This is a genomic window from Caballeronia sp. AZ7_KS35, from assembly GCF_023631045.1.
Lineage (GTDB): Bacteria > Pseudomonadota > Gammaproteobacteria > Burkholderiales > Burkholderiaceae > Caballeronia > Caballeronia zhejiangensis.
Window position 1 is genome coordinate 109,538 of the sequence record NZ_JALQDV010000028.1, and the last position, 54,553, is coordinate 164,090.

The following is a 54,553-nucleotide window of genomic DNA, read 5'->3' on the forward strand; positions in this document are numbered from 1 at the left end:
ATCCATTGGCAACAGTTCACGGCGCCGGGCGACTCGGGCGCGATCGGCAAGGGATGCGATCAATGAAGAGCTATCAGTTTTATGGGCTGATGGGTGCCGTCTTGATGACGCCGCACTGCTCGACGGATTTCGGCATGAGTATGGCGATCGTCTGCTTGGTGATTGGCCTGATTTACGCGGTGGTCGAGAAATGAAGCGGACGAAGCCGCTCGTGAGCAAGACGCCGATGAAGCGATCGCCGTTCAAGACGGCGGACCGCGCGACCTCGCTGCGTCGCTCGAAGCTGAAGGCGCGCGTGAAGAAGCCGAAGGTCGCCGAAGGCTCGAAGTATCTGGCGGCGTGCCGTGGTGAGCCCTGCTACCTGAACGTGAAGTGCCCGTGGACGGATTGGGCGGATCCCACCGTCGTCGACTGCCATTCGAATCAATCGAAGCACGGGAAGGGCGGCGCGCTGAAGGCGAAGCATTGGTTCACGGTGCCGGGCTGTGCGGCCTGTCACGAGTGGCTCGACCGCAGCGGCGCGCCGTGGGAACAGAAATGCGCGGCATTCGACGACGCGCTCGCCCGGTGGGAGCCAGTGCGCGCTCGAAAGATGGGTATGAAGGAGGAAGAAAGTGCGGTGCCTGATTCGAATACCGACGGACACGCGCTGGCGCACGCCGCGCGGCCGCAACGGGAAGCGGTATGCCGTGGAGCCGTTTCAACTCACGGCGGCGTTGGAGACGACGGTCTACAGGGTGGCGCTTCCGAAGGCGCAGAACACAACCCGGCCGTTTGTCTGGGTTGATGCATGGATTCCGGAGGACCGGCGAGCAGGGATCCCGGTTCTCGACGATGGGTGGGTAGAGGCTGGCGTCTATCGGACGCGTGCCTTCATCGACGACAACAGCAAGACACTGGCGCCGTTCCTCGCGAGCGGCATGAATGAGATGGACGTGAGAGAGACAGCATGAAAACGCTTCCTGCCGACTTCGACTGGTTTTACGCCGTCACTGGCATCCGCCGCCGTACTTGGAATATCCCGCAACCCTCGAAGGTGACGAAATGAAAAAATTGGCTCTCGCGGTAGCTTGCCTGTCCGCACTGGCCGCCTGTAATGACGCGGACGTCGCGTCACGCAATCTCTCGAAGGCCGCTGACAATTTCGAGATCAACCGACGCGTCGTGTTCTACAACGGCATCACAGGCGAGTACATGCTGAGCATCGAAGGGCTTTGTTCGCTCGGGAACGCGGACAAGAGCCGCGAAGTGACGATAACGTGCAAAACCGGCCCCTCCAACTTCAGGAAACACTTTCTTGGGCTGTCGGACAACGTGACTTACTTCGTGGAGCAGCTCGACGCGGCCAACGTCAGCGCATACCACTACAAGGTGGTCTTCAAGCCGTCGGTGATCGTCCCCGACATCTCCGTCAAGTAAGGAGCGGAAATGACGCCCGACGCACAAGCAATCGTCTTTGTCCTCGTGTGGACGCTCGTCTGCCTGATGGTAATGGCCGCTTACTCCAACGCCATCGGGAGCATGGAATGAGCGCGCACGCCTACATCCAATACGCGGACGTGCCGCAGAGCTTGATCGACACGAGCAGGCAGCACATCGACGGAGTGACGGGCGCCAAGGTCATCGCCTTCGACGGTTGCCCGTTCGCCGGCCAGATTGAGAGCGATGGCGATTCGCTCGAAGTCGAGTTCCCGTTCCCGCGCAACGCTGAACTGCGAGACAGCTTCGTCGCGTGGCTTATGAACTGGGGCATTAGCTTCATGGTGGCGATGTGAGGCGCGGGGACTTCCGTGACCCGGCGATCGTGCTCGAAGAGCGTCAGTCGGGCACTTGCCTCGGATGCGCCGAGTTGATCCGCTCGCGCTGGGGCGGCACGACGAAGTTCATCTGCAACAAGGCTTTTCAGAAGGCATCGCTCAGCGTCTACGAGATGCGTCGGTGCAGAAAATACAACGAGGGAGTTTTCATGACGCGCGAACAGAGCGAACAGATCGAGGAAATGCTGCTGGAATGGTATCGCTGGCAGATCCGCCAGTCGCACCGAGAGACGCTCTCGCACTTCTACCGCCCGGAGGATCGCACCTGCCGCGGCTACGAGACGCCGGCGAACGCCGAAGAGGACGCCGAGGACGCGTATCAATGGGCGGATGACCAACAATCCGAGCAGGTGCAGCTATGCGTCGATGCGCTGCCACCGGAGCAGCGTGCAGCGATCAGCACCAGTATGCGCAACAAGGAAAGCGGCTATCAGGTGTGGAGCAGCGGCCGCGCGGGCGACCAACACGCGACGTATCAAGCGGCGAAGGAGCGCCTGTTCCCAATGCTCGTCGCACGGCATCTGATTCGCGTCGAGGTGTCGGCATGACAGATGGAGAACTGCTTGAGTCCGCCGCACGTGCCGCGGGATACGAATGGCGAACCGACATCGCCGCACACCGAAACGAGATCGGCGTCGTCGGGCTGTGGATTCCGGGCGTCTCGACGCTATGGAACCCGCTGGATGACGACGGCGATGCGCTGCGCCTGGCGGTGCGAATGCAACTGACCGTATGCAACGAGCATATCTCCTGCGGCCAAGCGTACTGCACGCACGGAGAGGACGCAGAGATGATGCCGACGGTCAACTCGGGCAGCAACGAAAGCGAGGTGATCCCTTCAGACTACGCAGCGACGCGGCGCGCCATCGTATTGGCGGCGGCGCAAATCGCTGGCAATAGACGGGAATAGTTGGGACTATTCGGGAATAGTCTGGAACATGTTGCGTCATCGCATTTCAACTAGTACTATTTGCGTCGGAAAGATGCGTCCAGAGCCCGCTAGTCGAAAGACAGCGGGTTTTTTGCTTTGGCGCATCGCTCGAACACGTTCCTGCGTGTCTCCTCGGCGGGGCAACTGCCCTGATTTGACGCCTCGGCTTTTGCCGGGGCGTTTTCTTTTCGGAGGTTGCTATGCTGAAGTTCAATCCCGACACGAACGTCATCTTCGACAACGGCGAAGCGGTTGTTGCACCGATCCGCGAGATCTCGCGCGACGAGATTCCCGATCTGATCGCAAACGGAGCGGGCGTCGACCCGAGCGCCAACGTGGGGGAGCAAATCTCGTCGCCAGCCCAGACGGATGGCGATGCCCAGGCTGCTCAGGGCCCGGCTGTGTTTGCGACCGGCTCGGATACGGCAGGTGAGCAGGGAAACGCGACGGGCGCACCCGGCGTTATCGCAACGTCTGGGAGCGCTGGCACGTCTTCGAGCAACCAATCGACCGATTCCGCTGTGTATGCGGACGCATCTGGTACGCAAGTGACTGGAGCCGCGGTTTCTGACGTCGAGGCACCTGAGCCGGTTGTCACCGACGCTCAAGCCGATCCGGGCGGCGCGGGCGCGGCGGATCGCAATCCGACACCTGCCGCTCCGAACCTCGATGCGCAGGCGGCTGAAAGCGTGTCGTCGGATGCCGTCCCTTTGGACGCTGGTGGCGCCGCTGATGCGGAGGCTGGCAGTGCCGAAGTGGGGGAGTCGGAGCTTTCTGCTGGCCTGAATGGGTCTGGCTCGGATGAGCATCCGCTGACGATCATCGGCGAGATCGAGGCGCTCGTGCGCATGATCGGCAATAGCGCCGTGCACGAATACCAGCGCCTGATTCAGCGTCTGGCCGACCTCAAGAATCACCCGACCATCAAGGACGGCGAGTAATGCAGAGCCCAATCCGCATCAGCGTTCAGTCGGATCTCGACGCGCTGACGCGGAGGCTCAACGATTTCGAACGCAAGCAACTGCCGTTCGCGTCTGCACAGGCATTGACGGCGGTTGCCAAACGCGTTCAGGCCGCCGAGAAAGCGGCCCTCCCTCAAGTGTTCGACCGACCGACGCCTTTCACGGTCAACTCGATCGGCGTGAAAGCCGCGAAAAAGAACACGCAGGAAGCGCTGGTGTTCGTGAAGGACATCGCAGCCGCGTATCTTGCGCCGTACGAGTTTGGCGGCACGCACAAGCTCATCGGCTCCGGCAAGACATGGCTGAACCCGAAGGACATGGCGCTGCTTAACCAGTACGGCAACTTCAGTCGCACCGCGCTGAAGCGTCTTGAGGGGCGGCCAGATATTTTCGTCGGCACGATCAAAACGGCGAGCGGCGAATCGATTGGCGGTGTGTGGCAGCGTCCGACCGACGTCAAAGCGATCAAGCGCAGTGGCAAGCGCGGCGTCGCGATGCGCGGCGCGAACAAGACCAGCCATCTCAGACTGCTCATCCGCTTCGGCGATGCCCAGCCGGTCAAGCAGCATCTCGACTTCGGAAAGCGCGGCCGCGAGGTGGTCGCATCAACCTATCGTGCCGAGTTCGGCGCGGCATTCGCAAAGGCGCTCGCAACTGCGCGGAGATGATTGAATGGACAACCAGCATCGAAAGATCAGCGGCTATCGCGAACTCTCGCAGGTCGAAATCGACTTGATGAACCGCATCAAGGCGCACGCGGAAGAAACGCGGCAGTTGGTCGAGGCGGTGCAGGCTGCCGCAGTGCCGACGCTCCCTGAGCTCAACGCCGCGCATGGTCAGGGCACGACGGATCTGATCGACGGCGAGGCCGTCTACGCTGGGCACGCAGGCGGTCCATGGCGTTGGATATGCCTTGCCGACGACCACCTTCAGCAGGGATACATGGCTCTCACGCGAGCCGTTGCAAAACCAACGAGCTACTGACGCGACATGAAGATCTACACCTGCACCGATTTCACTGGCGTCTGGCCGGTGGGCGTTGCGGCTGTAGTGGTCGCCGATTGCGCAGCGGCTGCCGAGCACATGCGGAATGTCGCTCTGCGCGCACGAGGCTTGCCGGGCGACGCAGAGGTGCACGAGGCGACTGCGATCGATGTCGATCAGCCCAGCGTTCGCATCCTCGCGGACGGCAACTACTGAAGCCCAGCGCGCGCGGGATGGTTGTAAAAGATGCGCGTTCGGAGGGCGGGGCGGGGGAGTTGGGGAGGGGTGGCCTGTAGGGTTTACAAGCGGGTCCCTCTCCGCCCTTCTGCTTCGCGGGCACTGCGCGCGCGCGATCTTTCTCTAGCCACAAAAAATTGGAATTTGGGTAACACCAGCGGCGATGAATCAGAGCGAGTTTGCAACTCTCCACGGCGTCAGTCGAAAGACGGTCACGAAATGGAAGGAGCGCGGCTGGCTTGTGTTTGCGGGCGATGAAGTCGATGTCGATGCCTCGAATGCGCTGCTGAAAAAGTACAGGCGCGACGGCACGCCGGCTGTTACCCCGCCTGTTACCCAAGCGTCGGCGGGTAACAAACCGAAAACCGTTACCCAGGCGGCCAGCGAGGTAACGCTCGGCGAGCGCGAGAGCGCGGCGGACGCCGCAGACCGCATCTTGTCGGGCAACGTGCAGCTTCTCGACTTCGACGAAGCGCGCTGTTTCAAAGAGAACTATCTCGGGCTGAAGGCTCAGCTCGAATACGACCGCGATTCCGGTCTGGTGATCGACGTCGCCGAAGTGGCGAAAGCCGTCGGCACCGAATACGCCAAGGTCCGAACCCGCCTGCTGTCGATTCCCGCGGAACAGGCTCCGCGTCTCCATCGGTGCAAGACGCCTGCTGAGCTGCAGGACATGTTGCAGGAGGTCATCACAGAAGCACTCGAAGAACTCACTCGCGATGGAGCAGGCAACCCTAAATAGCACCCGGCGGTACGCGCGCGGCTATGCGGCGTTGCGCGCGGGCCTCGCGGCAGCGCTTCGCCAGAACCTGACGCCGCCGCCGAAGCTTACGCTCAGCGAATGGGCCGAGCGCTATGCGGTGCTCTCGCGTGAGACGAGTGCGCAAACCGGTCGCTTCCGGGCGTTCGGTTATCAGAGGGGCATGCTGGATGCAGTAACCGACCCCAGCGTCGAGAAAATCAGCGTCATGAAGTCGGCTCGCGTCGGCTACACGAAGCTGATGGATCACGCGGTCGGCTTCTTCATCCACCAAGACCCTTCGCCGATTCTCGTCGTGCAGCCGCGCGTCGAGGATGCAGAGAGCTATTCGAAGACCGAGATCGCGCCGATGCTGCGCGACACGCCAGTGCTCGCGGCGATCGCGGGCGATCAGAAGGCGAAGAACAGCGATCAGACGATCCTCGCGAAGACGTTTCGGAATGGTTCGAGCCTGACGCTTGTCGGCGCGAACAGCCCGGCAGGCTTCCGGCGGATCACGTCACGCGTCGTCATGTTTGACGAGGTCGACGCCTATCCGGTCGACGGTGCTGGCAACGAAGGCGATCAGATCGCGCTCGGCACGAAGCGGTCTGAGACATTCTGGAATCGCAAAATCGTCCTCGGCTCGACGCCGACGGTGAAGGGCTACAGCCGGATCGAGAAGAGCTTCAACGAAAGCGATCAGCGCTACTTCTTCGTGGCCTGCCCGCACTGCGGTGAGCGCCAGGTGCTCGAGTGGGGCAGTCCCGAAACGCCGTACGGCATGAAGTGGGACAAGGACGAGCACGGCAACGGCATTCCGGAAAGCGTCTACTACGTCTGCCGGCACAACGGCTGCATCATCCACGAGGCCGACAAGGCTGACATGGTGACGAACGGTGAATGGCGCGCGACGAAGCCATTCAAGGGGCATGCCGGTTTCCATATCTGGGCCGGATACAGCCTCTTTCCGAACGCGTGCTGGTCGAACCTCGTTGCCGAATGGCTCCGCGTGAAGGACGACCCGCTGGCACGGCAGACGTTCATTAACCTCGTGCTCGGCGAGCCTTACGAGGATCGCGGCGATCGCGCGCTGAGCGAGACGCGGCTGGCGGCTCGCACGGAAGTCTGGGATGCGGAAGTGCCCGACGGCGTCGGTCTGATCACAGTCGGCGGCGACGTCCAAGACGATCGCGTCGAGCTCGAAACGATCGGCTGGGGGCACAACGAGGAAAGCTGGTCGATAGATCACGCGGTCATCGAGGGCGACCCCGAGAGCGCGGAGCTTTGGAAACGCGTCGACGAGTATCTAAAGAGGGTCTGGCGGCGCGCGGACGGTCGCGGCTTCGCGGTGTCCGCCGCATGTATCGACTCCGGTGGTCACCATACGCAGAAAGTGTACGAGTTCGCGAAGGCGCGACTCGGGCGCCGCATCTGGGCGATCAAGGGCGAGTCGGCGCGCGGCGGCGCGCGGTCACCTGTCTGGCCAACGAAGCGGCCTTCGTCGCGAACGAAATCTACGTTCCGGCCGGTCATCATCGGCGTGAATGCGGCGAAGGACGTGATTCGCGAGCGGTTGCGGCGCGATCCCGAAGACAACGACGGCGTGCTGACGTACCCGGCCGGCTACATGCACTTCCCGACGGACCGCGACATCAACTACTTCGCGCAGCTCATATCGGAGCGCTCGGTGACGAAGTTCGCCAACGGGCAGAAGTTTCGGGTGTGGGAGTTGCCGCCTGGCCGCGCGAACGAAGCGCTCGACATTCGGGTGTACGGCTATGCCGCGCTGTGCGGCCTGATGCATATGGGCCTGAAGTTGAATCGGCGCGTCGAAGCGGTGCAGGCGGATCCGACCGATCTCCTGCCGCCTGCTCCGGAGACGCGGCAGGAGGTCGAGCTCGATGTCGTGAGCGCGGCGCGGCCCGTACGCCCAGACGGCCCGATCATCAAACAGGCACAGCCTGAGAAACGCTCTCGGATCCGGCGGCTCGCCGGCTGAAGCATAGGAGAACCACTTTGCGATGCTTCGACCCGAGCCGCAGCCTGCTCGCCGGCATGGATCAGACAGCGCTGCGGCAGTCACTCGCCAATGCGCAGCAGATCTACATCCAGTTGTCGACGGGCGCGCAGGGCGAGTCTTACTCGTACACGCAGGGCGACGGTACGCGCTCAGTCACGTACACGCGCGCAAACCTCGCGGAGCTTGCTGCGGCAATCCAGTTGATGCAAGCGCAGCTCGGCATCGTCTCGTCGCCCCGCAGAGCAAACCGAATTACCTTCACACGGCGATAACGCATGGAATCGAACGTACAGCTACTTGGTCCGGACGGGAAGCCGCTGCCGGAGCGCAAGAGCCGTGCGCTCGCGCTGAACGGCAGCTATAGCGGGTACGGCAGCACCAGCGCATTCGATGCGGCGGACATGTCCAGTCAGCACATGCGGGACTGGAACCCGGTGCTTTGGTCGCCGGATGGCGAACTCAACCCGTACCGCGATCGCATCGTTTCGCGCGTGCGCGATCTCGTGCGCAACGACGGTTGGGCGTCGGCGGCGGTCACGCGCACGCTCGACAACGTCATCGGTGCCGACTTCCGGCCGATCTCGAAGCCGGATTACCGCGCGCTCGCCGCGATGACCGGCAACAAGAAATTCGATCACGTCTGGGCAGATGAGTTTGGACGTGCGCTCGAAGCGGGTTGGCGCACGTGGTCGGAAGATCCGGCGCACTTCTGTGATGCGCAGCGCAAGCTGACGATCCCGCAGATGATGCGGTTGGCGTTTCGCCACAAGATCGTCGACGGCGACGCACTCGCCATCCTTCAGTGGATGCCTGAGCGCCTGCCGCGCGGCGCGCGCTATGCGACCGTGCTGCAACTGATCGACCCCGACCGCCTATCGAACCCGCAACAGAATTTCGACCGACAGACGATGCGCGGCGGCGTCGAGGTGGACGAATACGGTGCGCCCGTTGCGTACCACATCCGGAAGGCGCATCAAGGCGACTGGTTCAGCGGCGGGAAACAGGTGACGTGGGAGCGGATAGCGGCCGAAACTGATTGGGGCCGGCCGATCGTCGTCCACGACTATGACTTCGACCGCGCGTCGCAGCATCGCGGCGGCGCGGGCATCCTGACGCCTGTGCTGCAGCGGCTCAAGATGCTGATCAAATACGACGGCACCGAGCTCGACGCGGCGATCATCAACGCGATCTTCGGCGCTTACGTGACGAGCCCGTTCGATAAGCAGCTCGTCACCGAGGCGCTCGGCGATGGAGAAGATGAAGAGAAGTTCTTCAATGGTTATCAAGACGCTCGAGCGGATTTCCATGAATCGCACGATCTCCGCCTAGGTGGAGCGCGGCTTCCGATCCTCTTCCCTGGTGAAGCGATCAACACCGTGTCGGCGGCGCGGCCGGCGGGCAACTTCGCCGAGTTCGAGAATGCCATGCTGCGCAACGTCGCGGCAGGCACCGGCATGTCCGCGCAGCAGATCACGCAGAACTGGGCAGACGTCAACTACTCGTCATATCGCGCTGCCGCGCTTGAAGCGTGGAAGACGTTCGATCGGCGCCGGAGCGACTTCGGTCGCGGATTCGGCCAGCCGATTCTGTGCGCGATGGTCGAGGAAATGATGGACATCGGCGAGCTTCCGCTCCCGGCCGGAGCGCCTGAGTTCGCGATGGCACGCGCGGCATATACGCGTGCGTGGTGGATCGGTCCCGGCCGCGGCTACGTCGATCCGATGAAAGAACGTCAGGGCGCGGCGCTCGGCATCGAGTCGGGTCTCTCGACGCTCGAAGACGAATCGGCGCAGTTGTCGGGCAACGACTGGCGCGACAACATCGATCAGCGCGCGATCGAGATCCAGTACTTCAAGGATCGTGGCATTCCCCTTCCATCCACGCTGAAAGACGACGCGACGGCGGACGAGGTAACACAGGAGCCGAAGGCGCAATGACATTGGAGAGGCTATGCACGGCCAATTGGCGTTTCTGAGCCAGCGGATGTTCAACACTCCGCTGGCGATCAAGCGAGAGAAGGCCGAAGTCGTTATGGCGTCTCTTGCCGACCGGCTCGGTATATCGCACATCGGGCGTCTCGACGGATCGACCATCAGCCCGATGGCCTTCGGCGCGTGGGACGAGGAATACGAGTCCGACACTCGCGCCGGCCGCGTCGTCGATCCCGGCTACGACATGATTGCCGACACCGGCATTGCGATGATCACCGTGCGCGGCACGCTCGTACAAAAGCTCCGGTCGCTGCGTCCGTACTCCGGGATGACCGGATACGACGGACTCCGGCAAAGCATTCTGTCCGCTCATGCCGATCCGGGGGTGCGCGCGATCGTATTCGACATCGATTCGCCGGGCGGCGAAGTCGCAGGCTGTTTCGATCTCGCCGATACCGTGTACGGACTGCGCGGCGACAAGCCGATGTGGTCGATCCTGTCCGAATCGGCGTACTCGGCTGCGTATGCGCTCGCGAGCGCGACCGACAAGATCATCGTCCCGCGCACGGGTGGCGTCGGTTCGATCGGCGTGATCACGATGCACGTCGACTGGTCGAAGGCGCTCACGGCATCTGGCTATCAAGTCACGTTCATCACATACGGCGATCGTAAAGCGGACTTCCATCCGGAGATCCCGCTTTCGAAGGAAGCCTTCGAGGCCGCGCAGGCCGACATCAACACCATGGGCGAACTGTTCGTTAGCACGGTCGCCCGCAACCGGAATCTCGCTCCTGACGCAGTGCGCGAGATGCAGGCCGCCTGTTTCATGGGCGAAAGCGGCGTCAGCCGAGGGCTTGCAGACGCAGTGATGGCGCCAGATGCGGCGCTCCTGGCCTTGCTAGCCGAGCTGGCCTAACCAACACTCTCACGAGGTATGCAATGAGTTTGAAGAAGACCCTTGCGGGCGTGGCGCCGTTTGCCCACCTGCTGAGCCGTGCCGGCGCCGCGCGCGCCGAACAGGACGACGACGAGCGCAAGCAGCGCGAGGACGAGTCGGACGAGGACTATGCGAAGCGCATGGAAGAGCTCGACGACAAGGAAAAGGCCGAAGAAGAAAAGCGCAAGGAAGAAGAGGCCAAAAAAGCGAAGGCGGATGACGTCGACGGTGACGACACCGAGGCGGAAGACGGCGACGACGAAACCGACGACTCGAAGAAGGCCGCTCGTGCAACCGAGCGCGCACGCTGCGCGCGAATCATGGCGCACGGCATCGCGACCGGCAATGTCGAGCAAGCTGCGAAGTTCGCTTTCAACACGAAGCTGTCGTCGGCGGACGCGATCGCGATCCTCGGCTCGGGCGCGCACGCCACGGCTCCGGTAGCCGCCGCACCGGTAGCGCCGCAGCGCAAGTCGCTCGATGAGCGTATGGCGCACGCCCGGCCGGCAAATCCTGGCGCCTCGGCACCGGCGGCGGCTGAGCCGACGCTGGCCCAGAAGATCCTCGCGGCGGGCAAGCTCCGTCGCGGCGAACTTTAAACCCCCCCATACCCGGAGAAACCCAGATGGCTTTGACTCCTACCACGGTCGGGGAGAACCCCCAAGTCCCGTCGGCATCCGCCCAAACGTTCGTCCCCGATCAGCTGATCGCGGGCCCGAAGCAACTCGTCACCCGCAACGTCACGATCACGGGCGGCCCGTTCGTGCGTGGCACGGTGCTCGGCAAGATTACGGCGAGCGGCAAGTTCACCGTTGCGCTGTCGGCATCGTCCGATGGCAGCCAGACGCCGACGGCGATTCTCGCTGATTACGCCGATGGCAGCGCCGGTGACGTCGTTGCGGGCGTTTATCTCGAAGGCGAGTTCAACGTCAACGCGGTGACGCTCGGCGCCGGCATCACGTCGACGGCAGCACAAGACGCGCTGCGCCCGCTCGGCATCCACCTCAAGTCCTCGGTCACGGCTGCTGACCCGAGCTAAACCCTCAATCGAACTGATGTAAAGGCCCCCGTGCGGGGCTTTTTCATTTGGGCCACACACTCGGAGAGAGCAATGCCCGGAAACCTGATTTTTGATACGAACACCTTGATCGGGGTCGTCGAGAACCTGAAGCTGGCGCAAAGCTGGCTGCTGGACCGTTACTTCACGAACATCGTGATGTCGGACTCGGAATTCGTCTCGATCGACGTGGATGTCGGCAAGCGCCGTATGTCGCCGTTCTGCTCGCCGCTGGTCGAAGGCAAGCTTGTCGAGAGCCGCCGCTACCAGACGAACACGTTCAAGCCGCCGTACATCAAGGACAAGCGCGCTCCCGATCTGCGCAAGCCGGTCCGTCGCATGATCGGCGAACGCATCGGCGGCGCGCTCGACCCGGAAGTGCGCGAACAGATGAACCTCGAGTTCGAGCTCAACGATCAGATCGACATGCTGACGCGCCGTCTCGAATGGATGGCCGCGCAGGTGCTGCTGACGGGCACGCTGACCGTTTCCGGTGAAGGCTTTCCGACAACCGTGATCGACTTCGGCAGGGACGGCTCGCTGACGATCGCGCTGACCGGCGGCGCTCAGTGGACTGCAGCCAACATCACTGCCGGCACCGCGAACCCGACTGCCAACGTCGAGACGTGGCAACAGCAGATCCTGAAGTCGTCGGGAGCGGTCGCAACGGACATCATCTTCACGCCGAAAGCGTGGAATGGTTTCAAGCTGGATCCTGTCCTGAAAGGCGCGATTCTTTATCCGGCCCTCGGTGAGAATGGCAATGTGCTGAACGTCGGCGCACAGATCCAGCGCGGCGCAGTTGCCAAGGGTGTGTGGGGCCAATACAACCTCTGGCTGTACAACGACTGGTACGTCGACGATAACAACGTCGAACAGCCGATGCTTCCGGACGGCTCCCTGATCATGACCGGGCCAGACCTTCAGGGTACTCGCGGTTTCGGCATCATCGAAGACCCGGCGTTCAACTATGCGGCGCTGCCGTTCGCTCCGAAGACGTGGCTTGAAAACGATCCAGCACAGCGCTTCATGATGATGCAGTCGGCCCCGGTGATCATCCCCAGCCGCGTGAATGCCGCGCTCGCTGCAACCGTCGCGTGAGGTGACTAATGGCTACCAACGAAAGAATGGTTGAGGCCGTCGTCGCACGCAACCGCACGATTCACGATCGAGTGCTTGTGAAGGGGAAAGACGGTAAGGCAGATGAGGTGGTCGATGTGATCAAGACGGCCGGACAAAAGGTGCGTTTGCCCGAGTCGGAGGTGACGCGGCTTCGCGGACTTGGCTATCTGGTTCCGCAGCAGGTCGACGAAGTGCAGCTTGAGGGCGCTCAGATCTCCGGCGGTCAGGTGTCGATCAACCCTGCGGAGTAAGTGATGGACTGGGACGACATCGTCGACGGCAAGATCCTCGGTCCTCTGATGGCGCAGTTTGGGACGGCGATCACCTATATGCCGATCGACGGTGGCTCGTTCCAAATCACCGGCGCTTACGACAAAGCGTTCTTCGGCGTCGATCCGGTGACCGGGTCGACGGTCGTCACGCAGCAGCCGACGGTCGGGATTCAGGTCTCACAGTTCCCCGTCGAGCCGCAGCAGTACGACACGCTGATGATCAACAAGACGGGCGAGCACTGGCAGGTGCGCGAGGTTCATCTCGATGGGCACGGCGGCGGCCGTCTCATGCTCAACATTCCGGGGCAAACCGATGCCTGATCAAACTGGCCGCGCGCAACTGCGCGGCGTGCTGCTTTCGATCTTGCAGACGATCCCTGGTGTGACGGTGTATTCGCCTGGTGACTGGAACGTAGCGACGCCTAAGCTTCCTGCGATCAAGCTGCGACCGGCGAAAGAGCGCAAGCAATCGAACGGCAGAAGCGGTCCGACGGCGTTCACGACGATCGCGGCCTTCGAGATCAAGGTGGAGGTCTCGGCGGCATCTGGGCCGGCCGCTCTTCTCGCGCTGGAGACGCTCGGCGCGGAGATTGAAGAGGCGGTATTCAAGAGCATTCCGTTGCGCCGTATCGTGCAGGACTTCTCGTTCTGCGACACGGAAACGGAAGTGACCGCTGATGGCTCGACGCACGTAGGCGGTCTCTCGATCCTTCTGGGCATCGAGTTCGTCGAGACTTTTTATCCAGACATCAACACGCAGTTGCTTGCGATGAACGTGACGGCTGACCTCACGAACGTCGCCGATCCGAACGGCACATATCCGGACCCGCCATTCCCCGACGCTGTCACGCCGGCCCCGCGCACGCAGGGCCCAGACGGTCGCTCGGAAGGCGAGGTCAACGTTCAATTTCCTCAATAGGAGCGACGAATGATCGTCAAACCTGCACCGGGCCTCAAAGTGCGGCATCCGGTTACGAAGCAGTTGCTGCCGGACGAAGGCATCGAAGTGCCGGACGGCGACATCTTCTGGACCCGCGTGCTCAATGACGGCGACGTCGTTCTCGCGGACAACGCGGCTCTGCCCGCACCGAAGCAGTCGGGGAGTGACGCAGAATGACCATTCCGTTCAAGCAGATCCCGCAGAACATCCGCACGCCGCTGTTCTTCGCTGAGATCGACAATTCGCACGCGAATTCCGCTGTCGCGAACCAGCGCGCATTGCTGATCGGTCCGATGACGTCGGCCGGCATCGCTACGCCCAACGTGCCGCTCATCTCGTCGGGCACCGGCGACGCGAACGTCCAGGCGGGCGCGAACAGCGTGCTCGCGCTGATGACCACCGCCTATCGCCAGAACGATCAGTTCGGCGAACTCTGGTATCTGCCTGTGCAGGACGCGGCGGGCGCCGTGGCCGCGACCGGCACGATCGCGTTCACGTCGGCGCCGACGGCTAATGGCACGATCTCGCTCTATATCGCCGGTCAGCTCGTCACCGTGCCGGTGACGGCGGGCCAGACGACCGCGCAGATTGCGACCGCCGTCGCCGCGGCGATCAATCTGATCCCGTCGATGCCCGTCACTGCTGCCGCATCGACGAGCACCGTAACGCTGACGGCCGACAATAAGGGCCTCGTCGGCAACGACATCGACGTCCGCTTCAATTACATCGGTACGACGGCCGGCGAGGCGCTGCCGACGGGCCTGGCTGCGACGATCACTGCGATGGCGGGTGGTACGACGAACCCGACGCTGACGACGGCGCTCGGCAATCTTCAGGACATGCCGTTCGACTTCATTGCGTGCGCGTTCACCGATACGACGTCGCTCGACGCGCTGAAGGCGTTCCTGAACGACTCGACCGGCCGTTGGAGCTGGCAGCAGCAGGTGTACGGCCACGTGTTCGCCGCCTATCGCAGCACGTGGGCTGGCCTCACGACTTTCGGCACCTCGCGCAACAACCAGCACGAGTCGATCATGGGCTTCAACGACTCGCCGACACCGGCATGGCAATGGGCCGCCGCGCTGGCTGCGGTGACCGCCGTGAGTGTTCGTGCAGATCCGGGCGTGCCGATGCAGACCGTCGCGCTGACGGGTGTACTTGCTCCGCCGCTGCAGTCGCGGTTCAACCTCAGCCAGCGGAACACGCTGCTGTACGACGGCATCTCGACCTTCACCGTGGCGCAGGATGGCACGGTCTCGATCGAAAACCTGATCACGAGCTATCAGCTCAACGCTTTCGGGCAGCCCGACAACAGCTATCTCGAAATCGAGACGATGTTCCTGCTTGCGTATGTGCTGCGCCGTCTCCGCACTTTGGTGACGTCGAAGTACGCGCGCGTGAAGCTCGCGGCGAACGGAACCCGTTTCGGGCCGGGCGCCGGCATCGTGACGCCGAATATCATCAAGGCGGACCAGATCGCCGAGTACCGGGCGATGGAGTACGAGGGGTACGTGCAGGGCAGCGATGCGTTCGCGCAGTCGATCATCGTCGAGCAGAACGCGCAAAACCCGAATCGCGTCGATGTCCTCTGGCCCGGCACGCTGATCAATCAGCTCCGAATCTTCGCGTTGCTCGCGCAGTTTCGCCTGTCGACGAGCCAATCGTAAGCAGTTCGCCAACGCTGTGCGCCGCCCTGACCGGGCGGCTTTTTCATTTGTGGAGAGCCAACGATGGCGAACAACACGAATTTCATCGCCGGCACCGCGTACATCACGGTCGACGGCATCAACTATCAGCTCGAAGGCGAGTTGAAGTACGACGTTGGCCGCGTAACGCGAGAGTCGCTGCAAGGGCAGGACACCGGACACGGCTTCAGTGAAAAGCCGAAGGCGCCGTCGATCTCCGCTTCAATTCGCGACTCCGGCGGGCTTAGCCTCGCGCAATTCAATGCGATGCGCAGCGTGACGGTCGTTCTCGAACTAGCGAATGGAAAGACGATCATTGGCCGCAACATGTGGACCGTCGAAGCGCAGGAAGTAGACACCACCGAAGCAAAGTTCGCGGTTAAGTGGGAAGGTCTGCAGGACGCAGTGACGGAGAATTAATCGATGTGCGACACGAAAACCATTCAGCTGCGCAAGCCGCTGAGCTATGGCAAGGGCGACAAGGCCACGAGCGTCGATTCCATTACGCTACGCGAGCCGACCGCCGGTGAGTATGAGAAGGCGGAAAATTCGGCAGGCGTTTATGGCTTGCAGATCGCACTGATCGCGCTGCTGAGCGGCGTGCCGGTCGACGTGATCGATCAGATGTACACGAGCCAGATCGACGAGGCAGCCGATTTCATCGGTTCCTTCGGCAAGGAAGCGATCAGCGGTATGAAGGCCAGCGCCGACGAGTTCGAGCTTGTTCTCCAATCGCCGGTCAAGCTCACGGCCGACGACAGCCCGCTGAATGTCGCTTCTCTCGAACTGTGCGAGCCGACGAACCAGCAGAAGCGTAAGGCGTTCGCCGCCGGTGGCACCTTCGCTTCGAGTATCGCGCTCATCAGTATTGTGTCGAAGGTGCCGAAGAACGCAATACGTGCGCTTACGGCGCGTGATTTCATGGCCGCGTGCGCGTACTTCAACGGTTTTCAGCTTCGGCGGACAGCGAACTCGGACGACTGATTGCCGCCGTCACGGCCATGCCGGAAGGCTGGGACGACGTTCTCGCCGACTTGACGCATTTCATGCGGTGGGGGCCGAACGACGCCGACGGCATGACGTTTTCCGAGACTTTGCGATGGCTTGATCAGGCCAAGCGCATGAAACAACAGATTGGAGCGAAGGCATGAACATTGGGGGCGGCGCAGGTGCAGTGCTCGGCACCACCTCGGGCATCTCCAATCTGGCGAGCTCGCTGGCCGCACGGCTCGGCGGCTCCGCCGGTTCGTATTTCGATCAACTGCGGCCCGCGTCATTCCGCGGCGTGCCGTTTGTATCGCTCGGCGGTGAGGGCGGCTTCGGTCGCCGGAACGAACTGCATGAATATCCGCTGCGCGACACGCCGTGGGTTGAGGATCTTGGGCGCGGCACGCGGCGCTTTCGCGTGTTCGGCTTCGTCGTTGGCGACGACGTCATCGCGCAGCGCGACCTGCTGATTGCAGCATGTGAGAAGGAAGGCGCCGGCTCACTCGTGCATCCGACGTATGGTCGGCGAGACGTCAGCCTGATGGATAGCCGCTGGATCGAGCGGTGGGAGAAGGGCCGGTATTTCGAATTCGAGTTTGAATTTATCGAGGGCGGTCCTCGTGTCTTCCCGGCGACCTCGGTGGCGGGCGGCAGTCTTGTCGAAAGCGCCGCGGGCGGCCTGAACGTGGCGGCCGCTCTTAATTTCGCTCGCACCGCGCTGACAGCAATCGCGTACGGCGCTGCGGTGCTTGGATCGGCGGTGAGCACGGCCGTCGGCTGGTACACGGCGGCAAAGAATTTCGTTGGCGACGCGCGGAACCTCTTCCGGCTACTGACGAACCTGCCTGGCGACTTTGGGAGGTTCGCCGGCAGCGCGACGGTGCCGACGTTCAGCAAGTTTCCGAGCTCGTCCGTCGACACGAGCGGCGCGACCGTCGAGAGCTTGACGCTGGCTGCAACCCTTGCGCGCGCGAATCTCGACGCCGTTTCCGCGACCCTCGACGCGGCGGCGCGAAATCTCGACGCGTCGACAATCGACGAGTTCACTGCGGCGGCGCAGGGGATCACGAGCGCGATGTTGGCGGCGACGCCGGATCCGGCTGATTCGATGCGCTTGCTCACGTCGCTGGCGGCATATGAACCGAGCGGCGCGACAACGGCGTCGACGATCGGCACTGCGATGGCGACCATGCAGTCAGCCTGCTCGGATCTGTTTCGGCGCGCGACCATCGCTTCGATCGCTGTCGCGGCATCGAATTACGAGCCCACGTCGACCGATGACGCGGCGCGCGTCCGAAGTCAGGTGCTCGATCTGATCGACTCCGAGATGACCGTATCGGGCGATCAAGGCGACGATGAGACTTATGAGGCTCTGCGATCGCTGCGGCAAGCCGTTGTATCAGATTTGAATCAGCGCGGTGCGAGTTTGCCGGCGATGCGGACGTTCGCGTTCGCGACGCCGCTGCCGTCTCTGACACTGGCGCATCGCATTTATCGCGATGCATCGCAAGCGGACGAACTCGTTTCGCAAGCAGATCCAGTTCATCCCGCATTTTTCCCGACGAGCTTCAAGGCACTGGCAACTTGATCCATGGCAAACAACCTGACGATCGTAATCTCCGCGCTCGACAGGACGGGCTCAGGCTTCGCTTCGGCGAACCGGAACCTTCGTGCCATCGATCAGGCGATGATGCGCACGACGCGCTCTTCCCAGCGCATGACGGCAGTGCAGAGTTTCGTGACCGGTGCGACTCGCGCGAGCGCGCTTAGCGGCGCGTTGCTTGCCGGCGTTGTGGGCGCTGCCGCGCTCGTTACGTCCAAGATCCTTTCGATTGAATCCGCATGGGCGAACACCGTCCGCAGCGTCAGCAACAAATCGCTGACCCTCGGCATTGACGCAAAGGAATTATTCGGCATTCAGAACGCGGCGAAGTCGGTTGGTCTTGGCGCCGAGCAGGCGACGTCATCCATTGAGGGCGTGACGCGTGGGTATTACGAGTCGACGCAGGGTCGAGATCCGCAGAAGCGGATGATCTACCAGGCGTACGGCATCAACGGGCTCGACGAGCGCGGCCAGTTCAGCTCAGAGCGTCTGCTAGAGCAGATCGCCGCAGCCGGCGAGAGCGTGAATAGCCGGAACGGCCCGCTCGCGCGCCATCGCCTGTTTGAAGCGCTCGACGCGGGTGGCTTGGAAGATCTGCTGAACAAGGGAGCCGGCGGTGTGCGCGATCGCTATGCGCGCGGCGTCGCGCTCGCCCCGAGCGAGGACGATATTCGTCACGCGAACGACTACGCCGAGGCGATGGCGAGGCTCGACGCGCAGTTCGACAAGACGAAGCAGACGATACTCGGCGGCCTTGCTCCGGCGCTGACGACCCTCCTCGAAGGAGTCGAACGCGTCATTGCGCGCGTGAATGGGCAGGACTATGTTCCGACGCGCTGGAATGGCAGCAGCTACGTCCCCGCATCGTCGCCCGATGCGCCGCCTGCCGCGAACCTTGGAGACCGCGCGATCGATGGGCTTGAGAAGTTCGGTAACTATCTGCGCGGGAACGGCGCGCGCACCAACGCCCAGGTCGGTGCCGAGCCAAATGCCAACGTTCCGGCCGCCGTCTCGTTCTTCGAGTCGCGAGGTTGGACTCGCGCGCAGGCGATCGGCATCGTCTCGAATCTGCAGCACGAGAGCGGCATTGACCCGGCGGCGAGTGGCGATAACGGCAAGGCGTACGGCATTGCGCAGTGGCACCCTGACCGCCAAGCCGCGTTTCAACAGTGGGCTGGGAACTGGATCGGTAACTCGACGCTCGAGCAGCAGCTCGGGTTTGTCGATTACGAGCTTCGCCAAGGTGGTGAACAGCGCGCAGGAGCCGAGTTGGAGATGGCGCGTACGCCGCGCCAAGCGGCCGACATCGTGTCGCGCCTCTATGAGCGTCCCGCCGACGCGGCTGGTGCGGCTGCCGAACGCGCGGCGACCGCTGATCGTATCGCGGGACTGTATTCGGGCGGGAATTCGGCACAGACGGCTGCTCAGCAGGAGCCGACGCGGGCTCGCGCCGACGGGGAGCTGCGCGTGAAAGTTGAACTGGGAAACATGCCTAAGGGTTCGCGAGCTGAAGTATCCGGCTCGCCTAATGTGAAATCGACGGTGGAGCGAGGCTCGACCGGCTCAACCAGTCAATTCGCGCTCGGGGCGACGTACTGATGAATTCGCTCGTTGTTACCTTGCCGGAATCGAATATCTCGATCACCGGCTGGAAAGGCGCGCGCGTCACGCGTTCGATCGAGAGTTGCACCGGTTCGTTCGTGCTGGAGATGACCGAGCGCTTTCCGGAAGAAGTCGATGAGGCCTCGCTGATCGGCGGCGCGCCAATCCAGATCGCGATCGATGCGGACACTCTGTTGCTGACCGGATACGTCGATACCGTCGAATACATCATCACGCCGCACGAGCATCTAGTTCGCGCGACCGGACGCGGCAGATGTCAGGATTTGATCGACTGCAGTGCTCCAGTCGATCGGATTCTGGCGAACAGCCGCATCGATGCAGTCTGCCAGGCGCTGCTGAAGAACTTCGAAATCGACATTGTCGTTTCGGCGAGCCTGCAGGCCGTGATCGATGAACTGCCGACGATCCCGTTCCAGTTGATCTCGATTACGGAGACGCCGTGGGAAATCATCGAGCGCTGCTGCCGGTATAGCGGCGTGCTCGCATTCGAGCTCGAGGACGGCACTTTGTGCCTCGCGCTGGCCGGCGACACACTCGGATCGACTGGGCTTGAAATCGGGAAGAACGTCGAGTCGGCGGTATCCGTGAAGAGTTCGCTTGGGCGGTTTTCGAGCGTCTCGGGCGTTCTGACGAACTACAACAACGCGACGGACATCGGCGTCAATCTGCTGCCTGAATACACGGCGTACGACCCGGGCGTGAAGCGGTATCGACCGAAATTCATCGTGTCCGAGCAGCCTTCGTCGGACCGAACGTATCTGGAACGGCGGGTCGACTGGCAGATTGCGCGCGCCTACGGCATGTCGCGGCAGGTACGCGTATTGGTGGATAGCTGGACCGATTCGAGCGGATCGCCCTGGTATCTGAACTATCAGGTGCCCGTCACGATGCCGCTGCTCAAGATCCCGGAAAAGACGCTCCTGCTCATCACCGAGATCAGTTTCATCCTCGATGAGAACGGAACGCATACCGAGCTCCTGCTCGCGCCGCGTCAGGCGTATCTGCCTGAGCCGCTCGTTTTACAACGCATCGATCCGGACATCGCTCCGGCCTGAGGACCTTGAATGCTCGACGCACTGAACGCGCTATCGCGGCGGATTCGTCTGTTCGTGAGCCGCGCGGTGATTTCGTTCGTCGACGACACGCGAACCGTCCAGTATCTGCAGGCAAAGGTCAACGCGCTCGAAACGGTCGGCGACATTCCGCGCTACGTCGAATATGGGCTGTCTTCAAATCCGCCGATCGGCTCCGAGGCGCTCATTGTTTTCGGGAATGGCGAGCGCACGAACGGCATCGTTATCGCGACATCGAACGCCAAATATCGGGTCACGGCGCTGGCGAGCGGCGAGGTTGTCGTGCACGACAACACGGGGCAGAAGGTCTACCTATCGCAGGCTGGGATGGTGCTAGATGGCGGCGGGAAGCCTGTGACGATCACGAACACGCCAGAGATCGACGCTGACACGCCGTTGCTGAAGTGCAAGGGCGACATCATCGACAACTACGAAACGAACACGCGGACGGTCGCGGGCATGCGGGCTGTGGCCAACTTGCATACCCACCCGATCGTGAACGTCCAGACGGGCGGCAGCACGATCAGTACGCAACCGCCGACACAGCCGGAGTAATAGATGCCTGACCTCAGCATCGTCTGGGACCCCGCCAATAGTCGCGGGGACTGGTCGTTCGAACCGTTTTCGGTTTCCGGGCAGCAGGTCAATGTCGCCAGCCCTGTTCCGTTCGGATATGGCGATGGCGTAACGACGCAATTCACTCTGACGCCAACTGCCGGAGCGATCAGCGCGATTCTATCGGCGCAGATTTATCGCAACGATTGGCAAGGCAATCAACTGCTGTACGCCACGCCGAGGACTAATGCGCTCCGATGGTCCGGAGACATAACCCAATCCCCATGGTCCAAGCAGGCGAGCGGGACCGGGGTCGTTCCCGTAGCGACGCTGCAGGCCACTGGTACTGCTCCGGACGGCATTAGCGCGGCGACGCGCGTCATCTTCGATCGAGGGGCTGGAACCACAAGCACCGACTACAGTCGTCTGTCGCAGACAGTCACAACGGTTGCCGGCCAGCCGTATGCTGTCAGCATTTGGGCGAGATCCACCGATGGCGTCTCTTCGTACAACCTGCAGCTGAGTCTCAACGGCGCGAACCTTGCAGTGGTTACGGTGGGACCGGCGTGGCAACAGTTGTCCCTCAGTTTGCCGGCCGCGAGCGACACCAACCGCATTTTTCGATTGGACACGCAAGGAAGCAATGCCGGCACGAGCCAAACAGCAGATGTTCTTCTATTCGGCGGCATGCACGTCCAAGGCGCCGCGGCCGGCAGTTACATTCCGACTACGACGGCTGCTGTTACGGTCACAGATTACACGTTGACGTCTAGCGGCGGGGTGACTCTCACTGCTGCGGCGCTTCCCGGTGCAAATCTTTCATGGTCAGGGGCTTACCTGTCGAACGTTGTGAGCGGCGGTTACCTTGAAACCGGCAACGATCTGCAGACGGCTGTTTTGCTTAGCCTTTTCACGGATCGCGTCGCAAACGCCGACGACATCATTCCGGATGGCACCGGCGACCCGCGCGGCTGGTGGGGAGATCTCGACGAGGACAGCCCAATCGGTTCCCGTCTCTGGCTGCTGGACAGGTCGAAGCAGACGCAAGAGGTGCTCAATAACGCGCGCGACTATATCGTCGAGGCCTTGCAATGGCTCGTCGATGACGGCGTCGTCGCGCGCATGGACGTTCAGACGGAATGGACGCGCGACACGCTCCTCGGCGCGCAAATCACGCTCTATCAACCGGCCGGTCCCAGCGTCTCCCTGACGTACGCATGGGCATGGCAACAGCTCACCTGATATGCCATTCCAACGAAAAACGCTCTCCACCTTGATCAGCGAGGTGGCGGCCGACATCAACTCGGCCTTGCAGGGTGCTGACGCAACGCTGCGCCGTACCGTCTTGAAGGTGGTCGGCAAGGTGCAGGCGGGGATGTCGAATCTGCAGATGGGATACCTCGACTGGATCGCAAAGCAGTCGGTTCCGTTCACCGCAGAGGATGAGTACCTCGAAGGCTGGGCAGCGCTCAAGAAGGTATATCGGAAGGCCGCCACACCCGCGCAATTGACTGCATCGTTCGCCGGCGTAACGGGCACAGTGCTTAATGTCGGGACGCAGGTCGTGCGCAGCGATGGCGCGACGTACACGACGGGCGCAACAACGACGGTGGACGGAACGGGATTTCTGTCGGTGACGATCGTCGCGACTGTCGCGGGTGTGGCGGGTAACGCGGATCCGGGCACGACTGTAGCGCTCGGCGCTGCGGTCTCCGGATTGCAGTCGTCCGGGACGATCACGGGCACAGTTGCATCTGGCTCAGACACCGAAGATAACGATGATCTGCGCACGCGGATGCTTGCTGCGTATCAGAACACGCCGCAGGGCGGCGATCTCAACGACTACGTCGGCTGGGCTCTTGCCGTGCCCGGTGTGACGCGCGCGTGGTGCGCGCCGAATGGCTTCGGTGCCGGTACGGTCGTGATCTACACGATGTGGGATGCCGCCGAGGCTTTGCACAACGGGTTCCCTCAAGGCACGAATGGGTGCTCGCAGTTCGACAAGGGGCCAGGCGGTACGCCGCGCGGCACAGTCGCAACCGGTGATCAACTCGTCGTCGCCGACACGATCGTGAACGAGCAACCGGTGACTGCGCTGGTGTATTCGTGCGCGCCTGTTGCGAACAACCTGACGTTCACTCTGTCCGGACTGATGGGCACGTCGACTTCGACGCGCGCTGCAATATCCACCGCGATTGCAGACGTCCTATTTCGCAACGGCGACCCGCGCGCGGGCACGATCAATCGCTCGGACATCGAATCCGCGATCGCATCGGTATCGGGTACGAGCGGTTTCGTTATCACGCTGGTTCAAGGCGTGGTCGGGGCAACGACGACGACTTACCCGGGAAACATCACAAGCGGTTTCGGCCAGCTTCCGGTGCTCGCCGGCGTGAACTACGTTTGAGGCATCCATGCTTGCACCGAACTTCAAGGCAGCAGACTTCCTCGCTGCAATGCAGGCGTTGTTGCCGCGCGGTCGCGTATGGCCGCGCGACCCGGATGCTGTGCAGACAAGGGTGCTATCGGGGCTCGCGCCATCATATGAAAGGCAGACAGCGCGTGCGAACTACTTGCTCGTCGACGCATTTCCTTCGACGACCTATGAGCTTTTGCCTGAGTGGGAATCAACGCTGGGACTTCCAGATCCGTGCGCAGGAACTGCACCCACGGTTCCCGCTCGCCGTGCTCAAGTCGTCGCTCGCCTGTCTGCTGTAGGCGGGGCATCGATTCCGCACCTCATGGCGTTCGCCGCGTCGCTCGGCTACACCGTGACCATCACACAATACAGCCAGGCGCGAGCAGGCATGCTAAAGGCTGGGCAGCCGTGCTGCGGGTACGACTGGAATTTTGCCTGGAAGATCACCGCGCCGTTGAACACAGTGGTACGCGCAGTGGCGGGTTCGATGGCCGCCGGCGATCCACTTGCATCGTGGGGCAACACAGTTCTGGAGTGCGAGTTCCGCGCAGTAATGCCGGCGCACACCATTCCAATTTTCGCTTACGCATAGACGAGGCACCATGTTTCGAATCGATGACGCAACCGCAGCGACGTCTCTCCCGACGCCGGAAACCGCCGGCACGGAAGGCTACTTCACCGAGGGCAATCCGACGGCCGGAACACCGGCGACGAACGTGCGCGGATCGTGGCTGAACATGATTCAGGAGGAATTGTGCGCAGTCCTCGCGGCCGCGGGCATCACGCGATCGAAGACGACTTATAACCAGGTGAACAGCGCGTTACAGAAGATGTACGGGTCCGTTGTTGGCACGGTCCGGAATCTCTCAATGAGCATAACTGCAGCTTCGGCGAGCGCAACGTTGGCTTCCGATCTGATCGTTGTGACCAGCGCCTTGGGAGCGCAGACCTACATCCTGCCTAGCTTCAGCAAGACGATCAATCTCGCGACCACTGGCGCAGGCGGAATGGATACCGGAACAGCACCCGTGAGCGGCTTCGTCGCACTGTACGCTATCTATAACCCGACGACGGGCGCAAGCGCTCTTCTGGCGACTAATGCAACGTCTTCGAAAGTCGCGGAAGTGTATGGCGGAGCGAATATGCCGAGCGGCTATACGGCTAGCGCGCTGATAGCAGTATGGCCAACCAACGCCAGCGGTCAGTTCGTCGCCGGCTATCAGAAGGATCGTAGATTCTGGTACAGCGCCGGCGTGTCGATTTTGAACGCCACCACGGTGTCCACAACTTACACATCCGTTTCGGCAACATGCCTGCCGTTCAATGCCAAGCTCGGCGTTGGATATATGGGAATCACTGGGTCGTCATCAGCGCAGGTGTATGGCTCCTATATGGCGGCTGATTCATCAGGGGGGGCGCAGGACCTTTCCTCCATATATGCAGTCTCTGGTTCCGTCGCATCGTACGGAGAATGGACCATTCCGATCCAAACTGCACAAACGATCTTTTACAAGAACAGCCTTACCAGCGGTGCAACTTTCTCAGTCGTCTGCCGCGGCTACGAGATTTAAGGAGGTCAAAATGGCGACAACAGTTTTTGTCAGCTTCGTTGATTCATCTGAGACGACTGTGAACGGCGTTTTTTCCGGTCCAGAAAACTCCGTCGAAGTCTGGCCGCACCAAGGCACGTTGCCGTCCAGCGACCCACGTTACGCGGCTTACTATGCTGCCCTCGGTGAGGGTGCCGCAATGAGTGGTCTCGTTGCACCTGGGGACTGATATAGAGTAAGGGCTGCTTCGGCGACATAGTACAATCGCTCGCGGCCCAGTTCACGAGAGAGAAGCACATGCCTCGGGCATGATTCCCCTCCTGCGATGCGCCGTACACCGCAACGGATGAAATGAAATGAATACGGTATCTCAGAAGGCGTTATTCGAAACGTACCGAGTTAACGCAGTTCGGGGCCTCCCGCGCCCAGAATGGCGAGATCTAGGATGGAGCGCATACTCGCAGCACGATGAGGATGGGTATTTGCTTTACATTTTTGCAGTGCTCGGCTTCAACACGAGGCGCGTGGTTGAGGTGTGCTGCGGTAACGGTCAAGAGAGCAATACCGCCAACCTGCTCGTGAATCACCGATGCACGGGACTCCTTTTTGAAGGAAGCGAGGCGCTTGCCAGCGCCGCGCGCCAGTTCTACGCCGAGCAACCTTCAACGATGTTCTGGCCGCCGACCGTTGTTCGTGATTGGATCACGGCGGAAAATATAGACGGCCTGATAAGCGAAGCCGGAATAACGGGAGACATTGATCTCCTGTCGATCGACATTGATGGGATCGACTATTGGCTTTGGGACCGTATCGACATCATCTCGCCGCGCGTTGTCGTAGCTGAAATCAATCATCTTTGGGGAGCGCAAGAGTCCGTGACCGTTCCCTATGCGCCGGATTTCAAGGCGGTCTTCACTCAATACGGATCTGACTATGCGGGCGCCTCGATTGCCGCCTTCGTGAAGCTTGGCCGGCGCAAGGGCTACCATCTGGTCGGCGGCAATGCCATTGGAACCAACGTTTTCTTCGTTCGAGACGATCTCTCACACCCATGGCTTCCTGAAGTGGCGGCCGAAACTCTGTTCTGGCATCCTCGCGCAAAGTTCGGGCAGACCGTTCGTATCGAAGGAGTACGCTCCATGGACTGGGAGCAGGTATAGCGTTGCGGTTTAGCCTTTAAGCTTCGTGTATGTGTGCAGGTCTATAACCTGTACAGCGCCCCGCACTCCACATAAGCCGCCTTCGGGCGGCTTTTTTTATGCCCTCGCGGCTCAAGAGAGGAAACACCAGATGTCGGAGTTCTGGAACGAGGGCGTCAAGTCGATAGTGACCGCTCTTGGAAGCGTTGGCACCTTCTGGGTCGGCGGCCGCATGTGGCGCCAGATCGATCGCAGACGACAAGCCGAGAGCGAGGGCGAGGCCAACATCGTCAAGGCGGACTCCGCTGCCCAAGTCGAAGCGATTGCTCGATTCGAGCGGCTCGCGACATTGGCGGAAGAGCGCGCTGGCCGCGCCGAGGCTCGCGAGCTGCTCGCCGTGCAGCGCGCGGACCGCGCAGAAGAGCTGATGCGCTCGGCAGAGCAACGCGCCGATGCGGCCGACCGGCGCGCGCAGCGCGCGGAAGCCGAGGTGCTCGAATTGAAAACCAGAATCGAACGCCTTGAGCGGGCGATCGAGAACCGGAGGGCGTCAGATGTCTCGCGTTCGTGACTGGCGGTGGTGGGTGATGGGCGCATGTCTCCTTGGCGGGTTGGCTGGCGTCGCGGCGGTGGGCTTCTTTATCGGGCAGTGGGGGATGTCGGTGGAGCGTGCCAACTGGACGAAAGAGCGTGCGGCGTATATCAAGCGGTTCCCCGAGGTGCGCTCTGAGACGCGAAACGCATGCGTAGCCGAATATGAGAGCAAGGTGCAGCAGCTGCAACAGCAGAACCAGCAAAACATCCAGGCGATGAGCGACCTTCGATCGCTGATCACGGATACACATGATGTCGCGCAGTACACGCTGCGCTTTCTCGGCGACCGCGCGAAGCTGACGGACGCGCGCCAGGCAGCGCTCATCAAGCAGACGCGTCAAGCCGCCGCGGCGGCGACCGTCGCCGCCCAGAAGACGGAGGCCGTCGAGCAGAAAGTTGCCGTCGCCGCGACGAAGGCGGACGAAGCGGCGAATACAGCGAAGGCAGTCGACAAGAAGCTGGAGACGGCCACGCATCCGTCTCTGCCGGCTCAGCCTTGGGCGGGCAGTCGCCGATAACCAGAACCAGCTTTCACATCCGAACCCGGCCGCGCGCCGGGTTTTTTCATTTCAGAGGCCCTATGAACCTCAAGCTTCGCCTGGTCGATGACGCGGCCAAGGTGCACACGTATTCGTCGACGATCATTGCGGCCGCGCTCGGTGCCATCTCCGCCGCGTCGCCATTCATCGAGGCGGCATGGACGGGCATGCCCGATGAAGTGAAGTCGCTCCTTCCGGATAGCTGGCGGCTCGCTATCGCGATTGCCGTCGGATGCCTCGCCATTATCGCCGCGCGCTACACGACGACGGCGCCGAAAACGACCACGACCGAGGCAGCAGATGGCGACGCAAGCGCAGCAGCCGAGTAAGCGGACCGGCAAGAAGACACTCGCCGCGACACTTGGCGCCGCCGCCGCGGCCGTGCTCGTCGCGCTGACGGCGTCGCAGGAGGGTGTTTCGCTGAAGCCGTACAACGATCGTCTCGCGAACAACGTCCAGACCGTCTGCTTCGGCGAGACGAACGTCGAGATGCGTGCGTACACGCTGCCGGAGTGCAAGTCCATGCTCGGCGACAGCCTCGCGGGCTATGCGTCGGCCGTTCGCGACATCACGCCCGGATTTGACTCGTTGACCGACGGGCAGAAGGTCGCCGTTGTGGACCTCGCCTACAACATCGGCGTGCCGAACTACAAGGGATCGACGCTGCGCAAGCGCTACATCGCGCGCGACTTCCCGGGCGCGTGCAGTGAGTTCATTAAGTGGCGTTTCGTCGCTGGGAAGGACTGCGCCATCGCGGCGAACCGCTGCGGCGGAATCGTGACGCGTCGCCAGCTCGAAGCGCAGGCTTGCCGAGGAAACTGACCATGTCTCCGTACCTCATCACAGGAATCATCGCAGGCGCTCTTGGTATAGCGCTCGGCGGCGTTGCGGTCCATACGGTCGACGCGACGAAGCTCGCGAGCGAGCAAACCGCGCACGCACGCGACAACGAGATCAATGCGCAGAAGCTTCAGGCCGTGTCCGACGCGGCAGCTAGCGCGGCGCGCGCAGCGATCGCAAAACAGAATGACGCGTCGACCCAGATCGCGTCGCTGGACGCGCAACTCATTCAGGAGAAAGCCTCTCATGATGCCGACAATGCGAAGAATCGCGCTGCTATCGCTGATGGCGCTCGCCGGCTGCGCGTCGCAGTCACAGCCTACACCCCCGCAAGCAGTGGCAACGCCGCAGATTCAGGCGCAAGCGCCGGCAGCTTGGGCGATGGTGCCGGTGGCACAGCCGAGCTATCACCTGCGTTTGGATCAGCTCTTTTCGGGATCGTCGATGACGCCGACAGCGACGCCCGTGCAAAAGCCGAATACCTCCAGCACTACGTCTGCATCCTCCAGCAGCAAGGAGTGATCGCGGGCACATGCAGCCTCACGACCACCGCGAAGGAATGACCACATGGCATCGAATCTGAAGTACAGCATGGCACTGAAGAACGGTCAGCAGGATCAAATCACGGCGAAAGTCGGCACGAGCGGCGCTTATGACATCTACGACGGCGCGCAGCCTGCCGGGCCCGACACCGCCATCACCACGCAGAACCTGCTTGCGACGCTTGCGTGCAGCTCGACGTTCGCGCCGGCGGCAGCGAATGGCGTGGTCACCGCGAATGCGATCAGCAACGGCACGGGCACGGCGGCGGCAGGTGCCGGGAAGACCGCGACCTGGTACCGGTTGCGCACGTCGGCGGGCGTGGCCGTCGTCGACGGCACGGTCGGCACGAGCAACTGCGATCTGAACCTCACGAGCACGACGATCGCGCAGGGCCAAACGGTGAGCGTTTCGTCCAGCACTTACACGAACGGCCAGTAATCGGCCGCACAGGCGGACGCGATGGGCACTCTCACCGGTTCGAACACAGTTCTAGCCGGCACCGAGACATTCAATCTCTCGTCGCCGGTTCAGACCGACTGGATTCAGTTCCCGCAATCGGCAACCTCCGTCAACCGGAAGTCGGGCGCCGGCTCGACGATCGGCCTGCCGACGACGATCGGATCCGGCGTCACGTTCACGGGCTATACAGACGGCCCGAAGATGACGTGGACGGATGGCACGCCCACGGCATCAGCGACGGCGCTCGCGGGCGGCATCTACGCCGACAACACGACAGCGACCGGGCAGGGCATTCAGATCGTGCTGCCCGCCGACACGACCTCGCGCACGGCTACGGTCTACTGGGCGGCGTATTCGAGCGGTTGCACGCTCACCGCGACGCTGTCGGATGGCAGCGCGACCGGCTACACGGTCTCGCCAGGCACGACTGGCAGCGGCAACCAAAAGTTCTACGCCACGACGATTACATGGGCCACGAATTCGGCTGGGCAGACGCTCACGCTGAAGATGACGATCACGACGACGCAGGGCTCGTCGTTCAACGTCATGCTGCACGCCGTCAAGTATCTGAGCGGCGCGCCCGCCGCAATTACCGGAACGGCCGCCGGCACGAACACGTCGATCGGCGCGGCATCGGGTGGCGTGAGCACGTCGGGCGCGGCGGCCGCGACGCAGGCAGCGAACGTCGCGAGCGCTTCGGGCAGTGTGGGCGCGAGCGGCAGCGCGTCGGCGACTCAGGCACTCGGCGCGGCCACGGCGGGCGGCAACGTCTCGACGACCGGCATGGCGAGTGCCGCGCAAGGGCCAGGCGCCGGTGCGGCATCCGGCGGCGTGTCGATCTCAGGCGCCGCAGCCTCGACGAGTTCGGGCGGCGCGGCGGCGAGCGGCACAGTATCGACGAGCGGCACCGCGGCCAGCACGCAGGCGGCGAACGCCGCGCAAGCGAGCGGGCAAATTGGTGCCGCGCCTATCTCCGGTTCGGCCGCATCGACGAATAGCGCTGTGGCGAGCGCGGCGGGATCGGTGAGCGTCACGGGCGGCGCGGCAGCGGCGCAGGCGGCAAATACCGGAGCAGCATCGGGGCAAATCGGCACACCCGCGATCGACGGGGCTGGAGCGGCGACGCAGGCGCGTAGCAGCGGCGCCGCGCTCGGCGACGTACGAATCAATGGAGTCGCGGCCGCGCAGTCGGCTCAAGGTGCCGACGCGAGTGGGGCGGTGACATCGACGGGCAGCGCGGCCAGCAGTCAAGCGGCCGGTACCGCTGCCGCGACAGGCGCTGTCCTAGATAAAATTTCTGGAAGCGCAGCGGCGACCCAAGCGCCGGGCCTCGGGAGCGCGGGCGGCCAAGGCGGAATTGTCGGAGTGCCAGTTCCGGTCCGCTTTTCGATCGCCTCGGATCTGCGAACGCTCACTGTCGCGCGCGAGACGCGCAGCATCGCTGTCGACGGCGCCTCAAGGGTGATGCGCCTTGCTGCCGAGGGCCGCACACATGTGGTCGAAGTCGAAAGCCGCACCATCGCCGTGCGAGCCGGGCAGCCGGCATAACATCTTCGGAGCATCAAATGGCGTTTCCGTACGTTCCTTCGTTCATCAAGGATCCGCAGGCTGTTCTCGACTTCAACTGGGACTGGTCCGCGTGGCTGGGAGAAGGAGAGACAATCACCGACAAGACCGTGTCGCCTGATGCCGGGCTTTCGGTCAACTCGTCGAGCATCGAGGGTGGCGTCGTCTCTGCGTGGCTGTCCGGCGGCGTCGCGGGGGCGAACTACATTGTCGCGTGCACGATCACGACGTCCGCGGGTCGCACCGAGACGCGGCGCATTCAGGTCGGCGTTTGCCCGCGTTGAAGCACCTCGTAGAGGCGAGGCATGATTTCGCAGAGTCTGTCGTGCGACTCACCTATGAGCTCTAAGATGTCCTCGGGGGAGTCGTCGAACCTGAATTCCACCCACTCCCACTCGCGACTGATCGGGATCGTTGGTACCTTGCTTTGCAGTTCATTCACGTTCACCGTATCGCTGATCTCTAGATGACGAATCGAGGTATCACCAAGTTGCGAGTGCTCGATAGTGACATTCGCCACATCTTTGAAGTGCATGAAGTTGCCGATCTTCAATGTGGATGACGGTGATTGATTTCTCACTTGCCGTCCCAAAGACCGGTGTTTCATCTTCTTCGTACGCGACGCGAGAGAGGGAAGCCACTGCGACCCGCAAATGAAAGGTTGGATTTGCTGAACTAACCCGTAGAGATCAGGATTGATCGCAGACAGCTTACCGAGTTTGTTGCTGGCGATGGCTTTGGCAAAAACCGCATCGCTGTGGCCGAACGGGAAGTAGATTCTGTCGGAATCAGATGGATCCCGGCCGTGGACAGCAACGAAGATGTCCATTGCACAATAGTCCAAGACGCTGCGAAGATGTTCGAGCGCTGACTTAACCGTCGGCCCCAGAACGGATTTGATGTTTTCGTCCTTCCTAGCCTTCTCGTACTGAGCCTCTAGCTCCCTTCTTTGCGCTGCGACATAATCCAGCAGCTCGTTGATGTCGTTCTGTCTCGCTGTCATGCTTCTCTTAGTTGTTGTCGTCACAAGACATGATATTACGTAGCTCGGGAAAATATACGTCGCACCGCTCATGATGTGCGGCCACACTGCGCCGCGGGCAATCCGCCAGCTCGGCGCCGAGGTCCGTCATCGCGAAGTCCTCTCCGAGGCGCGCGATCAGTTTGGCTACACGATACCGGCCTTTGCGGTCGCAGCGCGTGCACGCAATCTCGATATGGCTCGCGCGCGAAGCGACCTCGCGGAGCAAGACGCTGCCGGTCCTCATGGTGCAGGCGCGGCGAGCGCGTCGCCTTCGATCCATTCGGGCCGCTCGTACTCGTCGTCGTAGTCGTTGACGACGCAGTCGCAGTCTCCGCACATCAACCGATCCGGCGTATCGCCGACCGCCGGCTGAAACTCATCGCGCGCGAGCCGCCGCGCGCAGACAGGGCACCGCATCGTCGCCATCTCCATACTCCGATTATCGATACTGTGTAAACGTACAGTAGTCGTCTGGGATGCGCAAATGCCGTCGCGAAGAGGCGGGCAGCAAATTGTTCTTTGCCGTCCTACGCGTCGGCGTTCAAAACACCCCTGTAAGCGATTGATTCTATTAGGACGTGTGTGGTCGTTTTAGTGCCCGTCGCCCGCGCGTCGTTGCGGTCATAAGTCGTTGATCTGACAGCCAATATTGCCGACTGTGAGCACATATATCGCGAAGTACGTGTTCAAGTTTCATCCCGCGATCCTGCTCGGCATCTGCGCCGGCGCGCGCACGACCACCGCCGCGCTCGGCATGATCTGCGACGCCGCGAAGAGCCAGGTGCCGGGCCTCGGCTACACGGTGACGTACGCGGTCGGCAATACGCTGCTCACGATCTGGGGCATGGTCATCGTGATGCTGCTGACGTGACGCGGTCTTCCTGCCGCATTGTTTCCATCATCAATTCTGGAGGTGTTGGATGGCAAAGTCCGATAAATCGGGTTCCAACGACCGCGCCGGCATGGCGGCGCTCAGCCCGTTCGAGCTGAAGGACGAGCTCATCAAGGCGGCGGGCGGCGGGGCGGTCGAGCGTCCGGCCAATCTCGCGATGCTCAATGCGGGGCGCGGCAATCCGAACTTTCTCGCGACGATACCGCGTCATGGTTTCTGGCAACTCGGCCTCTTCGCGATGCGCGAGTCCGAGCGCTCGTTCGCGTACATGCCGGAAGGCGTCGGCGGTTTTCCGAAGCGCGAAGGGCTCGAAGAGCGCTTCGAGATTTTCGCGCGCGAGAACAAGGGCGTGCCGGGCATCGCGTTTCTTGCGGGCGCGGTGTCGTACGTGCGCGATCAGCTCGGCCTGAACGCGGGCGACTTTCTCTATGAGATGTGCGAAGGCATCCTCGGATCGAACTATCCCGTGCCGGACCGCATGCTGAAGCTGTCGGAGCAGATCGTCGCGCAATATCTGAGGCGCGAGATGATCGGCAAGCATCCGTTCGTCGGCGAATTCGATGTCTTCGCGGTCGAAGGCGGCACCGCCGCGATGACCTACATCTTCAACACGATGCGCGAGAACTTCCTGATCGCGCCCGGCGACACGATCGCGCTCGGCACCCCGATCTTCACGCCGTACATCGAGATTCCGCGCCTGAACGATTACAAGCTGAAGGTCGTCAATCTGGAGGCGGACGTCGCCCGCGGCTGGCAATACTCGAAGGCCGAGCTCGACAAGCTGCGCGATCCGAAAGTGAAGGCGTTTTTCCTCGTGAATCCGAGCAATCCGCCATCGGTGAAGATGGACGACGAAAGCCTCGAATACATCGCGGAGATCGTGAAGGAGCGGCCCGATCTGATCCTTCTGACCGACGACGTCTACGGCACCTTCGCCGACGATTTCGTGTCGCTCTTCGCGTTGTGCCCGAAGAACACGATCCTCGTTTATTCGTATTCCAAGTATTTCGGCGCGACCGGCTGGCGTCTCGGCGCGATCGCGACGCATCGCGACAACGTGCTCGACAAGCAGCTCGCCGCGCTGCCGAAGGACAAACGGGCGGAGCTTCACGAACGCTACGAATCGATCACGACGGAGCCCGACAAGCTCAAGTTCATCGACCGGCTGGTTGCGGACAGCCGTACCGTCGCGCTGAATCACACGGCGGGATTGTCGACGCCGCAGCAGGTGCAGATGGTGCTGTTCTCGCTCTTCTCGCTGATGGACACGCCCGACGCGTACAAGAACGCGTTGAAGCGCCTGATCCGCAGCCGCAAGCAGGCGCTGTATCGCGAGATCGGCATCGCGCTCGAAGAAGAGGACAAGAACGAGGTCGATTACTACACGATCCTCGATATCGAATATCTCGGCGAGCGCAGGCACGGCCGCGAACTGGTCGACTGGGTCATCAAGAACACGGAGCCTTCGGAGATGCTCTTCAGGCTCGCGAAAGAAGCGCGTGTCGTGCTGCTGCCGGGGCGCGGCTTCGGCACGCAGCATCCGTCGGGGCGCGTGTCGCTCGCGAATCTGAACGAGAGCGACTACATGCAGATCGGCCGCGCGATCCGCAAGCTGATGGACGAGTACATCGAGCGCTATAACAAGGCCGTCGGCAAGAAGTCCGACAAGAGGTAAACAAATCGGGCCGCCCGATACGTCTGGCGGCCCGATCTCATGTCAACTCAGCAAGCAAGCTCAGAACTTGTGGCGGATGCCGATGCGGAACGCAAGCTGATCGTCTTCGCCCAGACCCGACGTGCCGAAGTAGCTCGACGACGACGAACCGATCGACGCCTGATTCTCGACGCCGCGGTTCGAACCCGAAGCCTTCTGATAGATGCCGAGCACGTACACATCGGTGCGCTTGGAAAGCGCGTAGTCGACGCTCGCGTCGACCTGGTTCCAGTGGCCGCTCGAGTTGCCCGTCATGTTCAGGTACGAGTAGCCGAGGCCGGCCGACAGCGCCGACGTGAAGCTGTACTTGCCGCCGATATCGAACGCGTTGAGCTTGGAGCTCGCGCCGTTGATCGGCTCGAACAGCGTGTTGGTCCACAGGCCGAACACGGTCGCCGCGCCGAACGCGTAGTTCGCGCCGACGCCGAACGTGCGCAGATCCTTGCCGGCGTTCGCGGTGCCCATCGTCTGGATGTTCGCGACGGCCGTGCTGAACGCGGGCGTCGATGCCGCCGGATAGCGGATGTCGGTGTACGCCGCGCCGATGCCGAACGGACCCGCCTTGTAGTTCAGGCCGAAGCTGTACGCGCGCGACGAACCCGCCGTCGTGGTCGTGCCGACGGTCGTGTTGGGCGTGCCCGCGAACGCGCCTGCCTGGTTCGAGAAGCCGTACATCGCGCCGAACGTCACGCCGTAGAAGCTCGCGCTGCTGAACTTGACCGCGTTGTTGATGCGGCTCGACGTCAGCTGGTCGACGTCGTTCATGTGATACGCGTAGTTGCCCGCGAGCGTCTGGCCGCCGATCGAATAGTTGCTGCCGAGGTAATCGGTCGAGAACGAATATTGACGGCCGAAGGTCAGCGAGCCGACGTCGTTCTTCGCGAGACCGACGTATGCCTGACGGCCGAACAGCGCGCCGCCCTGGCCGAGCGTGCCGGTGCCGCTATTGAAGCCGTTCTCCAACGTGAAGATCGCCTTCAGGCCGCCACCCAGGTCTTCCGAACCCTTCAGGCCCCAACGGCTGCCTTGCGCGACGCCGTCGTCGTACTTGAAGAGCTTATCGCCCGCGCGCGTCGCGGTTTGCGTGCTGTTGTTCACGTAGCTGATGCCGGCGTCGATGATGCCGTAGAGCGTTACGCTGCTTTGCGCTTGCGCGGACGTGGCGGCGAGGGCGGCAAAGGTGGCGAGCGCGGCGGTCGCCAAGAGATTCTTCTTCAAAACAAGCTCCGTATGATGGTTCGCGGTGTGGTTGTTGACGGTGTCTGCAGTGCGTCGCGCTCTGATGGCGCGTGGCGTTCGACGGGCGCAAATGTAGCGGGCGCTAAAGAAAGAAATGTGACAGTGCTTTCAGCCGCCTTGCGGTGTGTCGCGTGTGCAACAGGGATGGCGAAATATCGGCGCTTGTGTATTCGGCGCGTCCGATGCGATGCTCTCGGTTCCGTCACCGCGAGCGAAAACATGGACGAGCAAGGAATCCGCGAACTGGAGGAGCGCCTGAAGAAGGCGATGCTGGCATCGGACGTGGACGCACTCGATGCGCTATTGGCCGACGACCTCAGTTTCGTCGATGCGACCGGCAAGGTCTGGACGAAGTCCGACGATCTCAACGGACATCGTTACGGCATGCAGCGCATCGAGAAACTGGACGTCGAGGATCAGAGCGTGCGCGTGTACGGCGCGTTTGCCGTGACGGTCACGCGCGTGACGCTTTCGGGAACGTTCGCGGGCGCGCCGTTCGCGGGCAGCTTGCGCTACACGCGAACGTGGGGCGACATTGGCGGCGCGTGGAAGATCGTCGCGGCGCAATGCTGTCTCGCGCCGTTCTGATCCGCCGCGAAACGCTTACGCCGACAGCAGCGAGCCCGTGCGATAGGCCTTCGCGCCCGCAATGCGCGCCACTTCCAGCCCGGCCGTCGCGAAGCGCGTGATATGCCGTGCGTACATCACGCCGGAGGTCGTGCACTTGAGCGTGGTGACGACATCGGTGAGCGGATCGACGATATCGGCGATCGGCTCGCCCGCTTCGATGAACGCGCCCACTTGCGCGCGAAACACGAGCACGCCCGACGCCGGCGCGACGATCGGCTCCGCGCCCGCGAGCGGCGTCGCCGGATACGCGAGCGGCGGCTGCTCGGGCACGGGCGCGTCGATCACGCCGCGGTGGATCAGATAGTTGACGATGGCCTGCGCGTCTTTATCCGCGAGTTCGTAGGACACGTCGTGCTGGCTGCGCAGTTCGACCGTCACCGAAATGCCGCCATTCGGAATCGGGAAGCGCTCGCCGTAACGCTGGCGCAAATCCGACCAGCAGAAGCTGTGGATTTCGTCGAACGGATTGCCGACCGAATTCAGCGCGAGCAGCGACGCCCTTGCATCGAGATAGCGCGCGAGCGGCTCGACTTCGTCCCAGATGTCCGGATTGGTGTAGAGATGCAGCGCGGCGTCGAGATCGCAGTGCAGATCGAGCACGACATCGGCGTCGAAGGAAAGCTTTTGCAGCGCGAGGCGTTGCGATTCGAGCTCGGTGTGCGGCGTCTGCTCGTCGAGCGCTTCTTTCATCGCGGCGCGCACGGCGAGCTTGTTCGCGCCGGCGTCCTTGCCGAGGCGCGCTTCGATGCGCGGCGCGATCAGCGCGGCGAGATCGTGGAAATTGCGGTTGAAGTTGTGACCGCTGTTGGTCTCGAAGCGGCCCATCAGCGTGCCGTGCAGATGTTGCGACAGGCCGATCGGATTCGGCACCGGCACGATGACGACTTCGCCGCGCAGCTTGCCCGCCGCTTCGAATTCGGCGAGCTGGCGGCGCAGACGCCATGCGACGAGCATGCCGGGCAGTTCGTCCGCGTGCAGCGACGACTGGACGTAGATTTTCTGGCCGCCGCCGGGGCCGTAGTGAAAACTCGTGATGTTGCGGGAAGTGCCGAGCGTCGGCGAGATCAGGGAATGAGTTCTGGTTTGCATGTTGGTCGCGCGCAGGCGAGTGCGCGGTCTTGCCTCGGAAAAGTGCTCCGCGCCGCGGCGTCTCCTTCCGTCGGCGCTGTCTCGAACGTTCGATCTTAGCGGAAATCGGCCGCCAAAACCGCTGTCCGAAAAGCAAACGGGCTCCGCGCCCTTGAGCGCGGAGCCCGTTCGTCAGCCGGTGTGGCTTGTGGCGAGCGGCTTAGCTGCCGTACACGTCGAAGTCGAAGTACTTCTTTTCGAGCTTCTTGTAGGTGCCGTCCTTGATGATGTCGGCGATAGCCTTGTCGATCTTCGCCTTCAGATCGGTGTCTTCCTTGCGCAGACCGATGCCCGCGCCGTTGCCGAGCGTCTTCGGATCGTCGATGTTTTGACCGGCGAAGTCGTAGCCCGCGCCGCGCGGCGTCTTCAGGAAGCCGATTTCAGCCTGCACCGCGTCTTGCAGCGCGGCGTCCAGGCGGCCCGAGATCAGATCGGCATAGACCTGGTCCTGGTTCTGGTACGGCGTGACCGTCACGCCCTTCGGCGCCCAGTAGGTCTTGGCGTAGGTTTCCTGGATCGTGCCCTGTTCGACGCCCACGTTCTTGCCCTTCAGGCTTTCGGCCGTCGGCAGGATGTTGCTGCCCTTTTTCGCGACGAGGCGCGTCGGCGTGTTGAAGAGCTTGCTCGAGAAGGCGATCTGCTCGGCGCGTTGCGGCGTCATCGACATCGAGGAAAGCACGCCGTCGAACTTCTTCGCCTTGAGCGCGGGAATCATGCCGTCGAAGTCGTTTTCCACCCACACGCACTTTGCCTTCAGGCGCGCGCAGATCTCATTGCCGAGATCGATGTCGAAACCGACCAGCTTGCCGTCGGAACCCTTCGACTCGAACGGGGGATAGCTTGCGTCGACGCCGAAACGGATCGTCGAATAGTCCTTCGCAAGCGCCGGCGTGACGGCGGTGAGCGACGTGGCGGCGAGAAGGGACATCGTCAGTGCCGCGAGCAGTTTCTTCACTGTTTTAACTCCAGAAGGTGGTCAGTTCAGCCCGGAAGGTCTCGTACCGGACGTCCGGCGCGTCGTTGGGCGCCAGAGCATGATATTCCGCGGATCGTGTCCGTTCAGAATCGGCAGAAGGTTACCAAGCCAAAATAGTTCGGGAGCTAGTAAAAGCCCGGATAGCGGGGCTTTAGAGCTTTTCTTCGTATCGGGGGCTGAGCGGATGGTTCTTCCGGAACCCCGGCAGTCCGATGGCGATCGGTGTGACGCACGAGGCGACGGGATTCAGCTTCCAGCTCATGTTACCCACCCGGTTAAAATTCGTCCCTCGTCCGACCGCGCCGCGCCAGCGATGCCGCGCGGCGCACCCCGCCTCATGAGGAGACACCCCGATGGCCACACCCCGCAGCGCACACGCAGAGGCGCTTCCCGTCACCGCCGGCAGCATTTCCGCCCGGCTCGATCGCCTGCCCGCCACGCGCTCCGTCTGGACGCTCATCGTCCTTTTGAGCCTCGGTTTCTTCTTCGAGCTCTACGATCTGCTGTATTCCGGATACGTCGCACCGGGTCTCGTCAAAAGCGGCATTCTCACGCCGACGACCAGCGGACTTTTCGGCATGACGGGCGTCGCGAGCTTTATCGCGTCGCTGTTCACGGGACTTTTCATCGGCACGATCGCCTGCGGATTTCTCGCCGACCGCTTCGGACGGCGCGCGATCTTCACGTATTCGCTGCTCTGGTACACCGGCGCCAACCTCGTCATGGCGTTCCAGGACACGGCGACCGGCCTGAACATCTGGCGCTTCGTCGCGGGCGCGGGCATCGGGGTGGAACTGGTGACGATCGGCACGTATATCTCCGAACTCGCGCCGAAACACATCCGCGGGCGCGCGTTCGCGTGCGAGCAGGCGGTCGGTTTCATGGCGGTGCCGGTGGTCGCGTTTCTCGCCTATCTGCTCGTGCCGCGCGCGCCCTTCGGCATCGACGGCTGGCGCTGGGTCGTCATCATCGGCGCGCACGGGGCGCTCTTCGTCTGGTGGATTCGCCGCACGCTGCCCGAAAGCCCGCGCTGGCTCGCGCAGAAAGGACGCCTCGACGAAGCCGATCGCGTGATGCGCGCGCTCGAAGAGAAAGTCGCGCGCGAATACGGCAAGCCGCTGCCGCCGCCCGAACCCGCCGTCGAGACAGCGGAGCGGCGCGGCGCGTTCGCCGACATGTGGAAGCCGCCCTACGGCAAGCGCGCCGCGATGATGATCATCTTCAACATATTCCAGACGGTCGGTTTTTACGGCTTCGCCAACTGGGTGCCGACGCTGCTGGTCAAGCAGGGCATCACGGTGACGTCGAGCCTGATGTATTCGAGCATCATTGCGATCGCCGCGCCGGTCGGACCGATCATCGGGCTCGCCATTGCCGACAGGATCGAGCGCAATACCGCGATCGTCGCGATGGCCGCGCTCAACATCGTCTGCGGGCTGGCCTTCAGCCAGTCGGGCAACCCGGCGTTTCTGATCGCGATGGGCGTCGGCCTCACGCTCTCCGCGAACATCATGTCGTACAGCTATCACGCGTATCAGACCGAACTCTTTCCGACGAGCATCCGCGCGCGCGCCGTCGGTTTCGTGTATTCGTGGAGCCGTTTCTCCGCGATTTTCACGTCGTTCATCATCGCGGGCGTGCTGAAGGGTTTCGGGACGACGGGCGTGTTCGTGTTCATCGCGTCGGCGATGCTGATCGTGATGGCCGCGATCGGTTTCATGGGCCCGCGAACGCGCGATCTCGCGCTGGAGAAAATCTCGCGATAGGCGAAAATGCGCGCATGATGCTGCGAGTCAGCGCCCTGTATGCCAAAATCCGCAGGACCTACCCATTCGGCGGCCAATATTCGAATATGTCCGACACGCTCAACCCGGTGGAAGCAGATCATGCGATGCGCAACTGGACGTACCGGTCGACGGGGAAGATTCCGATCGGTTCGGACCTGCACAAGCGCATGTTCTGCGAGATGTTGCTGACGACGCACAATCCGTACAAGCCGGCCGTCATCGACTGGCCGAAGCTCGATCCCGCGGCGTTGAAGCGCGTGACGTCGCTGCCGATCTGGGATATCGCGGTGCAGACGGAAGGGCGCGCGTCGATCCGCGTCGCGACCTACGCGGGCACCGTCGGCGATCCGCAATTGCGCGAAGCCTTGCGCATGAACGGCGGCGAGGAAGCGCGGCACAAGCTGGTGCTGTCGAAGCTCGTCGAGGCATATGGCATCGAGCTCGCGCCCGAACCGCCGTATCCCGCTCCCGACGATGCATTGCGCGCGTGGATGCTCACGGGTTACAGCGAGTGCATCGACAGTTTTTTCGCGTTCGGCCTATTCGAGGCGGCGCGACAATCGGGTTACTTTCCCGAGGAACTCGTCGAAACCTTCGAGCCGGTGATTCAGGAAGAGGCGCGGCACATCCTGTTTTTCGCGAACTGGGTCGCGTGGTATCGGCGGAGTCTGCCTTGGTATCGCAAGCCGTGGTTCCTGATCAAGACCGCGAGCGTGTGGATTTCGCTGATTCGCGACCGCATCTCGCTCGCGCGCGGCTTCGACAAGAGCGGCGCGGCGCAGGATGCGAACTTTCCGGCGAATGTCGGCGATTCGGTCGCGGGCGATGTATCGGTTCGCTCGCTGATCGAACTGTGTCTCGCCGAAAATGATCGCCGCATGGGCGGTTACGACGCGCGCCTGCTGCGGCCGACGACCGTGCCGAAACTCGCGCGGCTCGCGCTGCGCTTCGTCAAGAAGTAGGTTTCTCGCGCGCGGCGCTCGCTTCGAAGCGCCGCGACGCTTCCTCGACGTCCTGCCGGAACTGCGCGAGCGCCGCCAGTTGCGCGTTCGGCGGCTGCAGCGCCGCCCACAATACTTCCACCAATTCGTTCGCCGTCGTCTCGATCTGAGTCTGACTCAGGCGGCGCTTCGCGAGCGTCGCGTCCCACAGGACGTGCTCCATCGGCCCGAAAACGAGCGAGCGCAACAGACGCAACGGCATGTCGGCGCGCACGTGGCCGAGCGCCTGGCCGCGCGCGAGCACGTCCATCAGCGGCGCGGTGTAGCGGCGCTGCAGTTCGGTCAGCGTGTCGGAGAGATCGTGCTGCTTCGTGCGGCCTTCGGACAGCACGAGCGCGCACAACCCGGTGCCGTTCATCAGCATCAGCCGCATGTGCGTTCTGACGATGAACGCGAACTGCTGCCGCACGGAGCCGTCGCGCGGGAGGCCGCTCTCGAACGCATCGATGATTTCGTCGTACCAATCCGCGATGACGCGCGCGCACAACTCGCGCTTGCCGCTGAAATAGCTGAACACCGTCGCTTCCGAAATGCCCGCGCGCTGCGCGATCTCGGCGCTCGTCGCGGCGTCGTAGCCTTTCTCGGCGAAGACGTCGCGCCCCGCCTGCAGGATGTCCTTCACGCGCTGCTGCGATTTGACGCCGGCGGGCGCGCGGCGGCCGGTGGCGGTGGTTTGCGTCGACATTGGCGGGAAACGTGGGGAAATAAATGTGAGCGTAGCTCAAAAATCTATTGACGGCTAGGCGATTTGAGCGTGAAATTGCCCCATTCCGTGGTTTGTGGTCCTGTGTGAGTGAGGCTCATATTTCAGGACGCACCGAAAACATCGCATCTGGAGGAGACGACCCATGAGCAACGTACCCGGCCTGAATTTCGCGTTGGGCGAAGACATCGACATGTTGCGCGACTCGCTCGCCAATTTCGCAGCGAAGGAAATCGCACCGCGCGCGGGCGAGATCGATCACAGCGATCAGTTCCCGATGGACCTCTGGAAGAAATTCGGCGATCTCGGCGTGCTCGGCATGACGGTCTCCGAGGAATACGGCGGCGCGAACATGGGCTATACGGCGCACATGGTCGCGATGGAAGAGATTTCGCGGGCGTCGGCGTCGGTCGGGTTGTCGTACGGCGCGCATTCGAATCTGTGCGTGAACCAGATTCATCGCAATGGCACCGAGGCGCAAAAGCGCAAGTATCTGCCGAAGCTCGTGTCCGGCGAGCATATCGGCGCACTTGCGATGAGCGAGCCGAACGCCGGTTCCGACGTCGTCAGCATGAAGCTGCGCGCCGAGGAAAAGGGCGATCACTACGTGCTCAACGGCACCAAGATGTGGATCACCAACGGGCCGGATTGCGACACGCTCGTCGTGTACGCGAAGACGGACATCGAAGCCGGTCCGCGCGGCATCACGGCGTTCATCGTCGAGAAGGGCATGAAAGGCTTTTCGGTTGCGCAGAAGCTCGACAAGCTCGGCATGCGCGGCTCGCATACCGGCGAACTCGTGTTCGAGAACGTCGAAGTGCCGAAGGAGAACATTCTCGGTCAACTGAACGGCGGCACGAAAGTGCTGATGAGCGGCCTCGACTACGAGCGCGCGGTGCTCGCGGGCGGGCCGACCGGCATCATGCTCGCGTGCATGGACGCGGTCGTGCCGTATATCCACGATCGCAAGCAGTTCGGTCAGGCGATCGGCGAATTCCAGCTCATTCAGGGGAAGGTCGCGGACATGTACTCGACGCTGCAAGCGTGCCGCGCGTATCTTTACGCCGTCGGCCGTCAGCTCGATACGCTCGGCTCGGACCATGTGCGGCAAGTGCGCAAGGACTGCGCGGGCGTCATTCTCTACACCGCCGAAAAAGCGACGTGGATGGCGGGCGAAGCGATTCAGGTGCTCGGGGGCAACGGCTACATCAACGAATATTCGGTCGGCCGTCTGTGGCGCGATGCGAAGCTCTATGAAATCGGCGCGGGCACGAGCGAAATCCGCCGCATGCTGATCGGCCGCGAACTGTTCGCCGAGACGGCTTGAGGCGCGCGTCATGACGATCATCGAATCGAAACTGAATCCGCGCGGCGAGGAATTCCGCGCGAACGCGGCGGCGCTCGAAGCGCTCGTCGCGGACCTCAAAGAGAAGATCGCCAAGATCGCGGAAGGCGGCGGCGCGGCCGCGCGCGACAAGCACGTATCGCGCAACAAGCTGCTGCCGCGCGATCGCATCGCGCAACTGCTCGATCCGGGCACGCCGTTTCTCGAACTGTCGCAGCTCGCGGCGTACGGTATGTACAACGATGACGCGCCCGGCGCGGGCATCATCACCGGCATCGGGCGCATTGCGGGGCAGGAGTGCGTCGTCGTGTGCAACGACGCGACGGTCAAGGGCGGCACGTACTATCCCGTCACCGTGAAGAAGCATTTGCGCGCGCAGGAAATAGCGGAGCAGAACCGCCTGCCGTGCGTGTATCTCGTCGATTCGGGCGGCGCGAATCTGCCGAATCAGGACGACGTGTTTCCCGATCGCGATCACTTCGGCCGCATCTTCTACAACCAGGCGAACATGTCGGCGCAAGGCATCGCGCAGATCGCCGTGGTGATGGGCTCGTGCACGGCGGGCGGCGCGTACGTGCCCGCGATGAGCGATGAATCGATCATCGTCAAGAATCAAGGCACGATCTTTCTCGGCGGTCCGCCGTTGGTGAAAGCCGCGACGGGCGAAGAAGTCAGCGCCGAAGATCTCGGCGGCGGCGATGTCCATACGCGTCTGTCCGGCGTCGCCGATCATCTCGCGCAGAACGACGCGCATGCGCTCGGCATCGCGCGCAGCATCGTCGGCAATCTGAATCGCGTGAAGACGCCGACGCTCGCATTGAAAGAACCGCTGCCGCCGCGCTATGACCCGCAAAGCGTCTACGGCGTGATTCCCGTCGATACGCGCAAGCCTTTCGACGTGCGTGAAGTGATCGCGCGCATCGTCGACGATTCCGCTTTCGACGAATTCAAGGCGCGCTACGGCACGACGCTCGTCTGCGGTTTCGCGCATATCTGGGGGCATCCGGTCGGCATCGTCGCGAACAATGGCATTCTCTTCAGCGAATCCGCCTTGAAGGGCGCGCATTTCATCGAACTGTGCGCGCAACGCAAGATTCCGCTCGTGTTCCTGCAGAACATCACGGGCTTCATGGTCGGCCGCAAGTACGAGAACGAAGGCATCGCGCGCAACGGCGCCAAGATGGTGACGGCGGTCGCGACCGCCAAGGTGCCGAAGTTCACGGTGATCATCGGCGGCTCGTTCGGCGCGGGCAATTACGGCATGTGCGGCCGCGCGTATTCGCCGCGCTTTCTGTGGATGTGGCCGAACGCGCGCATCTCGGTGATGGGCGGCGAGCAGGCCGCGTCCGTGCTCGCGACGGTGCGGCGCGACGGCATCGAGAAGAAGGGCGGCACGTGGTCGAAGGAGGACGAGGAAGCGTTCAAGGCGCCGATCCGCGATCAATACGAAGTGCAAGGGCATCCGTATTACGCGAGCGCGCGTCTGTGGGACGACGGCGTGATCGATCCCGCGCAGACCCGCGACGTTCTGGGCCTCGGATTGGCCGCGACGATGAACGCACCTATCGAAGAAACACGCTTCGGCGTGTTCCGCATGTGACCTCGGGATGTAACGCCATGTTCAACAAAATACTCATAGCGAACCGCGGCGAGATCGCATGCCGCGTCGCGGCGACGGCGAAGCGCCTGAACGTCGGCAGCGTCGCGGTGTATTCGGACGCCGATGCCAAAGCGAAACACGTCGATGTCTGCGATGAAGCGGTGCATGTCGGCGGATCGGCGGCGTCGGAGAGTTATCTGCGCATCGAGCGCATCGTCGATGCAGCGAAGAAAACCGGCGCGCAAGCAATTCATCCGGGCTACGGATTTCTTTCGGAAAACGAAGCATTCGCGAACGCGTGCGAAAAAGCCGGACTCGTGTTCATCGGACCGCCCGTCGAGGCGATCAGCGCGATGGGTTCGAAAGCCGCCGCGAAAGCGCTGATGCAATCCGCATCGGTGCCGCTCGTGCCCGGCTATCACGGCGACGATCAGGATCCGTCGCTGCTTCAGCGCGAAGCGGATCGCATCGGTTATCCGGTGCTGCTGAAAGCGAGCGCGGGCGGCGGCGGCAAGGGCATGCGCGTCGTCGAGAGAAGCGAGGATTTCGCGGCGGCGCTCGCGTCGTGCAAGCGCGAGGCGGCGTCGAGCTTCGGCAACGATCGCGTGTTGATCGAGAAGTATCTGCTGCGTCCCCGTCACGTCGAAGTGCAGGTTTTCGCGGACAAGCACGGCAACGCGGTCTATCTATTCGATCGCGATTGCTCCGTGCAGCGGCGCCATCAGAAAGTATTGGAAGAAGCGCCCGCGCCCGGCCTCAACGACGAAACCCGTCGCGCGATGGGCGAAGCTGCGGTCGCGGCGGCGCGCGCCGTGAATTACGTCGGCGCGGGCACGGTCGAATTCATCATGACGCAGGACGGCCAGTTCTACTTCATGGAGATGAACACGCGCCTGCAGGTCGAGCATCCGGTGACAGAGATGGTCACGGGCCTCGATCTCGTCGAGTGGCAACTGCGCGTGGCGGCGGGCGAGCCGCTGCCGTTGAAGCAAAACGAGCTGAAGGTGCATGGCCACGCGATCGAGGCGCGCATCTACGCGGAGAATCCGTCGCGCGGCTTTCTGCCGTCGACGGGCACGCTCAAGCACGTGCGCATGCCGCACGCGGTTGAGTTTTCGATCGATGGCGACGTGCGCGTCGATAGCGGCGTGCGTCAGGGCGATGCCATCACGCCGTTCTACGATCCGATGATCGCGAAGCTGATCGTGCATGGGCGCGACCGTCGCGACGCGCTCGCCCGCATGGCGCGCGCGCTGGCGGAATGCGAGATCGTCGGCTTGTCGACGAACGTCGAGTTCCTGCAGCGCATCGTGAAGAGCGAGCCGTTCGCGTCGGCTGATCTCGATACGGGCCTGATCGAGCGTCATCACGATGCGCTCTTCGCGCCGACGCACGTCTCGCGCAAGAAGGGGCTCGCGCTCGCATGCGCCGCGCTGCTCACGCGCGAGGGCGGCGAGGCGCACGGACATTCGCCGTGGGATGCGCTGTCGCACTGGCGCATGGCGGGCGGCTACAGCCAGGATTTGAACTGGCGCGCGCTCGATACCGACGAAACGCTCAAGGTCGTGTTCACGAAGAACGGCGAGAAGCGCCTGCGTCTCGACGATGCCAGCGCGCGCTTCGACTGGTCGCATAGCGGCGAGACATCGTTCGCGGTGCAACTCGACGATGCGCTGATCAAAGGCCATGTCTTCACCGACGGCGACGTCTTCCACGTCTTCCACGAAGGCGCGGCGTTCCAGTTCGAATGGCAGAACCTGATGGCGCACGCGGGCGATGCCGAGCACGAAGGCCGTCTCACCGCGCCGATGCCCGGCAAGGTGATCGCGGTGCTCGTGGAAACGGGCGCATCCGTGACGAAGGGCGCGCCGCTGATGGTGATGGAAGCGATGAAGATGGAGCACACGATCGTGGCTCCGGCGACGGGCAAGATCGGCGAGATTCTGTTCGAGGTCGGCGATCAGGTCGCCGACGGCTCGCAATTGCTCGTGCTGGAAGTCGAGCAGGCCGCTAGCGCTTGACCTTGGCGGGCGCGCCGAGCAGCGTCTCTTCGCTCTCGGCGCGCACGAGAATTTCCACGCGGCGATTCAGTGCGCGCCCTTCACGGGTGTCGTTCGTCGCGATGGGCCGCAGATACGCCATGCCCTTCGTCGTGATGCGTTCGGCGGGCACGCCGCGCGCGATCAACGCCTGCGCGACGGCATCGGCGCGCGCCGCCGACAGTGCGCGGTTATAGGCGAGCGAGCCTTCGTTGTCGGTATGGCCTTCGATCAGCACGGGCCGCATGCTGCGCTTCAACACTTGCGCCGCGCGATCGAGCATCGGCGAATCGCTGCGGCGAAGCGTCGATTCATCGGTATCGAAGAGCGGCGTGTTCGGCAAGCGCATCTCCACGCCTCCCTTGACCGGCAACATCGTGATGCCGTATTGCGCGTTCAACCGGTCTTCCTTCGACCGATTGAGCCCGCTTGAACATCCGGCGAGCAGCGCGAGCGACACACATGCGCCCACCGTTGCGCGCGAAGCCATTGCCTTCATTGCATAGTCCTGCATCGAAATCGAGTCTCGATTATAGGGAGCGCGAAAGGTGCCTTCTGTAAATAACGTTGCCTGACTGCGCGCATCGAGTGGAATGATTCGTGCGTGATTACAATGCTGGCGAGCTTTCATGTTTCGCCGGTCATCGATCTCACGAACAGAGCCTCATCATCCATGCCGATCCAGCCGCGCAACGACCCGACCCCGGACTCATCCGAGCGCACGCGAAAGATGCAGCGCACCGCTTCCGCCGCGCTCTATGCCGTGCTCGTTCTGGTCGCGCTCTATACGGCGCGTACCTTCATTCCGGCGGTCGTCTGGGCGAGCGTGATCGCGATTGCGCTGTGGCCGGCTTTCGGCTGGCTCGAACGCCGGCCCATGTTCAGACGGCATCACAACGTGCTTGCTGTCGGGCTGACCGCGGCCATCGGCCTGCTTTTCGTCGTGCCGTTTTTCATCGTCGCGGCGCAGACGGTGAGCGAAGCGCGCGACATGCTCCACTGGTTCCACGAAGTGCTGCGCACCGGCCTTCCGATGCCCGCGTTCATCGAGCATCTGCCGATGGGTTCGCAACAAGTCGCGCGCTGGTGGCAGGAGAATCTCGCGACGCCGCTCGAAGCATCGCCCGCAGTGAAGAACCTGCATAGCGCGACGGTCGTCGCGATGACGCGGCACTTCGGCGGGCGCGTCGTGCATGGTTTCGTCATCTTCGGCTTCATGCTGATGACGCTCTTCTTCGTGTTTCTGGCGGGTTCGAAGCTCGGCGAGCAACTGCTCGCGGGTTCGCGCCGCGCGTTCGGCCCGGATGGCGCCGCGATCGTTCGCCGGATGGCCGAATCGGTGCGCAGCACGGTCGTGGGGCTCGTGGTCGTCGGCTTGGGGGAGGGCGCGCTGCTCGGCGTCGCCTATGCGGTGACGGGCGTGCCGCATGCGACGCTGCTGGGCATGCTGACGGCCGTCGCGGCGATGCTGCCGTTCTGCGCGCCGATCGTCTTTCTCGGCTCGGCGCTATGGCTGCTCGCGCAAGGCTCGACCATCGCGGCGGCGTGCGTCGCCGTGTTCGGGCTGATCGTGGTGTTCGTGGCGGAGCACTTCGTGCGGCCGGTGCTGATCGGCGGATCGGCGCGGCTGCCGTTTCTGCTCGTGCTGTTCGGCATTCTCGGCGGCGCGGAGACGTTCGGGCTGATCGGCCTTTTCATCGGCCCGGCGCTGATGACGATTCTCGTCGTGCTGTGGACGGATTACGTCGACAACCGCAGTTAGCGCTTCAGCGCTTACTGCGGTGTCGCGAGGCAGCGCGACTGCATCCGTTCACCCGCGTTCCTGGACGCACACCCACGGCGACAGCACCACCGCCCACAATTGCGGATCGCGCGCGGCGACATCGGCGGCGGTCTCGGCCTGCATGCGTTCGACGAGTCCCGCCGAAAGCCATTGCGTGACCTGCTGCTTGTCGTCGTTGGCGATGGCTTCCGCGACGCTTACGAGATCGAGATCGCCCTTCACCCAGATGAGCTTGCCTTGCGCGAAAAAGCGCTCAAGCTCGGACCAGCCGATCTGGGCGGTTTCGGCGAGAAGCTTGACGTAGAGCGGGCTGGGCGTGGGAGCGTCGGACATGGAAAGAGTGCGGAGAAAAACGAAAGGCGTCCGACACTATAGCGCAGTGCCGGACGCCCTCGTTTCAAACGACTGCTGCGAGAAACTTTACAGATCGAAGAAAACCGTTTCGTTCGGGCCGCGCAGATGGATGTCGAAGCGATAGATCGTGCCCGACGAACCCGGCTTGGCCGACGCGCCCGCTTCGCGCTTCGCGACCAGCGTATGACGGCGCTCCGCCGGCACGCTCTGCAGCACGGTGTCCTTCGCGTTGGCTTCGGTTTCGTCCTCGAAGTAGATGCGCGTGTAGGTGTGCAGCAGCATGCCGCGCATCAGCACGATGACATCGAGGTGCGGCGCGGAATCGTCGGCGGTTGCGCCCGGCTTCACCGTATCGAAGATGAAGCGCAGCTTCGGATCCGTGCCCGTGCCGCAGCGCGCGAAACCGCGAAAGCCCGACTCCCGCGCTTCCTGCGCGCTCTGCACGTAGCGGCCGTTCGCATCGGCTTGGGCGATTTCGATCAGCGCGTCGTTGACGGGCTTGCCTTCCGCGTCGAACACGTTGCCGACGACGGCGATATGCTCGCCCGGCACTTCACGATCCGCCGCCGATGCGGTGAAGAGGCTCTTCAGATCGAAGTTGTACTGCTCGGGAACGAGGCCGTAAGCGAAGTACGGTCCGACGGTCTGCGAAGGGGTCTGTTTCAGCGTGGTCATGTTCGGTTACTCCGTCGGCGTTTGGTCCGGGCCGCGCAGCACGATGTCGAATTCGTAGCCGAGCGCGTAGTTTTCCTGCGTCGTGTCCATCGAAAAGGCCGAAACCAGACGCTTGCGAGCGTGCTCGGGAATGCCTTGGTAGATCGGATCGAGATCGAGCAGCGGATCGCCGGGGAAATACATCTGCGTGACGAGGCGCGAGCCGAAATATTCGCCGAAGAGCGAGAAGTGGATGTGCTGCGGACGCCACGCGTTCGGGTGGTTGCCCCACGGATACGCGCCCGGCTTGATCGTCATGAAGCGATAGCGGCCTTCGTCGTCGGTCAGGCAGCGGCCCGCGCCGAGGAAGTTCGGATCGAGCGGCGCATCGTGCTGGTCCGCCTTGTGCACGTAGCGGCCGGCGGCGTTCGCCTGCCACACTTCCACGAGCGTGTTGCGCACCGGACGGCCGCCTTCGTCGAGCACACGGCCCGTCACGATGATCCGCTCGCCGAGCGGTTCGCCGTTTTTCGCGGCGTTACGGGTGAGGTCGTTGTCGAGCACGCCCAAGTCTTCAGCACCGTAGACCGGCACGCGGCGGTTGCGCAGATTTTCCTTCAGCGGAATGAGCGGCAAACCGGGGCTGCGCAGGACCGACGACCGGTAACCCGGCGACAGATACGCGGGATGGGATTCCCAGTCACGCGGTGTGAGGATGGGGGAGGTCATGTCGACTGTCTCCTGTATTTGTGGAAGTTGAATAGGATGTTTCTGACGGCTACTTTATAGAACGACACAAGTTATGGAAAATGATGTTTCGTGCCATCTTGCATAACGGATCGTCATGGATACCGATTTCACCAACACCCGCGTCAAGTTCCGGCATCTCCAGTGTTTTCTGGCCGTCACGCAACTCGGCAGCGTGCAGCGCGCCGCCGATAGTCTGTCGATCACGCAGCCCGCCGTTTCCAAAACGATCGGCGAGCTCGAATCCATTCTAGGCGTGCGGCTGTTCGAGCGTGGGCGGCGCGGCGCGGTGCCTACGCGCGAGGGCCGGCTCTTCGCGCCGCACGCGAGCGCGTGCGTGGCGTCGCTGCGCGAGGGCGTCGACATGCTTCTGCGGGAACGTGGCGACGTGCCGGGATCCATTTCGATAGGCGTTCTGCCGACGGTCGCGCCGGTGCTGCTTTCGCCCGCGCTGACATCGTTCCGGCAGCAGTGGCCGGCGGTGTCGCTGTCCGTCTGGACCGATTCCAACGCGCTCTTGCTGGAAAAGCTGAAGGCGGGCGACGTCGATCTCGTCGTCGGACGCTTGTCCGAGCCGGAAGCGATGCACGGGCTGTCCTTCGAGCAGATTTATCGCGAGCCGCTCGCGGTGGTCGTGCGCCGCGAGCATCCGCTGACGCTCGAAACGCCGCTCACGCCCGCGCTGCTCGCGCGCTTCGTGATCGTCGTGCCGCCTTTCGGCACGCTGATCCGTCAATCGGCGGAAAGCGTGCTGACGGCGTTCGGCGCGCACGCGCTGACGGCGCTCGTCGAAACGTTGTCGGTGTCGCTTGGGCGCGCGCTCGCGATGAACAACGACGCCGTGTGGTTCGTGCCGGCCGGCGCGGTCGAGCAGGACATCGGCCTCGGACTGCTCGCCGCGCTGCCGATGCCCTTCGCGGGCACCGACGAGCCCATCGGCCTGATCCGCCGCAACGACGCCGCGCGCACGCCGGTGGAAGAGGCGCTCGTCGACGCACTGCGCGACGCCGGCCGCTCGCGCGCCGGGAGCAAATGACCGCCGACGCCGGGCGGCGCGCAAGTTGCTGAAGCAGCATTTACCGCGCAGATTTGGCGCGAAAGAAATACTATGACAAAAAGCTGCAGATAAGCGGTGACGGCAACCATCGGCCTTGGCGGCAGTCACTACCGATGTTGCCGGCAGCCTTTGTCCTGCACCTCCCGCCGCACAAACGCGCCGCACTCGAACAAGTTCGCAAGATGAAGACTGTACTGCTCGTCGACGACGACCCCGCCACCATCGAAGCCTGGACCCTCTCTATGCAAGGCGAGGATTGCAATGTCTTATGCGCGTTCGACGGCAACAAGGCGTTGTCGATACTCGGCGAACAGAGCGTGGACATCGTCGTATCGGACTGGATGATGCCGGGCTTGGGCGGCGCGCTGCTCTGCCAGACGATGAAGAACGACGCGTCGCTCGCGCACATTCCTTTCCTGATGATTTCGGGGCATCCGAACCCGCCGGCGTTCGTCAGCTACGACGGCTATTTGCGCAAGCCCGTCGACGTGGGGACGCTGATCGCCGCGGTGAACCGCTTGTGCGCCGCAAAGAAACGTCCGCCGTATTGAGCGCCGTCTAGCGCAACACGGCGAGCGCATCGTCCATTTGCGACTGCGCGAGGCGGTTCAATTCCTGCGGAATCTGGCAGTCGAGCGGCAGGCAGGGCGTGACGATCACGCGGATATGCCCGCCGCGATCCGGCCACCCTTTCGCCGGCCAGACCTTGCCCGCGTCGTGGACGACAGGTACGACCGGCACCTTCGTCGCGCACGCGAGACGCACGCCGCCCGACGCCAGCTTGAGCGGCGCATCGTGCGCGACGCGCGTGCCTTCCGGAAAGATCACGACGGAATCGCCCTTTTTGAGCCGCGCGGCGCATTCGCGCGTCACGGCCGTATGCGCCTGACGGATCGAGCCGCGGTCGAGGCTCACCATGTCGAGCCCGCGCAGCACCCAGCCGAAAAACGGAATGTTCATGAGTTCGTGCTTGAACACGAAGCTGATGCGTCGCGGAAAGAGCGCCATGAACGAAAGCGTTTCCCACGTCGATTCGTGACGCGACAGGATGATGCACGGCCCGTCGGGCAGATGCTCCAGACCTTCGATCGAGCACGTCACGCCGGTGATGACGCGCATCATCACGACCATCGCGCGGCACCAGAGCTTCGCGAGCCGGTAACGTCCGTTGCGGCCGACGAACGGAAAGAGCGGCAGGATCAGAATCGACCAGACGATGCCGCTGCCCAGCAGATAGGTTGCAAAGAGCCACTTGACGAGGGTGCGTCGCATCGGGATTCGTGAATGACTGTGGGATGAACGGCGGGAATCCGCAAGCATAGCGTATCGGGTGAAACGCCCCGGATCGGCGTTTCGCGTCATGCGGCGTCATCGAAGCGATGCAACAATGGACCCCGACGAAACACACAGCAAGGAAACAGCGCAATGGAAAATCAGACGCCGGTGCAGTTCGACGAAGGCATGCTCGACGTGGGCGACGGTCATTCGATCTACTGGCGCGCGCAGGGCCCGCGCGACGCGCCGGTGATGCTCGTCGTGCACGGCGGCCCCGGCGGCGCGATGAACGTCAAATGGGCCGAGGTGCTGGAGCAGGACAAATGGCGCGTCGTGTTCTTCGATCAGCGCGGCTGCGGCAAGTCCACGCCGTTCGGCAAGCTGGAAGCGAACGGCATCGATGCGCTCGTCGGCGATATGGAAAAGCTGCGCGTCGCGTTACAGATCGAGCAATGGGCGATTTTCGGCGGCTCGTGGGGCACGACGCTCGGGCTCGCGTATGGCGTCGCGCATCCCGAGCGCTGCACGGGCTTTCTGCTGCGCGGCATCTTTCTCGCGCGGCGCGAGGACATCGACTGGTTTCTATGGGACGTGCGGCGCGTGTTTCCGGAAGCGCATCGCGCGTTCCTCGATGCCATCGAGGCGGCGTGCGGCCAGCGTCCCGCGAACGGGCAGGACATTTTGCGGATGACCGAAGCGCCGCTCGCGCGCTTCGACGAAGCCGGCACGCGGCTCGCGCGCGCGTGGACGCAGTACGAGACGACGCTTTCCGTCGTCAACAAGCCCGAGAAGGAACCGGCCGAGGAAGAGAAACGTCCGAGCGCGGAAGCGAACGCGGCGGCGATCTCGATGGCGTTGCTCGAACGGCACTACATGGCGAACGAGCTGCCGCCGATCCCGCTCTTGCCGCTCATCGCGCGGATTGCGCATCTGCCTTGCCGGATCGTGCATGGCCGCTTCGATATGGTGTGTCCGGCCGATCAGGCGCTCGACCTCGCGGCTCACTGGCCGGGCGCGGAACTGACCGTCGTGAATGCGGCGGGACACTGGACTTTCGAGCCCGGCAATGTCGCGGCGCTGCGCGCGGGCGCGGCGGCGCTGGCCGATGCGATCGCGCGGACGAAGCGCGCGACCGCCTGAGACGCTGAAGAGTCAGAGAATCGCGGGCGCCGCTTCGCTCAGGCGACGCCAGTCGAGATCGACGCCGATCACGACCGGTTTGGCGTTGCGCTGCGTCGCGATCGTCAGCGTCACACATAGCGACGTGCCCGTCACCGAGAGATACGGCGTGCTCGCGACGACCTGCTGCGGCTTCGCGTGGGCATCGACGAAATACGGACGATTGTCCCAGCGGCCCGTCGACGGATCGGCGATCGGCGCGAACCGCGCGGTCGGCGATCTCGCGGCCGCGCCCGCCAGGCCGGGCATGAACTCGCGGCCGCCCTGATCGAGGAAAAAGCAACTCAGCGTGCACGGCT

65 protein-coding genes and 2 pseudogenes (2 of these 67 cut by a window edge) are annotated in these 54,553 nt (G+C 62.9%); 55 read left to right on the forward strand and 12 right to left on the reverse strand.

Translation table 11 applies throughout. The features are described from left to right. The 43 genes and pseudogenes from NCT05_RS17570 to NCT05_RS17775 form a co-directional block, all read left to right on the forward strand. A protein-coding gene (locus NCT05_RS17570; protein ID WP_250497217.1) for a hypothetical protein crosses the window boundary here: on the forward strand, positions 1-66 show its 3' end. 402 nt of this gene lie to the left of the window's left edge; only the last 66 of its 468 coding nucleotides appear in the window; its start codon lies beyond the left edge, outside the window; its stop codon occupies positions 64-66. Continuing rightward, positions 63-194 carry a hypothetical protein gene (locus NCT05_RS36800; protein WP_284507552.1) on the forward strand — a complete coding sequence of 44 codons (132 nt, stop codon included), beginning with the start codon at positions 63-65 and terminating at the stop codon, positions 192-194. Before NCT05_RS17570 ends, NCT05_RS36800 begins: the two co-directional genes overlap by 4 nt. Then, a pseudogene (locus NCT05_RS17575) lies at positions 191-598 on the forward strand (hypothetical protein); the annotation flags it as partial. The gene NCT05_RS36800 and the pseudogene NCT05_RS17575, both read left to right, overlap by 4 nt. Before the next feature lie 446 nt (positions 599-1,044). Next, a complete protein-coding gene (locus tag NCT05_RS17580) occupies positions 1,045-1,419 on the forward strand; it encodes a beta-sandwich lipoprotein (RefSeq protein ID WP_250502811.1) in 375 nt (124 codons plus the stop codon). A 107-nt stretch (positions 1,420-1,526) separates the two neighbouring features. After that, a complete protein-coding gene (locus tag NCT05_RS17585; protein WP_034474013.1) occupies positions 1,527-1,775 on the forward strand; it encodes a hypothetical protein in 249 nt (82 codons plus the stop codon). Further along, on the forward strand, positions 1,772-2,365 hold the full coding sequence (locus tag NCT05_RS17590) for a hypothetical protein (RefSeq protein WP_250502813.1): 594 nt from the start codon (positions 1,772-1,774) through the stop codon (positions 2,363-2,365). Before NCT05_RS17585 ends, NCT05_RS17590 begins: the two co-directional genes overlap by 4 nt. Then, positions 2,362-2,727 carry a hypothetical protein gene (locus NCT05_RS17595; RefSeq protein WP_250502815.1) on the forward strand — a complete coding sequence of 122 codons (366 nt, stop codon included), beginning with the start codon at positions 2,362-2,364 and terminating at the stop codon, positions 2,725-2,727. The genes NCT05_RS17590 and NCT05_RS17595 overlap by 4 nt, the downstream gene beginning before the upstream one ends. A gap of 221 nt (positions 2,728-2,948) precedes the next feature. After that, positions 2,949-3,689, forward strand: a complete 741-nt coding sequence (locus NCT05_RS17600) for a hypothetical protein (RefSeq protein WP_250502816.1) — start codon at positions 2,949-2,951, stop codon at positions 3,687-3,689. A 236-nt stretch (positions 3,690-3,925) separates the two neighbouring features. Then, the gene (locus tag NCT05_RS17605) at positions 3,926-4,378 is read left to right on the forward strand and encodes a hypothetical protein (protein WP_250502818.1); all 453 of its coding nucleotides are present in this window, start codon (positions 3,926-3,928) and stop codon (positions 4,376-4,378) included. A gap of 4 nt (positions 4,379-4,382) precedes the next feature. Beyond that, positions 4,383-4,694: an Acb2/Tad1 domain-containing protein gene (locus NCT05_RS17610; RefSeq protein WP_250502819.1), complete on the forward strand. Its 312-nt coding sequence runs from the start codon at positions 4,383-4,385 to the stop codon at positions 4,692-4,694. A gap of 6 nt (positions 4,695-4,700) precedes the next feature. Continuing rightward, entirely contained in the window at positions 4,701-4,910 is a 210-nt protein-coding gene (locus NCT05_RS17615; protein WP_250502820.1) for a hypothetical protein, read from the forward strand. A 184-nt stretch (positions 4,911-5,094) separates the two neighbouring features. Further along, positions 5,095-5,673: a hypothetical protein gene (locus NCT05_RS17620; RefSeq protein ID WP_250502821.1), complete on the forward strand. Its 579-nt coding sequence runs from the start codon at positions 5,095-5,097 to the stop codon at positions 5,671-5,673. Then, the gene (locus NCT05_RS17625) at positions 5,651-7,672 is read left to right on the forward strand and encodes a phage terminase large subunit family protein (RefSeq protein ID WP_250502822.1); all 2,022 of its coding nucleotides are present in this window, start codon (positions 5,651-5,653) and stop codon (positions 7,670-7,672) included. Before NCT05_RS17620 ends, NCT05_RS17625 begins: the two co-directional genes overlap by 23 nt. Positions 7,673-7,689: 17 nt before the next feature. Beyond that, positions 7,690-7,965, forward strand: coding sequence for a gpW family head-tail joining protein (gene gpW / locus NCT05_RS17630; RefSeq protein ID WP_241484916.1), 276 nt, complete (start codon positions 7,690-7,692; stop codon positions 7,963-7,965). Between the two features lie 144 nt (positions 7,966-8,109). Then, complete coding sequence (locus tag NCT05_RS17635; RefSeq protein WP_250502878.1) at positions 8,110-9,630, forward strand: phage portal protein; 1,521 nt, start codon at positions 8,110-8,112, stop codon at positions 9,628-9,630. A gap of 13 nt (positions 9,631-9,643) precedes the next feature. After that, on the forward strand, positions 9,644-10,540 hold the full coding sequence (locus tag NCT05_RS17640; RefSeq protein ID WP_250502823.1) for a S49 family peptidase: 897 nt from the start codon (positions 9,644-9,646) through the stop codon (positions 10,538-10,540). A 23-nt stretch (positions 10,541-10,563) separates the two neighbouring features. After that, positions 10,564-11,160 (forward strand): hypothetical protein, encoded by a 597-nt coding sequence (locus NCT05_RS17645; RefSeq protein ID WP_250502824.1) that lies wholly within the window; start codon positions 10,564-10,566, stop codon positions 11,158-11,160. A 26-nt stretch (positions 11,161-11,186) separates the two neighbouring features. Further along, a complete protein-coding gene (locus NCT05_RS17650) occupies positions 11,187-11,600 on the forward strand; it encodes a head decoration protein (RefSeq protein ID WP_250502825.1) in 414 nt (137 codons plus the stop codon). A gap of 30 nt (positions 11,601-11,630) precedes the next feature. Beyond that, positions 11,631-12,719, forward strand: coding sequence for a major capsid protein (locus tag NCT05_RS17655; protein WP_250502826.1), 1,089 nt, complete (start codon positions 11,631-11,633; stop codon positions 12,717-12,719). 8 nt (positions 12,720-12,727) lie between these two features. Next, complete coding sequence (locus NCT05_RS17660) at positions 12,728-12,991, forward strand: hypothetical protein (RefSeq protein WP_250502827.1); 264 nt, start codon at positions 12,728-12,730, stop codon at positions 12,989-12,991. Between the two features lie 3 nt (positions 12,992-12,994). Then, positions 12,995-13,333, forward strand: coding sequence for a head-tail joining protein (locus tag NCT05_RS17665; protein ID WP_250502828.1), 339 nt, complete (start codon positions 12,995-12,997; stop codon positions 13,331-13,333). Then, positions 13,278-13,931, forward strand: coding sequence for a hypothetical protein (locus NCT05_RS17670; protein ID WP_250502830.1), 654 nt, complete (start codon positions 13,278-13,280; stop codon positions 13,929-13,931). The genes NCT05_RS17665 and NCT05_RS17670 overlap by 56 nt, the downstream gene beginning before the upstream one ends. A gap of 9 nt (positions 13,932-13,940) precedes the next feature. Further along, on the forward strand, positions 13,941-14,129 hold the full coding sequence (locus NCT05_RS17675; RefSeq protein WP_061117460.1) for a DUF2635 domain-containing protein: 189 nt from the start codon (positions 13,941-13,943) through the stop codon (positions 14,127-14,129). Further along, complete coding sequence (locus tag NCT05_RS17680; RefSeq protein WP_250502831.1) at positions 14,126-15,619, forward strand: phage tail sheath subtilisin-like domain-containing protein; 1,494 nt, start codon at positions 14,126-14,128, stop codon at positions 15,617-15,619. The genes NCT05_RS17675 and NCT05_RS17680 overlap by 4 nt, the downstream gene beginning before the upstream one ends. Positions 15,620-15,682: 63 nt before the next feature. Continuing rightward, complete coding sequence (locus tag NCT05_RS17685; RefSeq protein WP_250502833.1) at positions 15,683-16,057, forward strand: phage tail tube protein; 375 nt, start codon at positions 15,683-15,685, stop codon at positions 16,055-16,057. Positions 16,058-16,060: 3 nt separating this feature from the next. Beyond that, positions 16,061-16,621 (forward strand): phage tail assembly protein, encoded by a 561-nt coding sequence (locus NCT05_RS17690; protein ID WP_250502835.1) that lies wholly within the window; start codon positions 16,061-16,063, stop codon positions 16,619-16,621. 163 nt (positions 16,622-16,784) lie between these two features. Beyond that, the gene (locus NCT05_RS17695; RefSeq protein WP_250502836.1) at positions 16,785-18,212 is read left to right on the forward strand and encodes a DNA circularization protein; all 1,428 of its coding nucleotides are present in this window, start codon (positions 16,785-16,787) and stop codon (positions 18,210-18,212) included. Between the two features lie 3 nt (positions 18,213-18,215). After that, entirely contained in the window at positions 18,216-19,826 is a 1,611-nt protein-coding gene (locus NCT05_RS17700; protein WP_250502837.1) for a phage tail tip lysozyme, read from the forward strand. Then, complete coding sequence (locus tag NCT05_RS17705) at positions 19,826-20,905, forward strand: phage baseplate assembly protein (RefSeq protein WP_250502839.1); 1,080 nt, start codon at positions 19,826-19,828, stop codon at positions 20,903-20,905. The genes NCT05_RS17700 and NCT05_RS17705 overlap by 1 nt, the downstream gene beginning before the upstream one ends. Positions 20,906-20,914: 9 nt before the next feature. Continuing rightward, positions 20,915-21,478, forward strand: a complete 564-nt coding sequence (locus tag NCT05_RS17710; protein ID WP_250502841.1) for a phage baseplate assembly protein V — start codon at positions 20,915-20,917, stop codon at positions 21,476-21,478. Between the two features lie 3 nt (positions 21,479-21,481). Further along, positions 21,482-22,720 (forward strand): phage GP46 family protein, encoded by a 1,239-nt coding sequence (locus NCT05_RS17715; RefSeq protein WP_250502842.1) that lies wholly within the window; start codon positions 21,482-21,484, stop codon positions 22,718-22,720. A gap of 1 nt (position 22,721) precedes the next feature. Continuing rightward, positions 22,722-23,885 carry a baseplate J/gp47 family protein gene (locus NCT05_RS17720; RefSeq protein WP_250502843.1) on the forward strand — a complete coding sequence of 388 codons (1,164 nt, stop codon included), beginning with the start codon at positions 22,722-22,724 and terminating at the stop codon, positions 23,883-23,885. Positions 23,886-23,892: 7 nt separating this feature from the next. After that, complete coding sequence (locus tag NCT05_RS17725) at positions 23,893-24,489, forward strand: YmfQ family protein (RefSeq protein WP_250502844.1); 597 nt, start codon at positions 23,893-23,895, stop codon at positions 24,487-24,489. Positions 24,490-24,499: 10 nt separating this feature from the next. Next, on the forward strand, positions 24,500-25,468 hold the full coding sequence (locus tag NCT05_RS17730; protein ID WP_250502845.1) for a hypothetical protein: 969 nt from the start codon (positions 24,500-24,502) through the stop codon (positions 25,466-25,468). Positions 25,469-25,929: 461 nt separating this feature from the next. Further along, positions 25,930-26,607: a hypothetical protein gene (locus NCT05_RS17735; RefSeq protein WP_250502846.1), complete on the forward strand. Its 678-nt coding sequence runs from the start codon at positions 25,930-25,932 to the stop codon at positions 26,605-26,607. A gap of 130 nt (positions 26,608-26,737) precedes the next feature. Continuing rightward, entirely contained in the window at positions 26,738-27,157 is a 420-nt protein-coding gene (locus NCT05_RS17740) for a hypothetical protein (RefSeq protein WP_250502847.1), read from the forward strand. Between the two features lie 40 nt (positions 27,158-27,197). After that, positions 27,198-27,698 (forward strand): hypothetical protein, encoded by a 501-nt coding sequence (locus NCT05_RS17745; protein ID WP_250502849.1) that lies wholly within the window; start codon positions 27,198-27,200, stop codon positions 27,696-27,698. Positions 27,699-27,760: 62 nt separating this feature from the next. After that, entirely contained in the window at positions 27,761-28,048 is a 288-nt protein-coding gene (locus tag NCT05_RS17750) for a DUF7940 domain-containing protein (protein ID WP_250502850.1), read from the forward strand. Then, positions 28,020-28,541 (forward strand): glycoside hydrolase family protein, encoded by a 522-nt coding sequence (locus NCT05_RS17755; RefSeq protein WP_250502851.1) that lies wholly within the window; start codon positions 28,020-28,022, stop codon positions 28,539-28,541. The genes NCT05_RS17750 and NCT05_RS17755 overlap by 29 nt, the downstream gene beginning before the upstream one ends. Positions 28,542-28,543: 2 nt before the next feature. Continuing rightward, entirely contained in the window at positions 28,544-29,122 is a 579-nt protein-coding gene (locus NCT05_RS17760) for a lysis system i-spanin subunit Rz (protein WP_250502852.1), read from the forward strand. Between the two features lie 4 nt (positions 29,123-29,126). After that, positions 29,127-29,540 carry a hypothetical protein gene (locus NCT05_RS17765; RefSeq protein ID WP_250502853.1) on the forward strand — a complete coding sequence of 138 codons (414 nt, stop codon included), beginning with the start codon at positions 29,127-29,129 and terminating at the stop codon, positions 29,538-29,540. Positions 29,541-29,561: 21 nt separating this feature from the next. Then, the gene (locus tag NCT05_RS17770; RefSeq protein WP_250502854.1) at positions 29,562-31,109 is read left to right on the forward strand and encodes a hypothetical protein; all 1,548 of its coding nucleotides are present in this window, start codon (positions 29,562-29,564) and stop codon (positions 31,107-31,109) included. A 17-nt stretch (positions 31,110-31,126) separates the two neighbouring features. Continuing rightward, positions 31,127-31,411, forward strand: coding sequence for a phage fiber-tail adaptor protein (locus NCT05_RS17775; RefSeq protein WP_250502855.1), 285 nt, complete (start codon positions 31,127-31,129; stop codon positions 31,409-31,411). Here the strand turns inward: NCT05_RS17775 and NCT05_RS17780 are convergent. Continuing rightward, entirely contained in the window at positions 31,387-32,130 is a 744-nt protein-coding gene (locus NCT05_RS17780; RefSeq protein ID WP_250502856.1) for a hypothetical protein, read from the reverse strand. The two genes, NCT05_RS17775 and NCT05_RS17780, sit on opposite strands and share 25 nt — an antisense overlap. A 261-nt stretch (positions 32,131-32,391) precedes the next feature. Next, positions 32,392-32,577 carry a hypothetical protein gene (locus NCT05_RS17785; protein WP_250502857.1) on the reverse strand — a complete coding sequence of 62 codons (186 nt, stop codon included), beginning with the start codon at positions 32,575-32,577 and terminating at the stop codon, positions 32,392-32,394. A 232-nt stretch (positions 32,578-32,809) separates the two neighbouring features. Between NCT05_RS17785 and NCT05_RS17790 the strand changes: the two are divergent. Together NCT05_RS17790 and NCT05_RS17795 are read left to right on the forward strand one after the other, a co-directional pair. Next, positions 32,810-33,022, forward strand: a pseudogene (locus NCT05_RS17790) (aspartate-alanine antiporter-like transporter); the annotation flags it as partial. A gap of 49 nt (positions 33,023-33,071) precedes the next feature. Further along, complete coding sequence (locus NCT05_RS17795) at positions 33,072-34,718, forward strand: bifunctional aspartate transaminase/aspartate 4-decarboxylase (RefSeq protein WP_008353781.1); 1,647 nt, start codon at positions 33,072-33,074, stop codon at positions 34,716-34,718. A 60-nt stretch (positions 34,719-34,778) separates the two neighbouring features. On the opposite strand, the gene NCT05_RS17800 is transcribed toward NCT05_RS17795, so the two are convergent. Continuing rightward, a complete protein-coding gene (locus NCT05_RS17800) occupies positions 34,779-35,975 on the reverse strand; it encodes a porin (protein ID WP_250435571.1) in 1,197 nt (398 codons plus the stop codon). A 240-nt stretch (positions 35,976-36,215) separates the two neighbouring features. Between NCT05_RS17800 and NCT05_RS17805 the strand changes: the two genes are divergently transcribed. Next, positions 36,216-36,584, forward strand: coding sequence for a nuclear transport factor 2 family protein (locus NCT05_RS17805; protein ID WP_250502858.1), 369 nt, complete (start codon positions 36,216-36,218; stop codon positions 36,582-36,584). A gap of 15 nt (positions 36,585-36,599) precedes the next feature. Here the strand turns inward: NCT05_RS17805 and NCT05_RS17810 are convergent, their stop codons facing one another. Together NCT05_RS17810 and NCT05_RS17815 are read right to left on the reverse strand one after the other, a co-directional pair. Further along, complete coding sequence (locus tag NCT05_RS17810; protein WP_175979142.1) at positions 36,600-37,715, reverse strand: succinylglutamate desuccinylase/aspartoacylase family protein; 1,116 nt, start codon at positions 37,713-37,715, stop codon at positions 36,600-36,602. 199 nt (positions 37,716-37,914) lie between these two features. Beyond that, a complete protein-coding gene (locus NCT05_RS17815) occupies positions 37,915-38,709 on the reverse strand; it encodes an ABC transporter substrate-binding protein (RefSeq protein ID WP_008353777.1) in 795 nt (264 codons plus the stop codon). Positions 38,710-39,083: 374 nt separating this feature from the next. On the opposite strand from NCT05_RS17815, the gene NCT05_RS17820 reads away from it, so the two are divergent. Then, on the forward strand, positions 39,084-40,496 hold the full coding sequence (locus NCT05_RS17820) for an MFS transporter (RefSeq protein WP_250502859.1): 1,413 nt from the start codon (positions 39,084-39,086) through the stop codon (positions 40,494-40,496). 86 nt (positions 40,497-40,582) lie between these two features. Beyond that, positions 40,583-41,479 carry a ferritin-like domain-containing protein gene (locus NCT05_RS17825; protein WP_008353775.1) on the forward strand — a complete coding sequence of 299 codons (897 nt, stop codon included), beginning with the start codon at positions 40,583-40,585 and terminating at the stop codon, positions 41,477-41,479. Here NCT05_RS17825 and NCT05_RS17830 read toward each other — a convergent pair. Continuing rightward, entirely contained in the window at positions 41,469-42,203 is a 735-nt protein-coding gene (locus tag NCT05_RS17830) for a TetR/AcrR family transcriptional regulator (RefSeq protein ID WP_008353774.1), read from the reverse strand. The two genes, NCT05_RS17825 and NCT05_RS17830, sit on opposite strands and share 11 nt — an antisense overlap. Before the next feature lie 163 nt (positions 42,204-42,366). Here NCT05_RS17830 and NCT05_RS17835 point away from each other — a divergent pair, with 163 nt between their 5' ends. Genes NCT05_RS17835 through NCT05_RS17845 form a run of 3 tightly spaced genes read left to right on the forward strand, consistent with a single transcriptional unit; the run spans position 42,367 to position 47,187 of the window. Continuing rightward, on the forward strand, positions 42,367-43,548 hold the full coding sequence (locus NCT05_RS17835; RefSeq protein WP_250502860.1) for an isovaleryl-CoA dehydrogenase: 1,182 nt from the start codon (positions 42,367-42,369) through the stop codon (positions 43,546-43,548). Positions 43,549-43,558: 10 nt separating this feature from the next. Next, the gene (locus NCT05_RS17840) at positions 43,559-45,166 is read left to right on the forward strand and encodes a carboxyl transferase domain-containing protein (protein ID WP_250502861.1); all 1,608 of its coding nucleotides are present in this window, start codon (positions 43,559-43,561) and stop codon (positions 45,164-45,166) included. A 17-nt stretch (positions 45,167-45,183) separates the two neighbouring features. Then, the gene (locus tag NCT05_RS17845; protein WP_008353769.1) at positions 45,184-47,187 is read left to right on the forward strand and encodes an acetyl/propionyl/methylcrotonyl-CoA carboxylase subunit alpha; all 2,004 of its coding nucleotides are present in this window, start codon (positions 45,184-45,186) and stop codon (positions 47,185-47,187) included. On the opposite strand, the gene NCT05_RS17850 is transcribed toward NCT05_RS17845, so the two are convergent. After that, positions 47,177-47,704, reverse strand: a complete 528-nt coding sequence (locus NCT05_RS17850; RefSeq protein ID WP_167561848.1) for an OmpA family protein — start codon at positions 47,702-47,704, stop codon at positions 47,177-47,179. The genes NCT05_RS17845 and NCT05_RS17850 overlap by 11 nt on opposite strands. A 174-nt stretch (positions 47,705-47,878) precedes the next feature. Between NCT05_RS17850 and NCT05_RS17855 the strand changes: the two genes are divergently transcribed. Continuing rightward, a complete protein-coding gene (locus NCT05_RS17855; protein WP_033536337.1) occupies positions 47,879-48,967 on the forward strand; it encodes an AI-2E family transporter in 1,089 nt (362 codons plus the stop codon). A 48-nt stretch (positions 48,968-49,015) separates the two neighbouring features. On the opposite strand, the gene NCT05_RS17860 is transcribed toward NCT05_RS17855, so the two are convergent. The 3 genes from NCT05_RS17860 to pcaH form a co-directional block, all read right to left on the reverse strand. Then, entirely contained in the window at positions 49,016-49,321 is a 306-nt protein-coding gene (locus tag NCT05_RS17860) for a DUF2288 domain-containing protein (protein ID WP_008353766.1), read from the reverse strand. An 87-nt stretch (positions 49,322-49,408) separates the two neighbouring features. Then, positions 49,409-50,017 (reverse strand): protocatechuate 3,4-dioxygenase subunit alpha, encoded by a 609-nt coding sequence (gene pcaG / locus NCT05_RS17865; RefSeq protein WP_008353765.1) that lies wholly within the window; start codon positions 50,015-50,017, stop codon positions 49,409-49,411. 6 nt (positions 50,018-50,023) lie between these two features. Next, the gene (gene pcaH, locus NCT05_RS17870) at positions 50,024-50,725 is read right to left on the reverse strand and encodes a protocatechuate 3,4-dioxygenase subunit beta (protein ID WP_250502862.1); all 702 of its coding nucleotides are present in this window, start codon (positions 50,723-50,725) and stop codon (positions 50,024-50,026) included. Positions 50,726-50,840: 115 nt separating this feature from the next. On the opposite strand from pcaH, the gene pcaQ reads away from it, so the two are divergent. Then, positions 50,841-51,779, forward strand: a complete 939-nt coding sequence (pcaQ, locus tag NCT05_RS17875) for a pca operon transcription factor PcaQ (protein WP_034471860.1) — start codon at positions 50,841-50,843, stop codon at positions 51,777-51,779. Between the two features lie 53 nt (positions 51,780-51,832). Next, positions 51,833-52,351, forward strand: coding sequence for a response regulator transcription factor (locus tag NCT05_RS17880; RefSeq protein WP_235366236.1), 519 nt, complete (start codon positions 51,833-51,835; stop codon positions 52,349-52,351). Positions 52,352-52,358: 7 nt separating this feature from the next. On the opposite strand, the gene NCT05_RS17885 is transcribed toward NCT05_RS17880, so the two are convergent. Beyond that, positions 52,359-53,072, reverse strand: a complete 714-nt coding sequence (locus tag NCT05_RS17885; RefSeq protein WP_008353761.1) for a lysophospholipid acyltransferase family protein — start codon at positions 53,070-53,072, stop codon at positions 52,359-52,361. Positions 53,073-53,225: 153 nt separating this feature from the next. Between NCT05_RS17885 and pip the strand changes: the two genes are divergently transcribed. Further along, the gene (pip, locus tag NCT05_RS17890; protein ID WP_008353760.1) at positions 53,226-54,215 is read left to right on the forward strand and encodes a prolyl aminopeptidase; all 990 of its coding nucleotides are present in this window, start codon (positions 53,226-53,228) and stop codon (positions 54,213-54,215) included. A 12-nt stretch (positions 54,216-54,227) separates the two neighbouring features. Here the strand turns inward: pip and NCT05_RS17895 are convergent, their stop codons facing one another. Continuing rightward, positions 54,228-54,553, reverse strand: the 3' portion of a protein-coding gene (locus tag NCT05_RS17895) for an EAL domain-containing protein (RefSeq protein WP_144403698.1). It continues 895 nt past the right edge of the window; the window shows 326 of its 1,221 coding nt (coding positions 896-1,221); the start codon falls outside the window, past its right edge — the gene reads right to left on this strand; the stop codon is at positions 54,228-54,230.

Excerpts from the sequence above, each read along its gene's own strand:
- NCT05_RS17780 (WP_250502856.1), bottom strand. The coding sequence starts at position 32,130 with ATGACAGCGAGACAGAACGACATCAACGAGCTGCTGGATTATGTCGCA.
- NCT05_RS17830 (WP_008353774.1), bottom strand. The coding sequence starts at position 42,203 with ATGTCGACGCAAACCACCGCCACCGGCCGCCGCGCGCCCGCCGGCGTC.
- NCT05_RS17665 (WP_250502828.1), top strand. The coding sequence starts at position 12,995 with ATGGACTGGGACGACATCGTCGACGGCAAGATCCTCGGTCCTCTGATG.
- NCT05_RS17765 (WP_250502853.1), top strand. The coding sequence starts at position 29,127 with ATGGCATCGAATCTGAAGTACAGCATGGCACTGAAGAACGGTCAGCAG.
- NCT05_RS17580 (WP_250502811.1), top strand. The coding sequence starts at position 1,045 with ATGAAAAAATTGGCTCTCGCGGTAGCTTGCCTGTCCGCACTGGCCGCC.
- NCT05_RS17690 (WP_250502835.1), top strand. The coding sequence starts at position 16,061 with ATGTGCGACACGAAAACCATTCAGCTGCGCAAGCCGCTGAGCTATGGC.
- NCT05_RS17825 (WP_008353775.1), top strand. The coding sequence starts at position 40,583 with ATGTCCGACACGCTCAACCCGGTGGAAGCAGATCATGCGATGCGCAAC.
- NCT05_RS17840 (WP_250502861.1), top strand. The coding sequence starts at position 43,559 with ATGACGATCATCGAATCGAAACTGAATCCGCGCGGCGAGGAATTCCGC.
- NCT05_RS17760 (WP_250502852.1), top strand. The coding sequence starts at position 28,544 with ATGTCTCCGTACCTCATCACAGGAATCATCGCAGGCGCTCTTGGTATA.
- pcaQ (WP_034471860.1), top strand. The coding sequence starts at position 50,841 with ATGGATACCGATTTCACCAACACCCGCGTCAAGTTCCGGCATCTCCAG.
- NCT05_RS17620 (WP_250502821.1), top strand. The coding sequence starts at position 5,095 with ATGAATCAGAGCGAGTTTGCAACTCTCCACGGCGTCAGTCGAAAGACG.
- pcaH (WP_250502862.1), bottom strand. The coding sequence starts at position 50,725 with ATGACCTCCCCCATCCTCACACCGCGTGACTGGGAATCCCATCCCGCG.
- NCT05_RS17855 (WP_033536337.1), top strand. The coding sequence starts at position 47,879 with ATGCCGATCCAGCCGCGCAACGACCCGACCCCGGACTCATCCGAGCGC.
- NCT05_RS17810 (WP_175979142.1), bottom strand. The coding sequence starts at position 37,715 with ATGCAAACCAGAACTCATTCCCTGATCTCGCCGACGCTCGGCACTTCC.
- NCT05_RS17730 (WP_250502845.1), top strand. The coding sequence starts at position 24,500 with ATGTTTCGAATCGATGACGCAACCGCAGCGACGTCTCTCCCGACGCCG.
- NCT05_RS17860 (WP_008353766.1), bottom strand. The coding sequence starts at position 49,321 with ATGTCCGACGCTCCCACGCCCAGCCCGCTCTACGTCAAGCTTCTCGCC.
- NCT05_RS17595 (WP_250502815.1), top strand. The coding sequence starts at position 2,362 with ATGACAGATGGAGAACTGCTTGAGTCCGCCGCACGTGCCGCGGGATAC.
- NCT05_RS17770 (WP_250502854.1), top strand. The coding sequence starts at position 29,562 with ATGGGCACTCTCACCGGTTCGAACACAGTTCTAGCCGGCACCGAGACA.
- NCT05_RS17740 (WP_250502847.1), top strand. The coding sequence starts at position 26,738 with ATGTCGGAGTTCTGGAACGAGGGCGTCAAGTCGATAGTGACCGCTCTT.
- NCT05_RS17585 (WP_034474013.1), top strand. The coding sequence starts at position 1,527 with ATGAGCGCGCACGCCTACATCCAATACGCGGACGTGCCGCAGAGCTTG.
- NCT05_RS36800 (WP_284507552.1), top strand. The coding sequence starts at position 63 with ATGAAGAGCTATCAGTTTTATGGGCTGATGGGTGCCGTCTTGATGACG.
- pcaG (WP_008353765.1), bottom strand. The coding sequence starts at position 50,017 with ATGACCACGCTGAAACAGACCCCTTCGCAGACCGTCGGACCGTACTTC.
- NCT05_RS17640 (WP_250502823.1), top strand. The coding sequence starts at position 9,644 with ATGCACGGCCAATTGGCGTTTCTGAGCCAGCGGATGTTCAACACTCCG.
- NCT05_RS17660 (WP_250502827.1), top strand. The coding sequence starts at position 12,728 with ATGGCTACCAACGAAAGAATGGTTGAGGCCGTCGTCGCACGCAACCGC.
- NCT05_RS17750 (WP_250502850.1), top strand. The coding sequence starts at position 27,761 with ATGAACCTCAAGCTTCGCCTGGTCGATGACGCGGCCAAGGTGCACACG.
- pip (WP_008353760.1), top strand. The coding sequence starts at position 53,226 with ATGGAAAATCAGACGCCGGTGCAGTTCGACGAAGGCATGCTCGACGTG.
- NCT05_RS17675 (WP_061117460.1), top strand. The coding sequence starts at position 13,941 with ATGATCGTCAAACCTGCACCGGGCCTCAAAGTGCGGCATCCGGTTACG.
- NCT05_RS17725 (WP_250502844.1), top strand. The coding sequence starts at position 23,893 with ATGCTTGCACCGAACTTCAAGGCAGCAGACTTCCTCGCTGCAATGCAG.
- NCT05_RS17775 (WP_250502855.1), top strand. The coding sequence starts at position 31,127 with ATGGCGTTTCCGTACGTTCCTTCGTTCATCAAGGATCCGCAGGCTGTT.
- NCT05_RS17705 (WP_250502839.1), top strand. The coding sequence starts at position 19,826 with ATGAATTCGCTCGTTGTTACCTTGCCGGAATCGAATATCTCGATCACC.
- NCT05_RS17695 (WP_250502836.1), top strand. The coding sequence starts at position 16,785 with ATGAACATTGGGGGCGGCGCAGGTGCAGTGCTCGGCACCACCTCGGGC.
- NCT05_RS17610 (WP_250502819.1), top strand. The coding sequence starts at position 4,383 with ATGGACAACCAGCATCGAAAGATCAGCGGCTATCGCGAACTCTCGCAG.
- NCT05_RS17615 (WP_250502820.1), top strand. The coding sequence starts at position 4,701 with ATGAAGATCTACACCTGCACCGATTTCACTGGCGTCTGGCCGGTGGGC.
- NCT05_RS17670 (WP_250502830.1), top strand. The coding sequence starts at position 13,278 with ATGGGCACGGCGGCGGCCGTCTCATGCTCAACATTCCGGGGCAAACCG.
- NCT05_RS17835 (WP_250502860.1), top strand. The coding sequence starts at position 42,367 with ATGAGCAACGTACCCGGCCTGAATTTCGCGTTGGGCGAAGACATCGAC.
- NCT05_RS17850 (WP_167561848.1), bottom strand. The coding sequence starts at position 47,704 with ATGAAGGCAATGGCTTCGCGCGCAACGGTGGGCGCATGTGTGTCGCTC.
- NCT05_RS17680 (WP_250502831.1), top strand. The coding sequence starts at position 14,126 with ATGACCATTCCGTTCAAGCAGATCCCGCAGAACATCCGCACGCCGCTG.
- NCT05_RS17625 (WP_250502822.1), top strand. The coding sequence starts at position 5,651 with ATGGAGCAGGCAACCCTAAATAGCACCCGGCGGTACGCGCGCGGCTAT.
- NCT05_RS17720 (WP_250502843.1), top strand. The coding sequence starts at position 22,722 with ATGCCATTCCAACGAAAAACGCTCTCCACCTTGATCAGCGAGGTGGCG.
- NCT05_RS17820 (WP_250502859.1), top strand. The coding sequence starts at position 39,084 with ATGGCCACACCCCGCAGCGCACACGCAGAGGCGCTTCCCGTCACCGCC.
- NCT05_RS17845 (WP_008353769.1), top strand. The coding sequence starts at position 45,184 with ATGTTCAACAAAATACTCATAGCGAACCGCGGCGAGATCGCATGCCGC.
- NCT05_RS17650 (WP_250502825.1), top strand. The coding sequence starts at position 11,187 with ATGGCTTTGACTCCTACCACGGTCGGGGAGAACCCCCAAGTCCCGTCG.
- NCT05_RS17805 (WP_250502858.1), top strand. The coding sequence starts at position 36,216 with ATGGACGAGCAAGGAATCCGCGAACTGGAGGAGCGCCTGAAGAAGGCG.
- NCT05_RS17785 (WP_250502857.1), bottom strand. The coding sequence starts at position 32,577 with ATGGCGACGATGCGGTGCCCTGTCTGCGCGCGGCGGCTCGCGCGCGAT.
- NCT05_RS17710 (WP_250502841.1), top strand. The coding sequence starts at position 20,915 with ATGCTCGACGCACTGAACGCGCTATCGCGGCGGATTCGTCTGTTCGTG.
- NCT05_RS17635 (WP_250502878.1), top strand. The coding sequence starts at position 8,110 with ATGCGGGACTGGAACCCGGTGCTTTGGTCGCCGGATGGCGAACTCAAC.
- NCT05_RS17715 (WP_250502842.1), top strand. The coding sequence starts at position 21,482 with ATGCCTGACCTCAGCATCGTCTGGGACCCCGCCAATAGTCGCGGGGAC.
- NCT05_RS17795 (WP_008353781.1), top strand. The coding sequence starts at position 33,072 with ATGGCAAAGTCCGATAAATCGGGTTCCAACGACCGCGCCGGCATGGCG.
- NCT05_RS17700 (WP_250502837.1), top strand. The coding sequence starts at position 18,216 with ATGGCAAACAACCTGACGATCGTAATCTCCGCGCTCGACAGGACGGGC.
- NCT05_RS17600 (WP_250502816.1), top strand. The coding sequence starts at position 2,949 with ATGCTGAAGTTCAATCCCGACACGAACGTCATCTTCGACAACGGCGAA.
- NCT05_RS17885 (WP_008353761.1), bottom strand. The coding sequence starts at position 53,072 with ATGCGACGCACCCTCGTCAAGTGGCTCTTTGCAACCTATCTGCTGGGC.
- NCT05_RS17645 (WP_250502824.1), top strand. The coding sequence starts at position 10,564 with ATGAGTTTGAAGAAGACCCTTGCGGGCGTGGCGCCGTTTGCCCACCTG.
- NCT05_RS17755 (WP_250502851.1), top strand. The coding sequence starts at position 28,020 with ATGGCGACGCAAGCGCAGCAGCCGAGTAAGCGGACCGGCAAGAAGACA.
- NCT05_RS17685 (WP_250502833.1), top strand. The coding sequence starts at position 15,683 with ATGGCGAACAACACGAATTTCATCGCCGGCACCGCGTACATCACGGTC.